Origin of the sequence: Empedobacter sp. GD03861 (assembly GCF_029840885.1) — a bacterium.
In the GTDB taxonomy this organism is placed as follows: domain Bacteria; phylum Bacteroidota; class Bacteroidia; order Flavobacteriales; family Weeksellaceae; genus Empedobacter; species Empedobacter falsenii_B.
The window spans coordinates 1-50,884 of the sequence record NZ_JAOCDJ010000015.1; the positions used below are offsets into that span (position 1 = coordinate 1).

Here is a 50,884-nt window from a genome sequence, read left to right on the forward strand (position 1 = left end):
TAAAGATTTACCTTTTACTGAACCTGATTTTAATGTCCAAGTAGTAATTCCAACACGTACATTTATAGAAAAGGTTTTATTACTTCATGAAGAATTTTCTAAACCAATTGATAAAATCAGAACAGATAGATTAACTCGTCATTTTTATGATTTAGATAAAATGATGCAAGCAGGTTTTGGTAAAAAAGCGATAGCTGATGACAATTTATTTCACACTGTACGTTTTCAAAACAAATGAGACACTTTAAACTAAAAATTAAGAGAGCGTTTTATTTATAAATTTAGAATTTTTTGTTGAAAATACAATTGCCTTCTTTTTGCAATTGTTTTTTGTTTAATAATTGCTCTTTGTTCCAAGATTTTATCACCTCTTCCAAAATACACATCAGCAGGTGTCAAATTATCTAAAGCCTCGTGATATCGGCGATTATTATAATTTTCGACAAAATTTTCGAGTGCGAAAATGAGTTCTTCAGGATGATAATAATGATCCAATTTTACCACATTTTTCATTGTTCTATGATAACGTTCAATTTTTCCTTGCGTTTGAGATGAAGCGGTTTTCCTCGAACATGTTTCATTTTTTGAGTATTTTTCAAATAATCTTTTAATTCATTCGAAACATAACAAGGCCCATTGTCTGACAATAATTTTGGTTTCTGTTTGGTTTTAATTTGAGCCTTTTCAATTGCCTTTTTGATGGTTCTTTTTACATCTTCAGCCTTCATCGAGCTGCACAACTCCCAATGAATAATATAGCGGCTGTAATCGTCCAAAATCGTGCTCAAATAGTACCAACCCCAACCAATAATCTTGAAATATGTAAAATCTGTTTGCCACATTTCATGTACAAAATTGGTTTTGTCCTTGAATTCATTTGCTGCTGAAATTAAGATATGATTGGGTGCAGAAATCAAATCTCGTTGTTTTAATATCCGATAAACGCTCGATTCTGAAATAAAAATTCCTAATTCATCTGTCATTTTAAAGGCTAATTCCCTTGCCGATAATTCTGGATAATCTAACGCTAATTCTACAATCAAATCTTTCTGAGATTCGGGAATACTGTTCCATTTTCGATGAATAGATGGACGTTTTGATTCTAAACCTTCAAATCCATTTTCAAGATAATTAGAATACCATTTGTAAAATGTACTTCTGGAAATACCAAACTCATCCAAAGTCCGTTTAACACCGATTTCTGAACGTGTAACAACTTCAATAATCTCGTATTTTTCACTTGCTGATAATCGCATATATTTCTTGAATTTATTGATTAATCCAATGAGTCCAAGGTTTTTTTTACGATATCATAGCGAACAACTAAATCGGCTACAATCTCCTTTAAACGCATGTTTTCTTTACGTAAATCAGAAACATCATCGCTCGTTGCTTCACGTGTTATATCACCTGAAAGTCGCTTTTTACCAGCTTCCAAAAACTCTTTATTCCATTTATAAAATTGAGATTGTGAAATAGAATATTTTCGACATAGTTCAGCAATAGAAGTCTCTGCTCGTAAAGCTTCCATTACGATTAATATCTTTTGTTCAGCTGTAAAAATTCTTCGTGTATTATTACGGATATCTTTTACAAATTTTTCTGGAGTTTTCTTTTTAAAATTTGCCATAATTAAAGTTAATGTTTTAATGAAAACACTAACTTAATTTTTAGGTCTTAACTGTCCACTTTTTGCTGAAGATTTACACCATAGACGACATATTGATAATACTTCCGTAGCCAGAAGATTTCATATGTGGAGCTACTAACTGACATAAACGCCACATACTAAAAAAATTCATCTGAAAAAATCGTTCAAACTCATTAACAGAAATTTCATATGGACTTTCTCTTCCATCTCCACCACCACCTACATTATTTACTAAAATATTAATTTGTCCATAAGCTTCTAGCGTCTTTTCAACCAAATTTACTAATGCCTCATCTTTTGTCACATTACATTCTAATGCAATTGCCTTTCCTCCTTTTAATGTAATTTCTTCCACAACTTTATTTGCAGGTTCTATCATACAATCCGACACCACTACATTAGCTCCATATGCCGCAAGCATTTCACAACAAGCTTTTCCTATACCATTACCATCTCCTGTTACAATAGCAGTTTTTCCTGCTAATCAAATAATTTTGATGTATCCATATGATTCCTTTTTTTGAATTAAATACTAATAAATAGTAGAAATTGACAATACTTAAAGTTAGTGTTTTTAGTGTTAAAAGATTCTTATTTTTTTATAAAATTCTAAGCACGTGAACAACGCAGAAGAATAAACCAAAAATTTATAACTAACTTTAAGGTCTCAATTATGAGACCTTTTTTATTTAAGAAAAAATCAATGCAAAATATAAAATTAATCGTGACAGATATGGACGGAACTTTGTTGCGTTCTGATCATTCATTAAGTCCAGAATTCAATAAAATTTACGAAGAATTAAAAGAAAACAACATCACATTTGTACCTGCAAGTGGTCGTCAATACTATAGTATCATTTCATATTTTGAAAATATAAAAGATGAATTGGCAATTATTGCTGAAAACGGAACTTATGTTACCTATAAAGGTGAGGAAGTTTTTGTTGACGAATTGGATTGGTCTGTTGTAAAAGAAATCGTAGAAGAAGTGCGTAAAATAGAAGGTGCAAATATTGTTTTGGCTGGTAAAAATGCCGCTTATGTGGAATCGAAAGATGAAACTTTTTTAGAATATTTTAAAAATTATTATGACAAAAATATTTGGGTTGATGATTTAACTAAAATCGAAAATGAACAATTCATTAAAATTGCAGTAAATCATGCTGATGGAACAGAATTTAATGTATTTCCAAAATTAGTTGATTTTGAAAAATATGGATTAAAAGTTGTGGTTTCTGGAGAAGTATGGTTAGATGTTATGAATAAAAAATCGAACAAAGGAGTTGCATTACAAGCTTTGATGAATAAATTGGATATTTCTTCTGAAGAAATCATTGTTTTTGGCGATTTTATGAATGATTTGGAGATGTTACACTTGGCAAAATATAGTTTTGCAATGGAAAATGCGCATCAAAATGTAAAAGAAGTGGCAAATTTTAAAGCGCCTTCTAATGATGAAGATGGTGTAATTCAAGTTATTAAGCAATATTTACAACAATTAAAAACCGTAAACACTTAATAATCTGATAAATAACATCAATCATTTAACATTTCAAATCAGATTAAATTATTAATTTCGCACAAAACCTAAACAATCAATGTTCACTATCAACAAACATCTAAAAAGCTTTCTTGCAATTGGAACTTTACTTTTTGTTTTTTCTTGTAAAAACGAAAATAATCCTATTCAAAATCAAACAACAACTTCTTCTGAGCCAAAAGAAATTTTGCAGAATGATGTTGATTCTATTTATACAGTAAAAATTGACTCATCTACTTTGCAATTAGATACTATTGCAAAAGAAGAAAAGCAAAATCCTATTGATTCGACAAAACAATATGTCTACCTAACTTTTGATGATGGTCCATATAAAGGAAGCAAAAATATCAATAAAATATTAACCGAAGAAAATGTAAAAGGAACGGTTTTCTTAGTTGGTTTTAATGCTTTTACAAAAGATTTGAAACAACATGTAGAAGATTATAAAGCTAATCCAAATGTAGAAATTGCTAACCATACTTTTTCGCATGCTCGCAACAAATACAAAGCTTTTTACAATGTACCAGAAAATGTTTACGAAGATATTCGCAAAAATGAGGTGGTATTAGATATACATTCTCGTTGGGTGCGTTTGCCTGCGCGTAACACATGGCGTTTGAACAAACGTAAAAAAGACGATCCAGTAAAAAATGCAATTCCAGCAGCTGATTTATTGGCTAAAAATCAATATTATATTTACGGTTGGGATTATGAATGGGAAAGAAGTGGAAAAAAATCTGCAAATCATCAACTTTCTTCGCCTGAAAAAATATACGAAGGAATTGTACATCGTTTGGATCAAAATAAAACATTCGAAAAAAATCATTTGGTAATTTTAATGCACGATGATATGTTTAATGAAGATTATAATGCAGAAAAATTAAGACAATTAATTGTTTTATTGAAACGTAATCCGAAAATTGTAATCGAAGGAATTTCGGGATATCCAACCAGGATTAGCTAAATAAAATATTAAGATAAAAAAAATCCACTTCATCTGAAGTGGATTTTTTTATTAAATAAACTCTATCGTTGTTTCTATTTCGTGACCTTTTTCTAACACTTTGTGCACAGGACAAGAATTTGCAACTTTCAGTAATCTTGTTTGTTGTTTCTCATCGAAATCGCCTTCTATGATAACATGACGTTGAAAAGTGATTGGCTCAGTTGTAATCATATCAAAATTGACATCTACCTCAACTTTTTTGTAAGTAAATTCTTTGTGATTCATATACATTTGCAAAGTAATCGAAGTACAAGAAGCCAATGCAGCTCCCAATAATTCGCTTGGTTTTGCAGCTGTATCCAAACCTCCTTTGTCTAAAGGTTCATCTACATTAAATTCGTGTTTTCCTGCTTTAATATTCGAAATATAATTTTTATCCGTCGAAGTTGACGTTACATTAATATCACTCATTATCAATTTGTTTTTCGTTTTCTTTTACTTTAGTTTTTTGTTGCGCTTGCGGAATCGGAACATAATCGTCATCACCTGGAACTTTAGGAAAACGATGATTAATCCAATCTTCCTTCGCCGTTTCAATCGTTTCTCTTGAAGAACTTACAAAATTCCAAAAGATAAAATGTTCTTCTGGTAATTCTTCCCCTCCAAAAATATAAACGGTAGAACCAGCCGCAATTTCAAACTCACACAAAGTAGCTTCTTTCGCTACTAATAATTGTTTTGTTCCATACGTTTCTCCTCCATCTTTGATAGAACCTTCTAAGACATACAAAGCAGATTCTCCATACAAATCTTTTCCCAATGAAACTTTGAAATCATTTTTAGCTTTAATTTCAATAAAATATAAAGGAGAATAAACAGGTACGCCAGAAGTATGTTCACCAAACTTACCTGCAATCAATTTATAATCTGCATTTTCGTCTGACCAATTTGGTAATTTATCTGCTTCAACGTGAACAAAACTTGGTTCCATATTTTCTAATTCTTTTGGCAAAGCCACCCAAATTTGTAATCCATGCAATGTTTTTTCAGTTGTACGTAAATATTCAGGAGTTCTCTCAGAATGCACAACACCTTTACCTGCAGTCATCCAATTCACAGCTCCAGGCTGAATTTCTAATTCAGTTCCCAAACTATCGCGATGCATAATCGCTCCTTCAAATAAATAAGTCAAAGTTGATAAGCCAATATGTGGGTGCGGTCCAACATCAAGATTTTGATAATCTTTCATTTTTGTTGGTCCCATATGATCGATAAATACAAATGGTCCGACATGTCTTTTTTGACGAAATGGTAATAACCTACCTACCAAAAAATTTCCTATATCAGCAGCTTTTTCTTCTAAAATTAATCCAACGTTAGACATAATAAGTTTAGTTTTTTAATTGATTTAGAATTAGTTTTAACTATTAATTTCAAACTTGATTTAAGTTAATAAATAAAAAAAGGCTAACCAAAAGGTTAGCCAATTATAACTTAATCTTAACAATTTCTAGTAATCGTAGCTATTTTGTGTTTCTCCTCCAAAGTTCCACGCAATACCAAAACGTAATGTATTTTCTAAGGCATTGTTCGTTTCTGACATTGGAATTAAGTAAGAAGCATTAAATGCAAAAGCATTGTATTTAAGCCCTAAACCTAATGTTAAATGCTGACGATCCCCTTTCATTGGGCTTTCATGGAAATAACCTGCACGAATAAATAAAGCATCATTGTAAGAATACTCTGCACCAACTGAATACGTAATTTCTTTTAATTCTTCGCTTCCTCCTCCTGGTGCATCACCAAAAGAACTAAAGATACCGTCCATCACACCTTTATTTGGGATGTAACTATTTGTTATATTCCCTTCTTCATCATATTCATATTGAGGTGTTGGTACTAATAATTTAGAAAACTCTGTTGTGATACCTACTTTATTGTAATCATCAAATTTGAAATCATATCCAACACCTAAACGTAATGTTGTTGGTAAATATGATGCATTATCTTCTGAGTTTGAATAATCTAATTTTGGACCAATATTAGAGATTTGGAAACCTCCACGTAATTTTCCTTCAAAATTGTTGGTATCCATTGTTTCTGATTGATAATAACCTGCTAAATCAACTGCAAATGTATTTGCTGGCTGAACTGTACCATCGCTTACTCCATTGAATAAATCTGAACGAATGAAACGACCAGTTACCGCCATCGAGTAGTTATCCGTTAAACGTAAACCATATGATAAATCGATAGAGAATTCATTTGGTTTTGCTTTTCCCATCGAAACAATATCAGTTCCTTGTAATTGGTTAAGTTCTATTTCTCCCATATTGAAATAATAGATACTTGCTCCTAATGTACTACGCTCATCTTGTCCTAAGAAAGTGTAATAAGTTGCATTTAATAAGAAAACATCATTCACCAAAGATCCCATATAAGGCGTATACGAAAAAGCTACACCAGAATAATCAGGTGCAAAAGCATATTTTGCCGCATTCCAAAATTGAGAATAATTATCCGCAGAAGTTGCAACTCCCTGATCTCCCAAACCACCAGCACGTGCATCTGGAGAAATTCTTAAAAATGGAGCTCCTGTCATTATCGGATTATTAACTTCATCTTTATTTTGAGCAAAAGTAAATCCTGATGCTAAAATCAATAAACTTGCTGTAATTTTTTTCATTCGTTATATTATTGATTATATTTTTTCTTTTTGTTTATTATTTTAATATGACAAGTTTTTCAACTGCGGTGGCTGATCCTTTACAAACCGTATCATCAACACCTTTCACATTGACCTTGTAAATATAAACACCTTTTCCTATTTTATCGCCAAAATCATCCAAACCATCCCATTCTATCGCATATTTACCTGTTCGATATCCTTCTCTAAAAGGTTCTGCTGAAACAGTTTTACGAATCGTTTTGACTAATTTTCCTGAAATTGTAAATATCTGAACCATTACATCTAACTCAGAATCACAATTATGTTCAAAATGGAAAAACGTATTCTTTGTAAATGGATTTGGCCAGTTTAACAATTTATCAATATGTAATTGTCCTGTTCCATTTTCCATTACTACAAAGTCTAACGTTACAGTATTCGAATTATTGTTGATATCCCAAAATTTTAAATTCACAGTATGTTGACCAAGTTCAAGATTTTTCAATTGATACATTACTTGTCCTTTCTGATAATCTTCAAAATTCTTATTGATACATGGGTTTGCATCACCTCCATCATAATATTCATTCAACACATAAGCATCTTGCACTTTTCCATCAAGTGTTGCTACAATATCGTGTCCAATACTTGATCCTGTTGCATTAATACCCGAATTATCAGTTAAACAACCAACCAAATAAGGCGAACGATCTGTAATTCCTCCATTCGCAAAATGAAGGTTATTCATATATAATTTTCCTTGCGGACGTTCATCATCATTTAATCCATCAGGATTTATACCCTTAAAATCCACCTCTGTCACAGTTGAAGCATCTTTCCCTTTTGTATCATCCCAAGCATAAAACTTAAGCTTACGTTTACCTTCTTCATAATTAATATCTTTTGGGATATAAAAATTAATCTCGAATATTCCACCTTCTTTAACAACACCAGTACCTTTATACATTGTTTTATTTTCTGTTTCGAAAGTTTTTCCTGAGTGATTAGATTCAGATAATATCGTTTTTGTTTCAGGTTTTTCGTATAGACTAACTGCTATTTTTCCTATAAATTCTGTATCACCAACAATATTTCCTTTTATCGTTACAAAATCCAATGCTTTCATTACGTTCCCTTCAGTTATTGGTCCATTTCTATTTATGATACTTTTTATATAAATATCTTGTTGCGGACGATGAATTGACAACATTGGATCTCCAAGAATACTCACACTTTTGTTATTTGTATGTCCTGCAGAATGTTTAATTTTCGCTTGATTAAGTGCTTTTCCAATTGTTTGATTTTCTTCTAATATATCTTTCTTAAAAAATTCTTCAATCAAAAAATTATTCATCGAATCTCCATAGCCTGTTCCAATCGGACGATTAGTCGTAATCATAGATAACGCTCCACCATTTGCATTTTTCAACATAGCTTCTCCAGCAGAATTATATTGCGGTAAATCCCAAATTGTAAAATCACACGTCACAGTTGTAACAATAGGTAAACGTGAATAGGCTGCATTAAAATTAGATAAATTTGTTAATTCTTCTGCTGTTATAATTCGTTCTTGCGCCCAACTACGAGGACCACCATGACCATAATACATCAAGAAGTTTGAACCTAATTCGATTCCATTCAGAATTGCTTGATTTACGGTTGGGTATCGAACTCCAGCAGAAGTACTTTCGGGTTGATGAGCTCCTGAATATATTTTATTAATCGTATAAATTTGATTCTCAGGCTTAGAAAATTCTGTATCAATTTTGGCATTTAAACCTGGAGTATTTACATTATTGTCATTATCCGTAACTGCAACAATTTTTGTTCGCCAATCGCCATACGAAGTTCCTTTTCCTTGAACTTTACCATAATACGAAATTATTTTATCAACCAAAATCTTTGCCTCAGCAGAGTTAGAAGCAGAAATTCGTCCTACAGCTATTTCAAACCAATTGGCATCGTAACTATAAATTCCGTCTACGCTATTCGATAACATTTTTACATTATCATTTAACATTGCAAAATAATCATCCGTTGCAATCGCACCATCAATATCAAGAGAAGGTTCGTCTGTAAAAGTTGGAAGATAATTTGTAAAATCCTTTACTCTATTTTTTGGATCATAGGTTGTTGCTCCAAACAAAACACCATATTCTAAATTTGGACTTGATCTATCTTTTAAGAATTTAAAGAAATCACGAATCGCAATAGGATCTTGACTTCCAGAAGAAAAATCGTTGTAAACTTGTTCCGTTGTTACAACTGCAACATTTATCTTATCATGTTCTTTTCTAAAATTCGCCAAGCGAGTAGCTTGATCCAAATATTTTGGATGCGTGACAATTATATAATTAATATCGGTTAAACTACGAATATCTTGATTTGCTACTTTCCCTACATATTTTGCATCTGTAAAAGCATTTTCATCCTTGAATGCGACAAACTGATTCAGATGATTTGTGCTAAACTTATACAAATTACTTTGCGGAACAATTGAAGAAATTAAATGAATATCAGAAACATTCCAAACAGAAACATTTGCAGCATTATTCAATGAAAAAGCATTCACACTTCCATCATTAATATCTTCTAAAAACTGAAAAGTAAATTGCTCATTATTATAGGTTAAACCATCTTTGAAACGTAATTGTAAATAATCTAAATATGCTAAACCAGAAGGATTGGTTCCGTTAGAAGAAACCGCAATATCGATAGAATTTGAACCTAATGAAACTGTTTTATCTTGAATATTTCTATCAAATAAAGAGTTTCCTAAAGAATGAGTAAAAGTTTGTCCATTTAAATTAACGCTATATGATGTATTGTTTGCATTTTTTCCAACCACCGCATAACGCAAATATGCTTCTCCACCATTTACAGCATTCGCTTTGAACGTTTTCTTGAAACCATCTTTCAAGCCAATATTTTCTCCAACCCAAATTTGCCCAAGACCATTTAAGTTAATCGAATCTTTTTCATGAAATTGTAAATTATCAAAAGTAGAAAAAGTTTTTATAGGACTTGCTGTAAGCGCCTGTTCTCCTACTCTTTTGCCATCTTCTCCATTAAAACTGATAAAATAATAAGCAAAATCATCATATAAATTATAGCGAACTTTTGCATCTTTCAACGTTGTCGTATTATTTCTGTACCACTGATGCGGACCTTTCGCATAAAACAACGCGTAATCATTGTTATCAAAACTTCCATCCTCGCCTCCTACAAATTTTATTGGAATTTCATTCAGCGCTCCTTTTCGTCCTTCCGTCAAATTTTCCATCAAACGCCCTTCTCCATTACCATAGATTTTTAACGATTTTGGATTAAAATTAGTTGGAATTCCATTTTTGGTAAAGAAACTTTTATCTAATTTAAAAACTCCATCTTTAGAAACTTTTATTTTGTACCAATCTCCCGTTTTCAAAACACTTGTAGTCGAATTATCAATTAATTTTCGAGAAGATGCTTTTCGAGATTGTATTGATTTCGGAACAATTGAGAAAGATTCTATTTTTAAAATCTTATTATTTTGTTTGACAAATGGTACAACTTTAACAATCAGTTTTTGCTGACCATTTTTATCAATAATATTATATGAAGAAAAATTAATTTTATCTGTAATCGAAGAGGTATTCAAATCAGCCAATTCATTCTGTACTTCTCTAAATTGAACATTTGACAATTCAACTTCTTGATTTGTAGAATTTAACTCAACGACAAATTCTGGAAGAAAATATCCTCCAACAAAATAATTATCTTTATTCGAAAAAAACGGCACATTTACCTTATTTCCATTCGTTAAAGAAATTGTTTGATTATTCTCCCAATTTATTTTGTAATTTTGACTAAACAATTGAGGAAATTGAAGCAAAGTTGCTACTAAAATAAAATATTTCTTCATGTCTGAATAACGCTATTTTGACAAATATATTTTCAATCGTAAAATAAAAAAATAATTCTTACGTTTGATACAAGAAATAAAGCATTTTTTCGTTGTAAGATTAATGTCAAATGCTTTTATTTGCATTAAATTTAATTTTCGAAAACCAGAAATATTCTATGAAAATGAATAAAGGACGTATTTTTTCTCTTGCCCTTGCAGCTGTAACTATGAGTGTATTCATGGGTTGTGCAAGCAGTTCAGGAAAGAAAAAAGGAGGTGGAACAAAAAATTTCACAAGTCGTACAGGATGGAAACCAAACGATAGTAAAGGTTGGTTTTTTTCAGGTAAAAAGAAAGAAAACATCAAAGCATGGCCTGGAATGGTTTTCATCGAAGGTGGATCTTTTACGATGGGAATTACGAAAGATGACGTATTACACGATTGGAATAATTCTCCTGTTCGTATGCAAGTAAAATCTTTCTTCATTGGTGAAACTGAGGTTACAAACTACGAATACAAAGAATACTTAACTTGGTTGAAAGTTGTTTTCCCACCAGAAGACACACAATACAAGGATATTTATAATGGAGCATTACCAGATGAAACGGTTTTTAACAATCAATTATCTCGTGATGATTTCTCTACAGAAAATTATTTATTTTCACCAGAATTCAGCTATTATCCAGTAGTTGGTATTTCTTGGTTACAAGCTGTTAACTATTGTGATTGGTTAACAGACCGCGCAAACGAAAAAGCCTTGATGAACAAAGGAATCTTATCAAAAGATTACTATGCTAATGAAGAATATAATTACGGAAATAAGACATTTAGTGCTGAGCAATATAAGTTAGGCGATACAAATGTAAACGAAGCGATTGACTCGACGAAAATTATGAGAGCGAATCAAATCAAAACACAAAATACCCGTATCTTAAAAGCGAATCGCGCTACTAGTTCTTTAGAAGTGCAACCTTTCCGTTTACCTACAGAAGCTGAGTGGGAATACGCAGCATTAGCTTTACCTGGAAATCGTGAATACAACGAATACAAAGGAAAAGATGTTGCTCAAAACAACTTAAGAGTTACAAAAGGTGCTCAAAGAGGACAATATTTAGACAACTTCAAACAAGGACGTGGAGATTACTCTGGAATTGGTGGATTTGGTAACGATGGTTCTGCAATTACAAGTGATGTTCGTAAATATCCTTCAAATGATTTTGGTCTTTACGGAATGTTAGGAAATGTTGCTGAATGGGTTTCTGATGTTTATCGTCCAATTATTGATGAAGAAGCAAACGATTTCAACTACTACCGTGGAAATATTTTAAAAACAAAAATTGACAACGGAGCAGGTGGTTTTGAAAAATATGACGAAACAAATGTTGAATATGATACATTAGACAACGGACGTTTAGTTTACAAAGGATTACCTGGTGCTTACAAAAAGCAAACAGTATATGATTTAACAAATTATCGTGATGGTGACCCTAATTCTTCTTTATCACCACGTACTGAGGAAGGTAAATCTGCTGATCAAGCGACAAAAGATATGTACAACGCTCCTCAACGTAAATTTAGAGTAGATGAAAAAGGTCGTGTAATTTTAGAAAAAGATTCTTCTAAACGTACTTCTGACATCTCTGATGAAACACGTGTTGTAAAAGGTGGTTCCTGGAAAGACCCTATTTACTGGATAGATCCAGGACAAAGACGCTACTTACACCAAGCAAGTGCAACAAACTGGATTGGTTTCCGTGTAGCACAAGAATACTCTGGTAGTTTCGAATCAAAACGTAAGCGTAGAGGATAATAATCCTTTTCAAAATATTTTAAATCTCGGTGATTAATTTCATCGAGATTTTTTATTTTTACATTATGAAAACAGCAGAAATATTCGATCAATTTCTTAAATCGAAAATAGTTACGACTGATACACGCAACATCTCACAAAATTGTATCTTTTTTGCTTTAAAAGGAGCTAATTTTAATGGAAATACTTTCGCTCAAGAAGCGATTAATCAAGGAGCTGCAATGGCAATTGTTGACGAAAAAGAATTTGAAAATACATCTCAAAATATTTTTTTGGTTAATGATGCTTTAGAAACTCTACAAGATTTAGCGAGAACTTATCGTAATTACCTTAAAATACCATTTATTGGATTGACTGGTTCTAATGGGAAAACAACGACAAAAGAATTGATTTCAGCTGTTTTAAAAGAGAAATTCAAAACGCATTATACTTTCGGAAATCTGAATAATCATATCGGAGTTCCTTTAACTATACTTTCTATTCCAGAAGATACAGAAATGGCTGTGATCGAAATGGGTGCGAATCATCAAAAAGAAATCGAGTTATTAGCTTCTATTTCTCAACCAGATTATGGGTATATCACCAATTTTGGTAAAGCTCATTTAGAAGGTTTCGGAGGAATTGAAGGTGTGATTAAAGGAAAATCTGAATTGTATGATTTTTTGAGAGCAAATAACAGAACTGCTTTTGTCAATTTTAATGATCCAATTCAAGTTGAAAAAACTGAGGATATTAATCGAATTACATTTTCTGATCAATATAATGCAGATGTTCAAATCGAATTGATAGAAAGTGAAACTGAATATTTGGCGGTTAAATATCAAGATTTAAAAATTCAATCACATTTAACAGGAAACTATAATTTTAGCAATATTTCGTGTGCAATTGCAATTGGACAACATTTCGGGATTGACGCAAAATCTATTCAAAACGGAATCGAAAATTATTTTCCATCAAATAATCGTTCACAAATTATCAATAAAGAAAATTACAAAATTGTGATGGATGCTTACAACGCAAACCCAAGTAGTATGGAAGCTTCGTTAAATAATTTTGCAAAATTTGAAGGTTCTAAAACAATTATTATTGGTGATATGTTCGAGCTTGGAGAAGAATCCAAAGCTGAGCATCAACGTATTTTAGATTTAGCTGAAAGTTTAGATTTTGATCAAATTTTTATTTTAGGACATAATTTTGGCGAAACAATTACGAATAATCCAAAAGTTCAAAAATTTGAAAACCGCGTTGCCTTTGAAGAATATTTGAAAGAAAATCCAATCAAAACTCAAAATATTTTGATAAAAGGTTCTCATGGCATGAGACTTGATTTATTAGAAAATATTTAAAATCAACACACTGATTATCTGATGAATAAATCAAGTTTATTTTTTTTATTTTAATTTCTTTTTTCACATATCATCCTCTTCAAGCACAATCTGTAATTGAATGGAAAAAAGATATGAAGCTTAATTACAAAAACTTCAAAAAGAAACCTATTCAAACAAAGGTTCCTCAAGGATTTTTAGATTCAAAATTAGGTTGGCAAATTGCAGAATCTACAGGAGAACTTCCTGAACTTTGGGTTACCAATAAATTTGATGAAAGTAATTCGTGGCTATCTATGCAACATACAGAAATTTTAAAAGAAATGCAGTTGCAATTTGACTTGTCTGAATTATATGCACGAAAAATTAGAAAAGATTTTAAAGATTTACAAGCCAAAAAAGTCATGAATAAAGATTCTTATCGAGCAAAATTTTTGTTAGGTTCTAAGAATTTTCAGAAAAAATTGAAATCGATAGCTGGAGTTTCTTTAAATCAACCTGACTTATACAAATTATTAAATAAACAAATTCAAGATTCATTGGTGATTTATCAAAATTACAGTAAATAATTTAACAATTAGTAAACTTTAAATTTCATAAATTTATACAAAGTACAAGCTGTGGAAATCACAGCTTTTTTTAGCTAAATTGTTTATGAAAAAAATTTTATGTTCTTTATCTATATTTACAGTAAGTGTTTTAGCGTCAGCGCAAGCACCAAGTAACTATTACGACACTGCAACTGGTAGCAGCTTTACCTTAAAAACACAGCTATATGAAATAATAAAAAACCATACAGATTTAACATATGGCGGATTATGGACACTTTATAATAGAACAGATTCTGATAATGGTTTTTTAGATAAATATGATGAAAAAGATAATTCTATTTATGATATTTATTCAGAGATACCGAAAAAAATTGATCCTTATAATTTTATAAAATCTTCAGATCAATGTGGCAGTTCTGGTTATAAAAATGAAGGAGACTGCTACAACAGAGAGCATATTATTCCTCAAAGTGTTTTTAATAAAAACTCTCCTATGGTTGCAGATGCATTCCATATCTGGCCAACTGATGGTTATGTTAATAATAAAAGAGATAATTTTCCTTATGGAGTTGTTGAAAGTGCAACATACACTTCTTTAAATGGCTCTAAATTAGGAAGTAATAAAAACTCTGGATACTCTGCGGGATTTTCTGGAACAGTTTTCGAACCAATTGATGAGTTTAAAGGTGATATAGCTCGTGCTTATTTTTATTTTGCTACTCGTTATCAAGAAAATGGTATTCAGAGTTGGTCTTATGCTATGTTTAATAAAACAAAAGATAAAGTTTTTACAGACACTTTCTTGAAAATATTAATGACTTGGCATTTAAATGATCCTGTTTCTGATCGTGAAAAAGATATTAATAATTTAGTCTACAGATACCAAAAAAACAGAAACCCATTTATTGATCATCCTGAATATGCAGAAAAAATTTGGGGTTCGAATTTAGGAACTGGAGATTTCGAATATCAAAAGCGTGATGATGTTTCAGTTTACAATGTAACAAATCGTTCGATTAAAGTTAAACTTGAAAATAATTCGAAATCAATTCAGAAAGTTTCTGTTTTTAATTTCAACGGACAATTAATTAATGAAGTTTCTAATTCATCAAATCAAAAAGAAGTTGAAGTTAATTTCAAAACTCCAGGTGTTTATATCATCAAAGTTGTTGGAAAACAAATGGAAATCAATAAAAGAGTTGTTATAAAATAATCATTTATCAACCATCATAAAAAAAATCCTTCGCTCATACAAGTGAAGGATTTTTATTCTAGTAAATGGAAAAAATTATTAGTCATTATTGATATTTTTCTTAAAAAATGTGCTTCCATATAGAAACATGATTAATAAAAAAGGGATACCAAGCGTGACTGATAATAAAATAAATGTTTTTAACATACTAATAAGAAATATTTTAGTTTCTAATACTTTTATCAATTTACAATTAATAATTTTATATTATTCACAATAAAACATCTTTTTTTATTTATTAACACTATTTTTATCAACTTGATAATTAAAAGCTTTTCATTAATATAAATTCATAAAAAAAGTCGCTTAAAATTAAGCGACTCATATATAGAAAATTCTATTCAATTTATTGATTTCCTTTAGCGTAATCAGCTAAGAATTGTGCTAATCCAGAATCTGTTAATGGGTGTTTTAACAATCCTAAGATTGATGATAAAGGTCCTGTCATAACATCAGCACCAATTTTTGCACAATTAACAATATGCATTGTATTACGAACTGAAGCTGCTAAAATTTGAGTTTCGTACAAATAGTTATCATAAACCAAACGAATTTCTTCGATTAAGTTTAAACCATCTGTCGAAATATCGTCTAAACGTCCGATGAATGGAGAAACGTAAGTTGCACCAGCTTTTGCAGCTAATAATGCTTGTCCTACAGAGAAAACTAAAGTAACGTTAGTTCTGATTCCTTTTGTAGAAAAGTATTTACAAGCTTTTACACCATCTTTCGTCATAGGAATTTTAACTACGATTTGAGGATTTAAAGCTGCTAAAGCTTCACCTTCTTTTACCATTTCTTCGAAATCAGTAGAAATTACCTCAGCAGAAACATCTCCGTCAACTAATTCGCAAATTGCTTTGTAGTGATTCAAAATATTTTCTTGACCTGTAATTCCTTCTTTTGCCATTAAAGATGGATTTGTTGTTACACCATCTAAAACTCCTAAATCTTGGGCTTCTTGAATGTCAGCTAAGTTAGCTGTATCGATAAAAAATTTCATTGTTTGTTTGTATTTCGTTCAGGCAAAATTAAGGATTAAATTATAGAAAACCATTTAATCTTAAAGATTCACTCAAAAATATTTTAAACCGCTGTATATCCACCATCAACAAGGTAATAACCTCCTGTCATAAAGGATGCTTTGTCCGAACTTAAGAATAAAACTAATTCTGCAACTTCTTCTGGCTGCCCCAAACGACCCATTGGATGTTTTGTAACAAGCAATTCTAAATGATCTGCACTCAAATTATTCGACAACAAAGGCGTCATAATATAACCTGGTCCAACTGCATTACAACGAATATTTTTTGGTCCGTATTCCGCTCCAATGTTTTTCGTCAAACCTACAACTCCATGCTTTGCAGAAGTATAAGCCGAACTCATTGGCGCAGCAACAGTCCCATGAATAGAAGCCATATTAACAATAGAACCTCCTCCATTTTTTTCCATTGCTTGCAATTGATATTTACATCCGTAAAAAACACCATTAAAATTAATATCTATTACTTTTTTCCAACCATCTAACGGATAATTTTCTGTCATCTCAGCAGGACCTCCAATTCCAGCATTGTTACAAGCAATATCAAGTTTTCCATAAACTTCAAGTGTTTTATTTACTAACGCTTCATTATCTTCTGGCAATGAAGTATCCGCTTTAAAAAATATCGCTTCTCCTCCATTCTTTTTGATGATTTCCACCACTTCATTTCCGCCTTCTTCATTAATATCCGAAACGACAACTTTTGCTCCTTCTTTGGCATATAATTCAGCAACAGCTTTTCCAATTCCAGAACTAGCACCAGTTACAATCGCAACTTTATCTTTTAAACTTGACATAATTTTATGATTTTAATTTAAATAAAGTTAATCATTTATAATCAGATCTATAAATCATTTCTTACAAATAATATTATTTGAAATGATTCAATTTTATTAACTATTTTGGAATGAAAAATTCAGCATAACAAATATATTTAGGTTAAAACAATTCTATTTTTTTATATTTGATACAAATAACTTTTTAAATGAAAAATTTAATAGCTGCTATACTTTTATGTAGTTTTTCTACTATAAATGCACAAGAAACAAGTGATTATAAGTACATCAATATTCCTGAAAAATTTTCTAGTTTTGATAAAGATGAATATCAATTAAGTAATCGATTAAGATATATATTAACGCAGAAAAAATATGAAGTTTTACCTTCTGATAAATCTTCTTGGCCACAAGAAGTTGTGCAAAATCCTTGTTTAGCTTTGAATGCGGATATTTTAAAAGTTAAAAGTTTTTTGAATAATAAATTAGAGGTAAGTTTTACAGATTGTTCTAATAAAAATATTGAAAAATTTGAAGGAACTTCTAAGATTAAAGAATATGACAAAGGTTACCAAGAAGCAATAAAATTAGCTTTAAATCCTTTGAAATCTCAAAATGCAAAGGCCTCCGTTCCAATGGTGAAATTAGAAAAACCCCAAACAGAAACAACAGCTGCATATATGCCAGAACCAAAAGGAAATCAGGTCACTGCTACGAATTTATTGACAGATGGAACAACTACTTATCAAAAAATTGAACTACAAAATGGTGGTTTTATGTTGATGTCCGAAAACGGAAATCAAGTTGTTGCAAAATTTGAACCGACCCTAAAAAATGGAATTTACAGAGTAATTGTTACAAAAGGAAATTCGAATTATTTTTCGGTAGGATACATCAGTGGAAATACGATTTCCTATGAGGTTTCTGAAAATAATAGTTGGAAAGAAGTTAAATTATCGGCTAAATAATCTTGCTATGAAAATTATATTATCAAGTTTATTTCTTATTGCTTTATCGTCATTACAAGCACAAAATGTAGCTGATTACAAATATGTTATCATTCCTCAACTATTTAAAGATTTCGTAAAAGAAGATTATCAATTGAATACAGGATTGAAAACTGCTTTGAGAAAAAAAGAATATGAAATAGTAAATGAAAATTCTATTCCGTTAGATGTGCAAATCAATCCTTGTTTAGCTACAAAAGCAAATATTGAAAATACTTCTGTTGCTTTTAAAAATAAATTAAAAGTAACGTTTACAGACTGTAATAATAATGTGATTTCAACTTATGAAGGTTCGTCAAAGGAAAAAGATTTTACAAAAGGTTATCAAGAAGCCTTAACATTTGCTATGAATCAGGTTGGAAAACAAAATGCAAAAGATTTACCTGTAACTAAAACAGAAAATACAACAACTATTAAAGAAACAACGAATAAAGTCGTTACGCAAGTGTCAAATAAAACTGTAGAAAACAAAAACGTTTACAAATCAAACGGAAAAAATTACACAACAGCAAGTACAAATAACAACGAATTTGTATTAATCGACCAAGAAAATTCACAAGTTATTGCACAATTTTATCCAGCTGCTCAACAAAATATTTTCCATGTGACAGTGATTTCTCAAAACGGAAATTACCAAACAATTGGCTATTTGAACGGAAATAATATCATCATCGAATATAAAACAGGTGATAAATCTTGGTCAACTACAACTTATTCAAAGTAAGTTTTTATAGTACATTTGCACCTTAAATTTTAGAAAATGCAAGCACCTATTGCGAAAAAAATAGAACAAAAATTAGAAAAACACGGAGATATCCGCATCGATAATTATTATTGGTTGAATGATCGTGAAAACTCTGAAGTTATCAATTATTTGAACCAAGAAAACGAATACACAAAAGCTATTCTACAACCAACAGAAGCTTTACAAACCAAACTTTTTGAGGAAATGAAAGCGCGAATCAAAGAAGATGATTCGTCTGTTCCGTACAAATTGAATGGTTATTGGTATTTGACGGAATATCAAAAAGGAAAAGAATATCCAATTCACAAACGTCGAAAAGATAGTTTAGAGAATCCAGATGAAATTCTTTTTGATGTCAACACAATGGCTGAAGGTCATTCGTACTATCAATTGGGTGGAATTTCGATGGCACCAAATAATCAATTGGTTTCCTTTGGGGTTGACAATGTTTCGCGAAGAATTTATACGATTCAAATCAAAGATTTAACAACTGGAGAAATTCTTTCTGATAAAATAGAGAATACAACTGGAGGTTCTGTTTGGGCCGCTGATAATAAAACCTTGTTTTATACAAGAAAAGATGAAACATTGCGTGCTTATCAAATTTGGAAACACAAATTAGGTACAAAACAAGAAGATGATATTTTAGTTTTTGAAGAAGTAGATGATACGTTCAATGCGTTTGTTTACAAATCAAAATCAAGAGATTACATCATTATTGGATCTTCAAGTACTGTTTCTGACGAGTTTAGATATATTCCTTCTAATCAACCAGATGCTGAGTTTAAAATCTTTCAAAAAAGAGAACGTGATTTAGAATATTCAATCGAACATTTTGGTGATTCATTTTATATTCAAACCAATAAAGATGATGCTTTTAACTTCAAATTAATGAAAACTTCTGTCGAAAAAACAGAACAAGAAAATTGGATTGATGTAATTCCTCATCGCGAAGAAACATTGATTGAAGGTTTCGAAATTTTCAAGAATTATTTGGTTATCGAAGAGCGCACAAATGGTTTATTGCAGATGAATATCAAAGCATGGGATAATTCAACTGATTATTATTTGCCATTTAACGAAGAAACCTATACAGCAAATGTTGGCACAAATCCAGATTTTGATACTGACATTTTGCGTTACGGATATACATCGTTGACAACTCCTTCTTCTGTGATTGATTTTAACATGAATGATAAAACATTCGAAATCAAAAAAGAGCAAGTTGTTATAGGTGATTTTGATAAAGAAAATTATATTTCTGAACGTATTTGGGCAGAAGCTCGCGATGGAGAAATGGTTCCAATCTCATTAGTTCGTCGAAAAGATACGCCTCTTTCTGCCGAAACTCCTCTTCTACTTTACGCTTATGGTTCGTATGGTTACACGATAGAGCCTTATTTTAGTTCGGTTCGATTAAGTCTTTTGGACAGAGGTTTTATCTATGCAATTGCACATATTCGTGGTGGTCAATATCTTGGTCGCGAATGGTATGAAGATGGAAAAATGTTAGAAAAGAAAAATACTTTCTTCGATTATATTGATGCAGCAAAATATTTGATTCAACAAAATTATACGTCATCAAAACACTTGTACGCAATGGGAGGTTCTGCTGGTGGATTGTTGATGGGTGCTGTGATTAATTACGAGCCAACATTATTCAATGGTGTAATTGCGCAAGTTCCTTTTGTGGATGTTGTCACAACAATGTTAGACGATTCTATTCCATTGACAACAGGGGAATATGATGAATGGGGAAATCCAAACGAAAAAGAATATTACGATTACATGAAATCGTATTCGCCTTACGATAATGTGGAAGCGAAAGCTTATCCAAACCTTTATGTTTCGACAGGTTTACACGATTCTCAAGTACAATATTGGGAACCTGCAAAATGGGTGGCGAAATTAAGAGATTTAAAAACAGATAATAACATTTTACTTTTAGATACAAATATGGATACAGGACACGGTGGTGCATCTGGTCGATTCGAGTCATTGAAAGAAGATGCAAAAGAAGATGCTTTCTTATTTATGTTAGAAGGGATTACAGAATAAATTTCAAACCAAAAAGTCAACAAATTTGTTGGCTTTTTGTATTTTTAACCAAACCTACTCTATGACCTTTATTTTCTTAATTTTTGGATTAGCAATTGCTGATTTCAAACACTTATTCTAAAAGAAATTTGGCAAGTAAACCTTCGTCCAAAATGGATTTTATTTCTTATAACTCCTCTATTAATAAATATTACAGATTATTTTTGCGACGTTCAAATCACAGCTTTTGTATTTTTTGGAGCAATAGCTTCAATATTATTTATTGCAGTTACTGGTATAATTTTTCAAAATTCTACCAATTTTGAAGAAGAATCAAGCAGTTTCAAACGCGAAAAAAGTTATAGTGAAATTGTCCAAGATTATAATCAGCCTTTTAACCTAAATCCTGCTTGGGGAATTGTTTATCAACTCTATGTCGTTGCGATGATTGGAATTTATATTTTTGTTTCAAATGAAGTTTATGAATCTGATTTAAATTATAAATTGATTGAACAAGATTTAGTTTTACAACTATTATCACTTTTTATATTTACAGGATTTTCCATTATTATTTTGTTGTACAATTATTTAGACGGAAACAAAAATTATATTCCTTCCATTTTGACTGGAAAAAGATTAGTTGCAACACCAAAAGAAAGCAGAATTAATAAGGCAATTACCATAAGCGTTACGATTATATCATTCATTATTTTCTGTAAATTTTGTTACGATAAAGGAATTTATTTCAGCTTGAAATATATCTTTCAATCATTTGATTCTTCATCATTTCTATCAATAAATACAGGAATTATTGCATTTATTACTTTCAATTCTATTATTCTGATAATTAATCCATCACAAGTTGCAAAACGAAATATGATTCGCATTGCAACACTTATTCAATCTGCTTTTTTCAGTATTTTTTTATCAGCCGCAATTGTAGCCCCTTTTATGATTTTGCAAGATCGATTAGCTTACTTCAATATGAGTTCAGAAATTCTTTTATTTTTAGGATTTAATATTGTTTTATTAGTGAATGAAATTTCACTTTTTGTAAAATACAAAAAGGGTATAATCGATTAATTCTTCTAATAAATCACAGATTTTACCTAAATTTACAACAAAGCTTTGTACTTTCTGGAATCTATTTTAAAATGAAATTTAAACTTACACCAATATTAATTGTGTTGAGTATTTTAGAACTCTTCCTTTTATTTATGTCTATAAACTATCTTTTTATTGATAATAATGGAGGAAATGCCTTGGGTGGAACAATCGCTTTTTTTGGATTAATTATTTTCTTTTTTATTTTATTAATTGAACAACTTATTATAATAAGTATAAAAATTCCGATAAAATTTATTTGGATCATTGAATCTATAGTCTTAATGATTTCAATTATTTATGTTTATTATAATGGGATATCTATCGGATAATATAAAAAATGATAAATTCATTGATTAAGTAATTAAACCAAAATCACCCCATTATTTTTCTTATAAAAGCATAAAATTATTTACAATTTTTAAAAAAAATAACTAATGAAGTTTTAAGTTTAAACATAAAATCGCAGATTTTACCTAAATTTACAACAAAGCTTTGTAATTTGACACCAAAAGAAATTCTTTTTAAGTATTGGAATTATCCTTCTTTCAAAACGCCGCAAGAGGAAATCATCTCAAGCATTTTGGAAGGTAAAGATACGTTGGCAATTTTGCCGACTGGTGGCGGAAAATCTATCTGTTATCAAGTTCCAGCGATTATTTTTGATGGATTAACATTGGTCATTTCGCCGCTTATTGCGTTAATGAAAGATCAAGTTCAGAATTTACAATCAAAAGGAATTTCTACGGCATATATCACCAATGAAATTGATCAAAATACAATTGGGAAAATTTTGGACGATTGTCAAAACAACAAAATCAAATTATTATATGTTTCACCAGAGCGTTTGCAAAGTAGAATTTTTGTTGAACGATTGAAACAAATCAATATTAGTTTGCTTGCAGTTGACGAAGCGCATTGTGTTTCCGAATGGGGACATGATTTTCGACCTGCATATCATCGAATTTCGAGGTTAAAAACTATTCTTCCTAAAGTTCCAATCCTAGCGTTGACTGCAACAGCGACAGAAAAAATTCAGCAAGAAATTGTAGAAAAATTAGAGTTAGATAATCCCGAAGTATTTAAATCTTCTTTAAAAAGGGAAAATCTTTCGTACAATGTTTTTCTTTCAGCTGATAAGAAAAATGATTTGATTTATTATTTAAAAAAATATCCTGGTTCGAGTATTATTTTTGTTCGAAATCGAAAATTAACCTACGAAATTGCAAGTTTTTTAAGTCAAAATGGATTTGATGCCGATTTTTTTCACGCCAAATTAACCAAAGACGAAAAAGAGCAAAAACAGCAAGATTGGATGTTAAGTAATTCGCGAATTATGGTTTCGACAAATGCGTTTGGAATGGGAATAGACAAACCAAATGTTCGTACCGTTTTTCATATCGATTTGCCACAAGGAATAGAAGCGTATTACCAAGAAGTTGGGCGCGCTGGACGTGATGAACAGGAATCGTATGGAATTTATTTGTACAATCCTGATGATCGAATTCAAGCAGAAAATATTTTCAAAGCGAATTTACCTTCGCAACAAGATTTTATCAAAATTGGGAATTGTTTGTTTAGTCAATTGCAATTAGCGGAAGGCGAATTAACGGAAATGAATTATCAATTGGATCTTCCAAAATTTGCCGAAAAATTTGGTTTAAATCTTAAAATGGTTCTTCAATTTTTAGAGTTTTTAAATACGAAAGAAATCATTCAGCAAAAAAATTATTCACAAAATAGTAGCATTCAAATTTTGGCGTCACCACATTCGATTAATTTGAATGAAAACCGAATTTTTGATTATTTACAACGTCATTACCCTGGAATTTACACTTATAATAGAGAAATTTCGGAAAGTAAAATGGCGTTTGAATTGCATATGAGTATTGGCGACATTAGGAATAGCTTACACGAATATGCAAAAAATGGTTCTATTGATTATTCGGATCGATTTTTAGCGCGATTTAGATTTCTTGTTCCGCGCGATTCTAATGCGTTTAAAAATAAATTGTGGAAAGATTTCGAAGCAATTCAAGTGAATAATTGGAAACGTTTGCAAGCTATGGCTTATTATGCCGAACAAAATACAATTTGTAGAGAACGTTTATTATTTGGATATTTTAATCAAAAATCTGATCAAAATTGTGGTAAATGCGATGTTTGTCAATCCAAAAAACAAAATGAAAACTTTAATTCAACCGATTTAATTGAATATTTGAAAGAAGGTACAAAAACGCAAGCCGAAATCCTTTCAAAATTCATAAATTCGCCAAAAGATAAAATCGTCGAAGAATTGCAATATTTGATAGACGAAATGCGAGTTCAACCAATTGGATTCGATTCTTATAAACTAATAGAATAAAAATGCGAGTAGTCTTTATGGGTACGCCCGAATTTGCGGCGACATCTTTGAATGAAATCAATACAAATAGTCATCACGAAATAGTTGGAGTTGTTACTGTTCCAGATAAACCGTCTGGTAGAGGACAAAAAATGAATATTTCTGATGTCAAAAAATATGCAGTTGAACATAATTTGCCTTTGGCTCAACCAGAAAAATTACGAGACGAAGCTTTTATCGAAACATTAAAAAGCTGGAATGCTGATGTTTTTGTTGTTGTAGCTTTTCGTATGTTGCCACAAGTTGTTTGGTCAATTCCGTCGAAAGGAACATTCAATTTACACGGTTCACTTCTTCCTCAGTATCGCGGAGCTGCACCAATTAATTGGGCTGTGATGAATGGTGATCAGGAAACTGGAGTAACAACTTTCTTAATTGATGAAAAAATTGATACCGGAAATATCTTAATTTCTGATAAAGTAGAAATTGGAGAAAATGATAATGTTGGTAAAATTCATGACGAATTGATGCATATCGGTGCAAAATTAGTTGTGAAAACGTTGGATGGTTTAGAAAATGATTCATTAAAACCTCATCCGCAAGATGAAACAACAGAATTAAAACATGCTCCAAAAATCTTTAAGGAAGATTGTAAAATAGATTGGAACGATTCAATTACTGCTATTCACAACAAAATTAGAGGACTTTCTCCTTATCCATGTGCATGGACAACTTTTGGAAATGGCGAAAATTATAAATCGTTAAAAATATATGCAGGTCTAAAAACGGATATTGTTGTTGAAGGAGAAGATTATCAATTAATTTTACAAAAAAATAACCTTTATATCAATCTACCTCAAGGAGTTTACGAAATTTTAGAACTTCAACCGGAAGGAAAGCGTCGTATGACAGCCAAAGATTTCATCAATGGACATCAAAACGAGGATACCTTATTCGTAAAATAAGTACTTATTTACTGATTTTTGACACCGATTTCATAAAATTTTGCATTTTTATTGAAATTTATTGCGTTGAAACTTGCACAAATAAAGGGAAAGAGTATATTTGTGTATAAATTAATTTAAAAAGTTACAACTATGAACAAATCAGAACTTATCGATGCAATTGCAGCTGACGCTGGAATTTCTAAAGAAGCTGCTAAAAAAGCCTTAAACTCATTTACAGAAAATGTAACTAAAGCTTTAGCAAAAGGAGACAAAGTTGCTTTAGTAGGATTCGGTACTTTCTCAACTTCTGAGAGAGCTGCAAGAACAGGTATCAACCCACAAACTAAAAAAGAAATTAAAATTGCTGCTAAAACAGTAGCTAAATTTAAAGCTGGATCTGAATTATCAGGAGCAGTTGATACAAAAAAGAAAAAATAATATTTCTGATACAATAAAAAATCCACTCGTTTGAGTGGATTTTTTTTACGCCTTGAAATTTAATTAATTCTTCAAAAAAAATCCTTCAAGAATACTTGAAGGATTTTTACATTTTATCTAATATTGATTTAATTATCTTCTGTTAAATCTGTTTTGTACGTTTCTGGAATTGTAAAATAATTCACTAAAATCGCAATAAAGATTAATATCAATGGATAAGCTAATCCAATATAAGGCGACATAGCAGCCGAAACGATAATCGTACTTTTGATTAATTCCGTTACAAAAGTTGTTGCTCCACCAATAAATCCATTTCCCATATTTTGTGCAAATCCCATACTAGTGTATCGAATCTTTGTTGGGAAAATTTCTAACATAAAAGCTCCAAGCGGACCATATGTTGCTGCTCCTGCAATTGAAGTAATTAAACTTACAACTACAATTCCTAAAACTGCTAAATTCGAAATATCATGAACTTCTTTCAATCCTTCAGGATTTCCTAATTTCATGTACAAAAAAAATGATAATGGAATTAAGATAAAACTACAAATCATTCCACCTAACATAACAGGTTTACGACCAATTTTATCACTTAATGCACCAAACCATTGATAGAAAAATGAACTAAATAATGTAGAACATAAAACAACAATTAAAACTGTTTCGTAAGGTAAGTTAACTGCGCGTTGTAAGAAGAAAAGCGTAACGAATAACGTTGTTTGCATAATTGTACTTTGCGCCGCATTTCCTCCAAAAATAGCCTTTAACATTAACTTTACGTTTCCTGGAGTTGTAAAAGCATCTTTAATTGGAGTTTTAGATGTTTTTCCTTCTTTTTTTAATTGTTCAAAAATTGGACTTTCATGTAAGCGTTGACGAATAAAGTAACTCAAAATCACTAATATTCCACTAAATAAGAATGGAATCCTCCATCCGAAACTTGCAAAAGCCTCTTCTGATAAAAATGATTGTGTTAAGAAAACAACTGTTAAACATAATAATAATCCAATTGGAACAGTTGCTTGAATAAACCCTGTGTAAAATCCTCGCTTCTCTGCTGGCGCATGTTCTGCTACATAAATTACAGCACCTGCATATTCTCCACTAATTGCAAGTCCTTGCATAATGCGGCAAAACAATAATAAAACAGGAGCAAACCAACCTACACTATCAAAAGTTGGAATACAACCAATCAAGAATGTAGCTGCTCCCATCATAATTAAAGAAACTAAGAATGAATATTTTCTACCAATACGATCTCCAATACTTCCAAAAATTAATGATCCAATCGGACGGAACATAAATGATGAAACCACTACTGCAAGTGTTTCTAAGAAATGCGACGAACCATCGTTAGGAAATAATTGTGTTGATAATACACTAGCTAAGATGATTGCCAAGAACATATCGTACCATTCGATTAAGGTTCCGACAGATGATGCTAAAATAATTTGGAAAATATTATCCTTCTTCGCTACTGTTTGCGAAGTATCTAAAGTATTTGTACTCATGTTTTTTGTGTAATATTAGAAGTTAAATAATGTTGTCAGTTGAAATCTATTGTTATTTGCTAAATATTTATTTTCGGTTCCCGTACCTTTTATCGTCGCATCTGCCCATTGCGCTGTGCTTCGATCATATTCTAATCTAAATTTTAAGGCTTTGCTTAAGGTAAGATCTAAACGAGGAACTACTTTGTACAAATAATTTACAGTGCGTGTACCTGGAGTTGCCGAAATTGCGCCCCAATTTGTCGTTACACCATAAGATATTGATGCAATTGCTCCTTCTACTGGATTTTTCACACCATTATTTCTAACATAACCTGCAAATAGTCCGAACGAAAATTTACCTGTTGAGTTTTGTTGCAAATCAATCCACATACTATGCGTATTCATTGGTTTATATGTTTCAACAGCCGTCGGACTTGTTTGATATCCTACAATTCCACCAAGTTGTACAAAAGACGACGCATCTTGCATCAAATATCCAGCGAAAGTTACTTGTAAAGGTTTTGTATTTAACTTAGAATAAGCCATAAACGAAACATTTTCAACTCGTTCATTAGACTTAACAGGAGGATTTCCTGAAGATAATTTTGGCTTCAAATTTTCATATTGCGCACCAATTCCGGCAGTAAAAACTTGTGATTTATATTGAAATTGAAGATGAGCCGCTGGCATTCCACTATTTCGAAAGGGCTCTGTATTTGGAGTAAAATCTCGTTGAGAATGTAAAGCAGCAATAACTTTAAATTTGTCTGTGAATTTATGCGTTAAACGAACTTGAGGATTACGATTTAAAGCATAAACAGGCGCACCAGTTCCATAATTTGCAACATTTGGCAAAGCTTCTAACACAACGAAAGGATGCCAATATTGTCCAATCCCTAATTGCGTTTTCTCCCAATCCAACATCACATATGCGTGACGCAAACGAAACTCGTTGATTCCTCCTTCTGTTGCTCCAAAAAATTCTCCCTCTAAAATACCAGAAGTTTTAGCTCCAAGTAATTCTGGACCTTTCAAATTAACACCAGCTCTCGAAACAATCGATAACATGTGAAATTTAGAAGCTGCATTGATATCAGCACCGTTTACATCCGATAAACGATCTTTTGGATAAAGCGGAACCAAAGCCTCTCCTGCTCCAATCATTTGACGCGTATCCATAAAAATATCATTCCTGATAAATCCATAAAACTGCACATCAACTTTGTCTTTGTTTTCTCTTGGTTGTATTAATTCTACTTTTTCTACAACCACACTATCTGTCGTTTTCTGTTGAGCAGAGACATAGCTATAGCTGCAAAATATAGCTAGACAAGCCAATTTTGTTAAATTTTTACTCATTTTTTTTGTGATAATTTGAACGACTAAAATAATCAAAAGAAAAAAACTAACAAATGTTCGTTAATCATTTTTTAATAATTTTTCAAAGCTTTATTAAATTCATCATATGTTTAAATATTTTTTGAGAAATAGATATTTTGAAATAAGTTTTGGAAAGAAATTTTGAGAATTTGGTATTTTAATTAGTGTAACAAATACACTTTACTTGAATTCTTCGAGGAGTATTTTTCAAAAAAAATCGAGAGAAGAATAATTGTTTCAACAAATGAGGAGAAAGTTAGACTTCTCTCGTAGTTTTAGTTTTAAAAATGTATGCAAATTTATTGATTACAGAATTTTCTTCAGCATAATCAATAATAAGCTTATGTTAAATCATAAAAAAAAGAAGTTTTCTTAATTCTATATATTATCCTCTACACTATTTTTAAAATTTATGTATAATTATTCAGTCAATATTATTAAATAAATTATATTTTTATCAAATTCGGATTACATAGTTCAAATAAAATTCAATCTTTACTAATTTTTTAAGATTTTTTTTAGAAAAAACTTAAATGTTGGGGCTATTTTTGCTTTGCAAATTACAGCTATGCAAACAAACATTGAAATACACTCATTAAATCATGTTGATTTGGAAGAATTATCAGCCTTATATAATCTTTCTTATCAAAATTATTACGTTTCTATCAATCTTTCAACTGAACAATTTCAGGGAAAATTAAAAATGGAAGATATCAATCTAGATTATTCTGTAGGTGCTAGTATTGATGGAAAATTAGTTGGCTTTTTACTTTATGGAATTAGAAATTATAACGAAGTAAAAACAGCTTATATTGGTGGAACGGGCGTTTGTCCTGAACATCGTGGAAAAAAAATCACACAACAAATGTTAGATTTTAGTTTTCCAAAATTGAAAGAACAACAAGTAAAAAACATATTTTTAGAAGTAAATATTAAAAATGATTTTGCTATTAACGCTTATGAAGCTTGTGGTTTCGAAAAAACAAGAACTTTAAACAGTTATAAAGGAATTCCTATTTTGGTCGTAAATCCATTACATGAAATTATAGAATTTAGTGATTTAGATTTGATTACAAGTGAAAACTTTTGGGACATAAAACCTACTTGGAAAAATGATATTCAAAGTGTAAAAAATATCATCGAAGATTGTCAAATAAATGGAATTTATGAAGATGGAATTTTAGTTGCTTATAAAATTATCAACAAAAATAATACACGTATTTATCAATTTGGTGTTCATCACGATTATAGAAATCGTTATTTAGCTTCCATCCTTTTCAGCGATTTGAAAAATAAAGAGATTAAAATGATTAATGTTGACGAAAGAGAAATCTCTACAAATGATTTTATTCAATCGATGGGATTAGAATTGTACGACAAACAATATGAAATGAAAAAAGAATTATAATGAAAAGCCTCTAAAAATAGAGGCTTTTTTTGTATATTATATTCAAATATTTCTACTCAATTCTCAACTTATTCAAATTACTTCGATAACTTTCTAATAATAAACTTTCGGTTACATAACCTTCAAATTTACCTTTTTTAGTGAGTAAAATATAATCTATTTTTTTTGCTTCCATCATTTTCATCACGTTTGCAGCATTCGTAAAAATAGATGTCGAAGTTGCTTCTGTAATACATTCTAAGTAGCTTTTATCAATATTATCATTAAAAATAAATGATCGAATATTATCTAAAACTATAATTCCATGAATCGATTTATCTTCGTTTAGAACTGGAATAAAGTCTTGTGTTGTAGTAGAAAAAATTTCTTTTATATCTTCAATTGAATTGTAAACCGTCAATGTTTTGATATTCTTGATATAAATCGAAAACAAATCAATTTTATTGAACAAATTTCGGTCTTTATCAGATGTAAAAACAATTCCTTTTTCTGCTATTGCGTATATATCCATCGAATATTTGTCGTATCGTTTTGAAATTGCAAAACTTATTGAAGAAACAATCATTAATGGAATAATTAATCCATAACCTCCAGTAATTTCAGCAATTAGGAAAATCGCTGTTAATGGGGCGTGAAACAATCCACTTAAAACAGCTGCCATTCCAACAACTGTAAAATTACCAACTGGAACTTCTTTGAAACCGATTAAATTAAAAAATTTTGCAACGACAAAACCAAGATAAGACCCAACAAATAATGATGGCGCGAAGTTTCCTCCGTTTCCTCCACTTCCTAAAGTTAGACCTGTTGCTATAGATTTGATTAAAATTGTGACAAAAACAAATCCTAAAACTATCCATTGATTCGTTCTAAAACTCTCTAACAAAGAGTTATTTAAAATAAAACCCGCTTCATCATTTGCTAAATATTTTATACTCTCATAACCTTCACCAAATAAAGTTGGGAAAAAGAAAATCAATATTGCTAAACTTCCCGCTCCAACAATCGCTCGCCAATATACATTATCCGAATAATTTCCTATCAAATGTTCTACTTTACGAAATAATCGAGCATGGTAAACTGAAACAAACCCTGCTAAAACACCCAAAATAACATAGAAAATAACATTATGATAATCAAACCCTAACGCATAACGAAAGGATAATAACATATTGCTTTTTAAAGTTAAATTAGCAATTAAAGCCCCCGTTGCAGAAGATAACAATAAAGGAATAAAAGCAGTAACACTCATATCCGCTAATACAATTTCTATCGCGAACAAAACACCTGCAATTGGCGCATTGAATGCTGTCGCAATACCAGCTGCAACACCACAAGCCAACAAAAGTGTTCTTTCTTTGTATTTGAATCTGTAATATTGTGCATAATTAGAACCAAAAGCTGCACCAGTAATTGTAATTGGGGATTCTAAACCAGCCGAACCACCCATACCAACTGTTAAGGAACTCGTTAAAATCTGAGCATACATCTGTTTTTTAGGCATTATTCCAGACTTTTTAGCTACAGCAATCATAATTTGAGAAGTTCCCTTTTCTATCGAACCATCCAAAAATTTCTGTACTACAAAAACCGTCAACAAAATACCTATAATTGGCAATATACTATTGATATAAGGTAGTTTGACTAAATTATTAATATAAATAGTAAATTGAAAAACATTGTGCGCAAAAGTTTTTAGCACAATCACTGCAAAAGCAGATGAAATAGCTACTAAAATACACGATAAATACAAAAATTGTCGCTCTGTTAAAACCAATTTTAACAGGTTCAACAAGTTTTGAAAAAAATTAAATGATTTTTTAATGTATTGAAAAAACTTTTGTTTTGTAGAAAGTCGCATACTTCAAAAATAGTGTACCTTTTGTTTATTGCCTAATTTAACTGCCACGAATTACACAAAAAGTAAACCAATAATACATAAAAGAATAAAATTTTTGAGAAAAAATCATTTCTATCATTTTAACTATTTCAAATTGATTATTTTTACTATTAAGCACACTAATATGAAACTATTTACTTTTCTTCTTTTATTTATTTTTTTGTTGAATTCTTGCGAATCAACTAAAACTTCTGCTGATAAACCAAGTTTTGATTTTTTGGTTGGAGAATGGATTAGAACAAATGAAAAATCGGATCGAAAAACGTATGAAAACTGGAAAAAAGTTGATAAAAACACTTTTTTAGGTTGCGGGTTTACAATCAAAAATAATGATACAATTTCGCAGGAACATCTTACTATCACAAAGATTGATGATAAATGGATATTGAAAGTTAATTTGGACAAAACTAAAAAAGAGACAACTGATTTTGAGTTAATCAATTCTGATAAAAATTCGTTTACATTAGAAAATCAAGAGAATGATTTTCCTAAACTTATCAAATATTGGAAAGTTGGAAATCAGTTAAAAGCTGAGATTAGTAATGATGAATCAAGTAAAATTGCTTTTACTTTTGAAAAAGTAAAGAAATAATTAAGCAACATTTGTGATCATCGCGTAAGCAAACGTTAGAACGGATAAAATTGTTCCGATCATAAAAATTGTGTACGTGATGCTTAACAAACGATATTTTCTTTCCAAAACTTTTCCTAAATAATACAAATCTCTTGTCATAGAATTATATAAATAATCGCGGTCTTTCATCAGTTCTTGCATCGCTTCTTCGTAGGCATCAAGCGACATTTGATAAAAATTCCCAAAGAAAAGCAAATTCACTTTTTTGTTTTTTACATCTTCTTCGTTAAAACTTTCGTACGTTACATTTGGTTTAGTTGCTAAAATTGCAAAAATAATTGAAACAACGCTTGATAAAAGCATTACAATTGAAGGTAAAAGTAAATATTCATTCTTTGGACTTCCTAATTTTGGAACCAAAGTAGAAAGTGCAATCGAAATCACGATAGCATTTACAGACAATAAGATATTGGCTTTACTATCCGCAATATCGCTTAAACGAGTATGATTGTTCAACGTTACACGAAAAAGTGTATCAACACCACGATCTGGTTGTTGAATCTTATCGTTTTTCTTTTTCTTGATTTCATACTTATTGGGAATATCACCAATCAACTCTATCTCTTTGATTTTATTTTGGGTAAAGATCAAATTTTCTTCTTTTCCTTTCTGCCAAAGCTTTTTTGCAGCATCCGTATAAAAATGATGTACGTTTAGAAAGAAATTTCTATTCTCTACATGCCATTCATAGTCCGAAAATTCTTTGTGACAAATTTTGGCAATTTCATCACGTAACAACTCAGAAATCTTAGGATATTCGGTTTGTCCTAAATGATAGTTATCTGCATCTTTTACAATTGCTTCACCTATATTTTTCGGAACACTATTTAATGTTGTGATTAAAATATAATCTTGGACTTCGTTGATGTAATTTTCGTCGAAATTATGCTCGCTCAAATACTGTTTTGCAATATTTGCACTTTCTTTTTCATGACCTTGCACGGTTTTTGTATATCCCGTATCATGAAACCAACCAGCAATTAATAATTTTTCTTGTAAATCTGTAGAGATTTGTTCCTCCGCGCTCAAAGTTTTTATAGCTTCTACAACTTTTACAGTATGCATAAAATTATGATACGTAAAATCTAAAGAAAGATTATCTTTGAACAGATTGAAAACATAGTTTTCTATATTTAATAACAATTGGTTCATCACAAGTTTTTAACGCTTAAATGTATGAAATTATTACCAACACTGAACAACAAAAAATTGAATTATCCTTTTTTGGCTTTAGTAGGTTCTTGCCTTTATATGACATCTTGCGCTACGCAACATCCTCAATACGGGAAAAATATTAAGACTGAAAAAGTTCAAGAAGTTGAAGGAAAAAAGATTCAATCTATTTATTTAATCGGAGATGCCGGAAATTTAGATCAACCAAAAAATAAACAAAATTTAGAAACGCTAAAACTTGAATTAGCGAAAGCTGACTCTTCTTCTTATCTTTTCTTTTTAGGTGATAATGTTTACGAAAATGGAATTGTAACAGATTCTACAAAAGCTGAATATACAACAAGTAGAGAAAAACTTCAATTTCAGATTGATTTAGCGAAAGAATTTAAAGGAAAAACTCTTTTTATTCCAGGAAATCATGATTGGCGGAATGGTGTAAAAGGATTAAAAGAACAAGAAAAATTAGTCAAAAAACAATTGGGTAATAAAAAATCATTTTTACCAAAAGATGCATGTCCAATTGATAAAATAAATGTAAATGATAGCATCGGAATTATTGCGATAGATTCTGAATGGTATTTGCAAGATTGGGATAAACATCCTGGCCTGAATGAAAAATGTGATATCAAATCACGCGAAGCTTTCTTCGAAGAACTAGAATCGCAATTGAACAAATATCAAAATAGAACAACTGTTATCACGATGCATCATCCGTTATATTCGAACGGAACACATGGTGGACAATTTGATTTCAAAAAACAGTTTTATCCATTAGGAGATAATTTCAAAGTTCCATTACCTGTAATTGGATCTTTTATCAATTTACTAAGAAGTACAACAGGTCTTAGCCCTCAAGACGTTAATAATTTCAAATACAGAGAGATGGCTTCTCGTATTGCAACGCTTATCGAAAATAGAAATAATGTAATTGTTGTTTCTGGACACGATCACAACTTGCAATACATTCAGCAAAACAATGTCAAACAAATTATCAGCGGTTCTGGTTCTAAAAAAGAATCGGCAAAAGCGGTTGGTAAAAACGATTTTTCTTACGGAGATAATGGTTTTGTTGTCTTAGATTTGTATGATAATGGGGCTTCTAAAGCGAATTTCTATGGTTTTAAAGATCATGGAGTTGAGTTATTATTATCAAAACAAATTACAGAAAAGAAAAAGAAATATTTGGCTCAAGTTTATGATGATAAAAAAATGCCGAAAACGAAAGAAACAAGTGTATATCCGTTAGAAGATACACGTAAATCTGATCCGTATAAATTCTTTTTTGGTCGCCATTATCGTCGAACATATGGACAAACAATTACTGCTAATACCGTTAATTTAAGTCAGCTAAATGGAGGTTTAATCCCTGTTAGAATGGGTGGTGGACATCAAACGCAAAGTTTGCGATTGGCAAATGCAAAAGGTGAAGAATACAATATGCGATCGGTGAAGAAAAGTGCCACGCAATTTATTCAGCAAGTAGCATTTAAAAATAAATATGTTGCAGATGAATTTGAAGATTCATTCACAGAGAAATTTTTGATGGATTTCTATACAACCAATCATCCATATTATCCATTAACAGTTGCTAATTTGATGAAACCGATCAATATCATGCATTCTACGCCAAAATTATATTATGTTCCGAAACAAGAAGCCTTGAAAGAATATAATGAGAATTTTGGTGATGAATTATACATGATAGAAGAGCGACCAATGTCTGGATATCAAGATGGTGTTTTCGGAAAACCAAAAGATATTGTTAGTACAGATGATATGTTGGCTGCAATTCACAAAAACAAAGATGTTGTTGTAGATAAACAAGCCTACATTCGTGCACGACTTTTTGATATGTTAGTTGGTGATTGGGATCGACATTCTGATCAATGGCGTTGGGGCGTTTACAAAGAAAATAATCAAACTGTTTACAAACCAATTCCACGTGATAGAGACCAAGCATTTCCACGTTATGACGGACTTTTCTTTCATTTGATTATGAAAATTCCTCCGCTTAGACATATGCAAGATTACAAAGATGATATCAAAAATGTAAAATGGTTCAACAGAGAACCTTATCCGTTGGATTTAGCCATTTTAGAATCATCCGATCTTGATTTATGGAAAAAAGAAGCAAAATATATTCAAGATAATTTGAGTGATGATTATATCAAACAATCATTTGAATTAATTCCTGAAGAAACAAAACAAGAATATGATCAAGAAGTCATTAATAATCTTATTGCCCGAAAATCTAAATTAGAAAAATTTGCTGAAGAATATAATAAAGTTCTTCGCAAATTAGTCATTCTGAAAGGAACAGACGAAGATGAAGATTTTGTGATAACTCGTTTACCAAAAGGAAAAACAAATGTAAAAATCTATTCAGGACAAAATCGAACTTTAATTCTTGATGAAGATTTTGATAAAAAAGAAACGAAAGAAATTCGTTTATATGGATTAAACGGAAAAGATAAATTCAAGGTTGAAGGAAAGCCAAATAACGCTATTTTAGTTCGTATTATTGGTGGAATAGATGACGATATATACGAAGTAAAGCGTTCTGCAAAAGTAAAAGTATATGATTACGCTAACGGAAGCGATGCATCTGAATCTACTTTTTTGACGTCGAAAAATTTTGTCAACGATTACGAGGTTAATACATACGATTACAAACAACCGATGTATAATTTCTTTACGATGTTACCTAATATCGGCTACAATCCTGATGATGGAATAAAAATTGGTTTATCGCCAACCTACACTGTCAACGGTTTTGATCGTAAACCATATTCGCAACGTCACAATTTGCAATTAAGTTATTATTTTGCGACAGGCGGTTGGGATGCAAAATACAAAGGAACCTTTACAAAAGCTTTGGGTAAATGGAATTTAGATCTTAATGCAGCTTACACGAGTCCAACTTATAGTACAAATTTCTTTGGCTTAGGAAACGAAACCGTGAATAATCAAGAAGAAATTGGAATGGATTATAACCGTGTTCGATTAGAAAGTTATAGTATTGGACCATCTATTTTCAAGATTATGAATAACAATGGTCGTTTAGATTTTTCTGCGATTTATAGTTACAAAAAGATTGAAGAGAATAAAGATCGTATCGTCGAAGATTTACCATCAATTAATAGAGACGTTTTCAAAGGACAACATTTCGGAGAAATTGGAGCCAAATATTTGTTCAAAAATTACGATAACGAATCATTGCCAAAATTAGGTATGACATTTTTAGCTAATGCAAAGTGGATTTCTAACTTGACAGATTTTGAACGTAATCATTTTTACACAGAACTTAATTTAGGTTTTACGCACAAAATTTCTGCAAATGGAAGATTAACAGTTGCTTCTATGCTAAAAGGTAAAGCAGTTTGGGGTAATTTTATGGAATTCTACCAAATGGCTAATTTAGGTGGAGATCAAGATTTACGTGGTTATCGATTAGGTCGTTTTGCTGGAGACAAAGTTTTCTTACAAACATCTGATTTACGATTTGATGCTTTACGTTTCAAAGCCGTTGTTCCATTGCGATTAGGCGTTTTTGTTGGAGCTGATTATGGACGAGTTTGGTTAAACGGAGAAGACTCAAATAAATGGCATTCATCTATGGGTGGCGGACTTTGGATAAACGGAGCACAATCTATTACCGCAACAGTTTCATACTTTAAAGGTGAAGATCCGGGACGAATCGTTTTTGGATTGAATTTCGGATTTTAACATATAAAAAAATAACCTTCAAAAATTTGAAGGTTATTTTTTTTGTACATATTTCTTGATTGCTTGCATCATATTTATCCACGCATTTTCTGAATGCGAGCGCTCAAAATCATCCGCAAAATCTTTTCCTTCAATTGATAGATAAGTAAAATTACCCGAAACTTTCAAGTTAAAAATCACTTCAATCTCATGGTCTGTATTTTGTTTTTTATAATTATATCGCAAACGTTCATTCTCCATAATTGATGTAATCAAGGCTTCATCTATCAACGTTTCATTATTTTTTTGTGATACAAACTTTATCTTCTCTCCTACTTTCCAATCGTTACAAGTCATTTTTATGTTTTCAAAACATTCATTAAACGCTTGTTCATCAGTCAAAACTTTCCAAATATTTTCGACAGTACTATCTATCGAAATATTAAGCAATACATCATCTTTTTCCATTCTTTATTCTTCTATTTTTGTATATTTTTCGAGTTTATTTTTATAATTAATCGAAACTCTAATTGCTTGCAAACCACTTATACCTTGCAAATCATCAATTTCCAAATATTCAACATCTTTTTTCAAAAATTTCTTATCAATTAATAAATTGATATAATTTGAGTATTCTTCTTTTAGGATATCTACGGTATAAATAATACAAATTTTGTGTGGCAAATTGATTCGTTCATTTGTTCCTTTCACAAAAGCTTTACTCAATCTTTTCTTGATTATTTCATATTTTGCATTGTTATATCCATTAACATCAAAACGTTTCTCATCTAATTTGAACAAAATATCTAAAGTGGTATTCGTTGCAAAAATCAACGAAGCAACCTCAACTTTTAATGGTGTTTTTTTCTGAATTTCTTTGTAAGATTGTTCCAAGGCTATCATCGCTTGTAGTTGCCAATATCTAATTTCTCGAATATTTTGATAGGAGAATTTTTTGAACGGCGCAATACTTCGCCCAACATACAAATTGTAATCAATTCCATCTGTCTTGAAACGTTCGTAATAATGCGGAAATACATCTTGAGCATCTTTCTGAAAAGTGTCTAATTTGTTCGACAAAAGTGAATTTGTCATTACAATTGTTTGGTCAAATTTTTTGCGTTCTACGTAAAATAATCCCGTTGTAGAATCTAACTTTTTTAGATATTCTTCGATAATTGATTTCTCATTGTCCTTTACATATTTGGGAATTTCAGGATGAATATGCAACGTAATGTAATCAAATAATTCGCTTTCGAAATAGATTTTATCTACATTATCTATTCGTTGCAAAAAATCAGTCAAATCGTCAATATAATCCAAAAATTTATTCTTTTTTGTACGATTATATAACTCGTTACAAATCAAAATCAAGTAATTAATCTGATTAGTATAATCCATTTTTAAACATTGATTTCGAATCACTGACGAATTTCTCACATCCAATTCACCATAAATTGGATATACATTTTGAAAAGAAATCTGCAATTTTTGTTTTGTATTTCCCGGATGCAATATATGTTCGCGAGCTTTTTCTCTAAATTTCCAATCTACACTTGGATGCAACGAGGTATATTCGGTTTGTATATAAGCATTGATTTGATTCTCAAACTCTACCGTATAGCGATAAATAGATTCTTCTAAAAGAGGCGTGATTTCGCGCAAAAGGTTTGCATTAATTCGATTGAAAACTCCAGATTCTTTCGAACCTATTTCTAAAATACCTAAATGAGATTTTCCGTTTTTCAATGGATAAAGAATCAAACTTTTCAGACCAGATTCATTTGCCATTCTCAACATTTTATCTTGTGGAAACTTCTCCAAAGCTGCGTCAATATTAGAAACAACATAATAATCTGATTTCGATATTTTGTTCTCTAAATCAGCACAAAAAACTTCATTCAGTTTTATTTTTTTATGATTATCAATCAGTAAACTATCATTCAATTGTAATAAATGACTAATTTCTAATTGATTTTTATCCGAATTATAAGCTGAAAAACCGACTTCTAAATTATTGATCCTAAAAATAGATTTTAATGCAGAAATAATATCATTTCGAACAATATTAAAAGGTTCTCCATAAGATAATAATTTAGATTTTAAGTTAGAAAGTGCAATTTCAGTCGTATTATCAAAAAATGAAACAAGATTAAACCCTTTTGCAATCCACGATCCAATTGGAATTTTTCTCATCCACAAAGCTGTATCTTCATAATTATTCAACAACTCTTCAATTTCATCTTCAGTCAATTTAAATTTATCTTCGGATGGATAAATACGAAAATAATCATGGTTTATATCAGTCCCAAGATAAGTTCTGTAGCCATTTTGATTGTCTATCACCAACTGATTTGATAAATTAAAATCTAAATTTTTATGATAATATTTTGATAAGATGAAGCAACAACAAAACTTATATAATGTATCATAATCTAAATCTTCAAAATTGAATTTTAGTCGTGATTCATTATTATCAATCAACTCTCTAAGTCGATCCGTTGCAAAAATAAATTTATCTGAAAAGGGAAAAGTTATCGCTTTTAAATTATATTTTACAAATGGATTAGGAATAATTTTCTCAATAATAGGCTCAACATCTTTGATAATTTTCTGAAAATCTTCAAATGTTTCAACACCATTAATCAACTCTGGTCGAGTAGCTTTCAGGTATTCTAGAAAAGCTTTAAACTCTCCAAAATTGTATTCAGATCGTTCTAATTCTTCAATCAGAGATTGGAACGAGTAAATAATTTTGATGGGTAATTTATCGATAAAATTTTCTTTCATATATGATTTAAAAATAACAAAAGACTACTAATAAAGTAGTCTTCAAGTTATTATTTTTTTAGTCATTATCTTGTAAATACCAAAATTTCTTCGGCAGAAAGGTTCTCATCAAAACGATAACCATCCACGTCAAATGCTTTCACTTGATCCAAAGTTTCAACTTTATTTTCTGCACAATAACGCGCCATTGCACCACGAGCATGTTTAAAATACATCATGATTTTTTTCAATTCACCATTCTTGTAATCTTGAAACTCTACATCAATCATCGGAACTTTTAATGATTTTCTATCCAAAACTTTTGCATATTCATTGCTTGCTAAATTTAAGATAAACTCGCCTTTCTTCAATTTTGAATTTAGAAAAGATGTCAAAATTTCTTTCCAAAAACCATACAAATTTTTCGAACCATGAACATCTAATTTCGAACCCATTTCCAATCGATACAACATTACTTTATCAGAAGGACGCAACATCCCATAAAGTCCAGATAACAAAAATGCATGTTTATTAAAGTAATCAAATGCATCATCATCTAAAGTTTCAGCATTCAACCCTCTATAAACTTCACCTTTGAAAGCTAAAGCTGCTGGAATAGCTTGTTTTGCAGTAGGTTTAACATTCCAAACCTGATTACGCTCCACATTCATTTCCGCAATATCTTTCGAAATTTTCATTAATTTTTCAAGATCTGTTGTACTCATCTCTTTCATAACATCCATAATTTCTTGCGAATGTTCCAAAAATTGAGGTGTTGTTGCTCTCCATTTAGCATTCGTTTCCAAATTCATCATCTTCGCTGGAGAAAGTAATATTTTCATGTATCAAAAAATCTTAATTAATAAAAAAAGTATTCTGTTAGAATAAAATCTAATTCAACTCTTCTTTAACAAAGATAAGAATTGTTTGCTTTAGAAAAAGTGTAATTATATTGATTAAAAATATTCACAGATTATAAATAACTATTAATTAATATCAAAAAGGATTTAATTAAATTTTCGGTTTTCTTCTTCAACCATTTTTTCAAAATCGGACTGAGTTATTTGTTTACCCTTGGTTGGTTTATTTATTTTGAATTTATCACTCACTTCAACTTTTGTTACAACGTAAATTTGCTTATTCAACTGATTTCCTTCTTTGTTATTTAAAATAATTTTTAGAATTACACCAGGTAATCCGCCATAATTTGTTGGTCCATTTTTATAATTGAGTTTTGGAGCATACCAAGCTTCAACAATAGTGTTTTCGGATTCTTGTAAAATTGCTTTTTTGACATCAAATCCTAAAATTTTAGAATTCTCCTTTTTAAGTATCCATTTATATTGTGGAATTGAATCATAAATAAGGAGATTTTTACCATTAAAATTAATTTCAGAAAGTGAATTATTGTCTTTTAAATTTTTATAAAAAAATCCTCCAGGACCACTAACAAAACTTATTGACATTCCACTTTTATTTTGTGAATTATCTACTCGATCAATTTTATTAAAAGTAGATTCGTCTTTAGATGTAATCAATTCAAAATACAACCGATTATCATTACTATTTTTGTACATATCTCTACTCTTAGCATCTGAGGCATTTTGATAATCAAATTCATTTCTGAATTCATACTCTATTTTTAAATTTTCTTGCGCATTCATAACATAAAATGTTAAGCAAAAAAACAGCGTAAAAATATTTTTCATTCAATATTAATTATTTGAAGTTGTAAATCCTTTATCAATTAAATCATAATTTATTCTTTCACCTTCATTTGGACGTTTTATCTGAATCGTATTATTTTCTTTAAACTCCAATAAATTATATTCGGTTACCATTTTAGCTTTATTGTTTAGTGTTTCTTTATAGGAAATGATATATCCTGGAATATCAAAATAATTAATATCCTGATCAATTGGGGAAAATCGGATTTCAGATGGACAATACCATATTTCTATCGTATGTGTTAATTTGCCAACTTCAAATTGAAAGTCTGCACGTTTCGCATTACAATTATTAATAACTTTTGTCTCATCTTTAAAAACCCAATCAATTTTCTTAAAATTACTGAAGATTATAGCTCTTTTATCTTTATAATTTCGCTGTGTTTCTGCTATCTTATCTCTGTAATTTACATAATTGTATATTTGTCCATCATAAAATCTATCATTTTTTCTGATTTCAAAATTTGCTTCATCTCCTTTTTTATTAAGTTCATAAACTATTGAAACACCATTTAAGTTTGAGTTAAGAAATGAAGTTTTGTATTGGTAATAAGCAGTTAAATTTTCTTGCGCATTCATAACATAAAATGTTAAGCAAAAAAACAGCGTAAAATATTTTTTCATTCAATATTAATTATTTGAAGTTGTAAATCCTTTATCAATTAAATCATAATTTATTCTTTCACCTTCATTTGGACGTTTTATCTGAATCGTATTATTTTCTTTAAACTCCAATAAATTATATTCAGTTATCATTGAAACCTTTTTCACTTTATTGTTTAGTGTTTCTTTGTAAGAAATTACATATCCTGGAATATCAAAAAAATTAACCTCTTCAACAATTGGAGAAAAACGAACTTCAGATGGACAATACCAAACTTCTATCGTATGTGTTAAATTACCTTCTTCAAATTGATAGTCTGCACGTTTCGCATTACAATTATTAACAACTTTTGTTTCATCTTTAAAAGCCCAATCAATCTTATTGTAATTTTTATAAATTACAGCTCTTTTACCTTTATAATTTCGTTGAGTTTCTGAAATCTTATCTTTATAATTTATATATTGATAGAGCTTACCATCATAAAATCTATCATTTTTCTTGATTTCAAAATTCGCTTCGCTACCTTTCTGATTTAGTTCATAAACTATTTTTACTCCACCATCCATATCCTTAAAAGATGTTGAATATTGGTAATAAGCAGTTAAGTTTTCTTGCGCAAAACCAATATTAGAAAAAAGTAAACATCCATAAAGTAAAATTCGTTTCATTTTGTTGTAGTTTGATAATTAATACTCTAAAATAATTTTAATTTTATAATTCTTTAATAATTGAACTAACATTTAACACAATATTGTGAAAAGAAAAAAAATCCAACTTAGGCTGGATTTTTTTTCTAAAAATTAAAATAAGTTTCTAAATTACCTCAAAATGTTTCAGTGCATTCCATATTCCGTGATTATCTGCAGAAGTTGTATAATAATCAGCCGCTTCACGAACATTCTCTTTCGCATCGCCCATTGCTACGCCTATTTTACAACCTTTCAACATACTAATATCGTTACCACCATCACCAAAAGCCATTGTTTTAGTTAAATCTAAATTATCGCGTTCAGCCATTCGCTCTATTCCACGCATTTTACTAATATCTTTCGGATTTATATCAGTAAAATATTCTATCCAACGTGTTCCTACACTGTTTGTCAACACATTTTTCATCAAATAATCTTCTTGTTCTTCGTTCACAAAAAAATTCATTTGCATAATATTATCTTTCGGCAAAGTTCGAGGATCAACCACTTCTGGAAGTTCCATTCCAAAATAAGCAAACGATTTTTCTACATTCTCATTCACACGATTGATACTAAACGCTTCTTTCGTCATATACGAAAATGAGAAAGGATTTTCATCATCATATTGTAACAAAGCCTCTATATCATTAGGGTTGATGTAATCTACAAAAAATGATTGACGGTTTTCGTCGGAGCACATTCCTCCATTATTATTGATGTAACCATCAAAACCATAATCAAAAATATGCTCAGGCATATCCACCATATTTCGTCCTGTTGCGATGTATATTTTTTTGTTTTTTTGTTTCAATAATTTCAACGCTTCAATTGTCGAATCACTGATTTCATGGTTTTCAAAACCTTGTAATGTTCCGTCAAAATCGAAGAAAAAAGAATCTATCATACTTTAGTTTTATCTTTTACAAAATTAAAAAGCAACCTTTCTTTGGTTGCTTTTACAGTTTATTTTAACGCTAATTTAATAATTTCTATTGCTTTATTGGTATCTTCTTCAGAAATATTGAGATGAGGGCGCATTCGCACCGAGTTTTCACCGCAAGGAAGAATAATCATGTGATTCTCGAAACATGTTTTGATGAACTCTGAACGATCCAAATCTGATGAAAAATCAAACGCAATGAACAATCCCAAACCACGAACCGAATGAATTTTCTTCGTTTCTTTTGCGATTTCATTCAATTTTGATAAAATATATTTTCCTTTTTCTGCCGCATTTTCTACTAATTTTTCTTGTTCAATTACTTCTAAAATTAATTTGAAACGCAACATATCAATATAATTTCCACCAAAAGTCGAATTAATACGGCTTGATTCCTTGAAAACATTATTCGGAATTTGATCTAACTTTTCTTTATTCGCTAAAATTCCACAAACTTGTGTTTTCTTTCCAAACGAAATCACATCAGGAATCACATCATAATGCTGAAAAGCCCACATTTTACCAGTCATTCCCATTCCTGTTTGTACCTCATCAAAAATCAATAAAATCTCTTCTCTATCACAAATTTCTCTCAATTTCTGAAAGAATTCTTTTCGAAAATAATTATCTCCTCCTTCACCTTGAATCGGCTCAATAATAATACAAGCAACTTTATTTTTGCGTGTTTCTAAAGCATTTTCTATTTGTTCAATCGCTCGTTTTTCAGCCTCAACAACCTTGCATAAATTATCTTCTGTAACAGGATAAATTCGTTTTGGATTTTCAATTCTTGGCCAATCAAACTTTGGAAAATATTCGTATTTACGAGGATCTTTCGTATTTGTCAACGATAATGTATAACCAGAACGCCCATGAAAAGCTTGTTTAAAATGAATGACATCACTTGCTTCTTTCTCAATTCCTTTCGAAAAATTTAATTTTGTTTTCCAATCAAAAGCCGTTTTCAAAGCATTTTCTACTGCCAACGTTCCTCCAGAAATAAAGAATAAATATTGCAATTCTTTCGGCATCGCCACACGCTCAAATGTATCAATTAAATCAGCGTAATCTTTTGTATAAATGTCTGACATCGCAGGTTTATTGACTGCATTTCGACCTAAAAAATCTATTTTCGCCATCAAATGTGGATGATTATAACCAATCGCAGTCGAAGCAAACATTGAAAATAAATCCAAATATTCAATGCCATTTTCGTCTACAACATAGGATCCATGCGACTTATCCATATCCATTACAATCGGATATCCATCTGCCAATATATGTTTTGCTAATCTTTCGTGTACTGTACTCATCTCTGTAAATTTTTAAAAATCAAACTTAATTCCTTGCGCCAATGGCACTTCTGTCGAATAATTAATTGTATTCGTTTGTCGTCGCATATACGCTTTCCAAGCATCCGAACCAGACTCACGCCCACCTCCAGTTTCCTTTTCTCCACCGAAAGCGCCGCCAATTTCAGCTCCAGAAGTTCCGATATTTACATTTGCAATTCCACAATCAGAGCCTTGCTGACTCAAGAATAATTCAGCTTCACGAAGATTATTTGTCATAATAGAAGACGATAAACCTTGTGCCACATTATTCTGAATTTCAATTGCATTTAACACATCTCCAAAATATTTGATTAAATATAAAATTGGAGCAAAAGTTTCATGTTGAACAATATCAAAATGATTCTCAACCTCAGCAATAACAGGCTTTACATAGCAACCGCTTTCAAAACCATTTCCTTCTAAAATTCCTCCTTCAACGATAATCTTTCCTCCTTCTTCATTAATTTTTTCTAATGCTTTTGAATACATTTCAACCGCATGTTTATCAATCAACGGTCCAACATGATTTGCTATATCCAACGGATTACCTATTTTTATCTGTTTGTAAGCATTTACTAACGATTCTTTTACTTTATCATAAATCGATTCATGAACAATCAAACGCCTTGTTGTTGTACAACGCTGTCCAGCCGTACCAACTGCACCAAAAACAGCCGAAGTCAACATAATTTTTAGATCAGCATCTGGTGTAACAATAATCGCATTATTTCCACCTAATTCTAAAATTGTTTTACCCAAACGAGCTGCAACAACTTTATTCACTTCAATTCCCATTCGCGTAGAACCTGTTGCAGAAACCAAAGCCACACGGGAATCTTGTGCAATCAATTCTCCAATTGTTTTATCGCCCATCACCAAAGAAGAAACTCCTTCTGAAATATTATTTGCTTTTAAAACTTCTGCTAAAATATGCTGACATGCAACTGCACATAAAGGCGTTTTTTCACTTGGTTTCCAAACAACAACATCACCGCAAACCATCGCTAAACACGTATTCCAAGACCAAACAGCAACTGGAAAGTTGAAGGCAGAAATAACGCCGACAACTCCAAGCGGATGATATTGATCGTACATGCGATGCAAAGGTCTTTCCGAATGAATTGTCGAACCATATAATTGACGCGATAATCCAACTGCAAAATCACAGATGTCAATCATTTCTTGCACTTCACCCAAACCTTCTTGATAGGATTTTCCCATTTCGTACGAAACCAATTTTCCCAAGGAAACTTTTTTCTCACGAAGTTTATCTCCAAATTGACGCACAATTTCTCCACGTTTCGGAGCAGGAACCATTCGCCATTCTTTGAAAGCAACTTGTGCCTCTTTTATCACTTCTTCATAATCATCTTTTGTTGATGATTTTACTTTTCCAATCAATTTTCCATCTACTGGCGAGTAAGAAGAAAGCTCTTCACCTTTTCCAAACCAAGTATTTCCTGTTGATGTTCCAAGATTTTCGGAAGAAATACCTAATTCTTTTAATTCGTTTTCTATCATTTTTTTGTGTTATTTTGTGTTTTTAACTTTTACCTAAATTAGTCAAAAGTTTCATAAATTAAAATTTTTAATAAATATTATTCAGAATAATTTTTAATTTAATGAATAATCGTTAGATTTAATAAAATAAAACCGCATAAAATGAATTCAACTACAGATTATTTTAAGATTGATGATTTATTAACCGAAGAACATAAATTAATTCGTCAATCTGTTCGAGATTTTGTGGACAACGAAATAAAACCTGTGATAGATGATGCTGCGCAACATCATAATGATATTCCAGATTTAATGAAAAAATTAGGCGCAATTGGTGCTTTAGGACCGTATATTCCAGAAGAATATGGAGGCGCTGGCTTGGACCAAATGTCGTATGGATTAATCATGCAAGAATTAGAACGTGGCGATTCGGCTGTTCGTTCTGCTGCATCTGTACAATCTTCGTTGGTGATGTATCCAATTTTTTCTTTTGGATCAGAAGAACAAAAACGCAAATATTTACCAAAATTAGCTTCAGGAGAATTCGTTGGAAGTTTTGGATTAACTGAACCAAATCACGGTTCAAATCCTGGCGGAATGGAAACTCGTTTGACTAAAAATGGTGATCATTATATCTTAAATGGAGCAAAAATGTGGATTACAAATTCACCAATTTGTAATATTGCAGTTGTTTGGGCAAGAGATGAAGAAGGAAAAATTCGTGGTGTAATTGTAGAACGCGGTATGCAAGGTTTTACAACACCAGAAACTTTGAATAAATGGTCATTAAGAGCTTCAAAAACAGGTGAATTAGTTTTCGAAAATGTGAAGATTGAAGAATCTCAAATTTTACCAGAAGTGAGTAGTTTACGCGGACCATTATCTTGTTTAAATTCTGCTAGATACGGAATTTCTTGGGGTGTAATTGGTGCTGCAATTGATTGTTACGAATCAGCTTTAAAATATTCATTAGAACGAACACAATTTGGAAAACCGATTGCTTCTTATCAATTACAGCAGAAAAAATTAGCTGAATTTATTACAGAAATAACGAAAGCTCAGTTGTTATGTTGGCGATTAGGAACACTGAAAAACGAAAATAAAGCAACGCCTGAACAAATATCAATGGCAAAACGAAATAATGTAAAAATGGCTATCGATATTGCGAGAGAGTCACGACAAATCATTGGTGCAATGGGAATTGTAGGCGATTTCCCTATGATGCGACATGCTGCAAATCTTGAGTCTGTAATCACTTACGAAGGAACACATGATGTCCATTTACTAATAACTGGCGCAGATGTGACAGGAATTAATGCTTTTGTGTAAGATATTTTTCCATACAATCAGATAATTTTATAGGTTTACAATTCGTTTGTAAACCTTTTTTATTTTATCACACATGAAATTGAAATCAATTCTACTTATTATTTTTTGTATTCAGGCTATTATTCTTGATGCGCAGGAAACCTACAAAATTACGTATGAACGCTTTTCGAATGGAAAAAAAGTCGAAGAAAATAACCCCATACAAGTTATTGCTAATACAAAAGAAACAGTTATTGGAAAGCAACAAAGTTTTAGTTATTCATCAAATTATCCTGATGAAATGTTTTATTATACCAAAACAAATCCATCAATTATTTCCTTGATTACACAATTTGATCCGACTAATTCTATCATTACAAATGATTCGGTTGCGTTTAATAAATCTGTTTTCACAATTTCTAAAGAAACGAAACGAATTTTAGGTTTACGTTGTAAAAAGGCGACGACAAATATCAATTCGAATACAATAGACGTTTGGTTTGTTGACAATATGGATTTGAATGCCTCACCAACAATGGTTGGAATGAATTTGGGGTTTGTTTTAGAACTTACTCGAAATAATAATTCAACCATTCGAGCTTCAAAAATAGAACGTGAAAAAGATTTGATTCCAAGTCAATTTATTCAAAAAGAATTGCATCAAAATCGAGTTGATTTATTGACATATAAAGATATTATTTGGAAAAGTAAATTTGTCGATATTCCGCTTTTATCACATCAACAAGTTAATTTTAGTAAAGATTTTTCGTCAAATGATTCAATTTATCGCTTTGCAAATGGAACTGTTGTAATTCGAAAAATTAAAATTCCTCAAATTAAAGTAGGAAGCCAAGTTTTCTTAAATGTTTCGCAACAATCAAATGGTGATGCTTACGATAGAACAGGTTCTGTATTTTTGATTCCACGTGATTCTAAAATTACATTTATGGATGGTTTACAAAAAGGAATCAATCAATTACCAATTTATACATCAGCAAATAATAAAAAATATCAAGGTTATTTTTTAACTGAAAATTATTCACCAACGATAGAATTAATGCGATTTTTCACACCTTTTGGAATCAAAAAATTCAATCATATTCAATTAAAAAATCAAACTTGGGAAACCGAAGCGAAATATCGTCAAGAAATCACAGAATTTCAAGGTTTATTATCTAATCAAGAAGTTTTGATTGGTTTCTTCATTGGAAATTATGATCAAGGCGGACATACAATTACTGCTAATATTTCTATTCATCCGTCAAGTTCAACGACAACGTTGCCTATCAAAAAAGTTTTACCAATTTTCAATACTGCAAATGTGATGGAAATGGCTGGACAGGAATATCCTACTTTGTTCGAAAATTCGAATGGTTTTACAGTAGAATTCACGTTGAAAGAAGATTACAACAATGCTAAATTGCGTTTTACAACAACTGGACATGGCGGTTGGGAAAATGGAGATGAATTTGTTCCAAAAGAAAATAGTATTTTTCTTGATGGACAAAAAGTATTTAATATAGTTCCTTGGAGACAAGATTGTGGTTCGTATCGCGCTTATAATCCTGCTTCTGGTAATTTTGATAATGGTTTATCATCATCAGATTATAGCCGTTCTAATTGGTGTCCTGGAACAATCACAAATCCATACTTCATAGATTTAGGCAATTTAAAAGCCGGAAAACATAGTATACAAGTAAAAATACCGCAAGGAAAACCTGAAGGAAATAGTTTCAGTTATTGGAATGTTTCTGGTGTTCTTTTAGGAGAATAGTTTTTTTTAGAGCAAAAAGATTTATTAAACGTCTTTTTGCTCTATTTTTTTATGATTTATCAAAACCGTTAACCAATCTACAATATCTTGATAAACTTGCTCTTTAATAGATTCATTCAATATTTCATGTCTCAAGTTTGGATATAATTTTATTGAAACTTTTTCAAAACCATTTTGCTCTAAATCTTTATACGATTGCAAAACTCCTTTACCAAAATCACCAATTGGATCATCTGCTCCACTCACAAAATAAATAGGTAAAGATTGCGGTATAGCTTTTGTCCAATTCTTTTTTGTTGCTTGTATATTTAAATTAATCAAAGTATAAAAACCATTAACAGTAAAAGGTATTCCACAAAGAGGATCTTTCAGAAAATTTAAACGATTTAACTCATCTAAACTAAGCCAATTAGTTTCATAAAAATTTTCTTCATTTTTAAAATATTTATTATTTGATTTTAAAAAAATAATATTAA

The 50,884-nt window shown here is 30.7% G+C and carries 41 protein-coding genes and 1 pseudogene; 20 read left to right on the forward strand and 22 right to left on the reverse strand.

Features of this window, described 5'->3' with window-relative positions; genetic code table 11:
- A partial coding sequence (locus tag N5D03_RS08860; protein ID WP_280051410.1) for a nucleotidyl transferase AbiEii/AbiGii toxin family protein occupies positions 1 to 238 on the forward strand: 238 nt, incomplete at its 5' end.
- Positions 239 to 273: 35 nt separating this feature from the next.
- Here the strand turns inward: N5D03_RS08860 and N5D03_RS08865 are convergent.
- A pseudogene (locus N5D03_RS08865) lies at positions 274 to 1,630 on the reverse strand (IS3 family transposase).
- Positions 1,631 to 1,703: 73 nt separating this feature from the next.
- Positions 1,704 to 2,072, reverse strand: coding sequence for an SDR family NAD(P)-dependent oxidoreductase (locus N5D03_RS08870; protein WP_260391996.1), 369 nt, complete (start codon positions 2,070 to 2,072; stop codon positions 1,704 to 1,706).
- Between the two features lie 282 nt (positions 2,073 to 2,354).
- Here N5D03_RS08870 and N5D03_RS08875 point away from each other — a divergent pair, with 282 nt between their 5' ends.
- Positions 2,355 to 3,170 (forward strand): HAD family hydrolase, encoded by an 816-nt coding sequence (locus N5D03_RS08875; RefSeq protein ID WP_280051412.1) that lies wholly within the window; start codon positions 2,355 to 2,357, stop codon positions 3,168 to 3,170.
- 79 nt (positions 3,171 to 3,249) lie between these two features.
- Complete coding sequence (locus N5D03_RS08880; protein ID WP_280049636.1) at positions 3,250 to 4,155, forward strand: polysaccharide deacetylase family protein; 906 nt, start codon at positions 3,250 to 3,252, stop codon at positions 4,153 to 4,155.
- Positions 4,156 to 4,206: 51 nt separating this feature from the next.
- On the opposite strand, the gene N5D03_RS08885 is transcribed toward N5D03_RS08880, so the two are convergent.
- From N5D03_RS08885 to porU, 4 genes are all read right to left on the reverse strand, one after another.
- The gene (locus tag N5D03_RS08885; RefSeq protein ID WP_115000762.1) at positions 4,207 to 4,608 is read right to left on the reverse strand and encodes an OsmC family protein; all 402 of its coding nucleotides are present in this window, start codon (positions 4,606 to 4,608) and stop codon (positions 4,207 to 4,209) included.
- The gene (locus N5D03_RS08890) at positions 4,601 to 5,521 is read right to left on the reverse strand and encodes a pirin family protein (protein ID WP_115000764.1); all 921 of its coding nucleotides are present in this window, start codon (positions 5,519 to 5,521) and stop codon (positions 4,601 to 4,603) included. The genes N5D03_RS08885 and N5D03_RS08890 overlap by 8 nt, the downstream gene beginning before the upstream one ends.
- A 126-nt stretch (positions 5,522 to 5,647) precedes the next feature.
- Positions 5,648 to 6,823 carry a type IX secretion system outer membrane channel protein PorV gene (gene porV, locus N5D03_RS08895; RefSeq protein WP_280051413.1) on the reverse strand — a complete coding sequence of 392 codons (1,176 nt, stop codon included), beginning with the start codon at positions 6,821 to 6,823 and terminating at the stop codon, positions 5,648 to 5,650.
- A 37-nt stretch (positions 6,824 to 6,860) separates the two neighbouring features.
- Complete coding sequence (gene porU, locus N5D03_RS08900; protein WP_280051414.1) at positions 6,861 to 10,709, reverse strand: type IX secretion system sortase PorU; 3,849 nt, start codon at positions 10,707 to 10,709, stop codon at positions 6,861 to 6,863.
- Positions 10,710 to 10,873: 164 nt separating this feature from the next.
- Here porU and gldJ point away from each other — a divergent pair, with 164 nt between their 5' ends.
- From gldJ to N5D03_RS08920, 4 genes are all read left to right on the forward strand, one after another.
- The gene (gldJ, locus tag N5D03_RS08905) at positions 10,874 to 12,502 is read left to right on the forward strand and encodes a gliding motility lipoprotein GldJ (protein WP_280051438.1); all 1,629 of its coding nucleotides are present in this window, start codon (positions 10,874 to 10,876) and stop codon (positions 12,500 to 12,502) included.
- Between the two features lie 65 nt (positions 12,503 to 12,567).
- Positions 12,568 to 13,848 carry a UDP-N-acetylmuramoyl-tripeptide--D-alanyl-D-alanine ligase gene (murF, locus tag N5D03_RS08910; RefSeq protein ID WP_280051415.1) on the forward strand — a complete coding sequence of 427 codons (1,281 nt, stop codon included), beginning with the start codon at positions 12,568 to 12,570 and terminating at the stop codon, positions 13,846 to 13,848.
- A 113-nt stretch (positions 13,849 to 13,961) separates the two neighbouring features.
- Positions 13,962 to 14,396 (forward strand): hypothetical protein, encoded by a 435-nt coding sequence (locus tag N5D03_RS08915; protein WP_147280004.1) that lies wholly within the window; start codon positions 13,962 to 13,964, stop codon positions 14,394 to 14,396.
- Between the two features lie 85 nt (positions 14,397 to 14,481).
- A complete protein-coding gene (locus N5D03_RS08920; RefSeq protein WP_125349845.1) occupies positions 14,482 to 15,591 on the forward strand; it encodes an endonuclease in 1,110 nt (369 codons plus the stop codon).
- Positions 15,592 to 15,976: 385 nt separating this feature from the next.
- On the opposite strand, the gene fsa is transcribed toward N5D03_RS08920, so the two are convergent.
- Both fsa and N5D03_RS08930 read right to left on the reverse strand, forming a co-directional pair.
- Positions 15,977 to 16,633, reverse strand: coding sequence for a fructose-6-phosphate aldolase (fsa, locus tag N5D03_RS08925; protein WP_280051416.1), 657 nt, complete (start codon positions 16,631 to 16,633; stop codon positions 15,977 to 15,979).
- Between the two features lie 83 nt (positions 16,634 to 16,716).
- Positions 16,717 to 17,469, reverse strand: coding sequence for a glucose 1-dehydrogenase (locus tag N5D03_RS08930; protein WP_280051417.1), 753 nt, complete (start codon positions 17,467 to 17,469; stop codon positions 16,717 to 16,719).
- A 188-nt stretch (positions 17,470 to 17,657) separates the two neighbouring features.
- Between N5D03_RS08930 and N5D03_RS08935 the strand changes: the two genes are divergently transcribed.
- From N5D03_RS08935 to N5D03_RS08970, 8 genes are all read left to right on the forward strand, one after another.
- A complete protein-coding gene (locus tag N5D03_RS08935) occupies positions 17,658 to 18,416 on the forward strand; it encodes a hypothetical protein (RefSeq protein ID WP_280051418.1) in 759 nt (252 codons plus the stop codon).
- Between the two features lie 7 nt (positions 18,417 to 18,423).
- On the forward strand, positions 18,424 to 19,179 hold the full coding sequence (locus N5D03_RS08940) for a hypothetical protein (protein WP_280051419.1): 756 nt from the start codon (positions 18,424 to 18,426) through the stop codon (positions 19,177 to 19,179).
- Positions 19,180 to 19,215: 36 nt separating this feature from the next.
- Positions 19,216 to 21,258: a S9 family peptidase gene (locus N5D03_RS08945; protein ID WP_219034992.1), complete on the forward strand. Its 2,043-nt coding sequence runs from the start codon at positions 19,216 to 19,218 to the stop codon at positions 21,256 to 21,258.
- Positions 21,259 to 21,681: 423 nt separating this feature from the next.
- Positions 21,682 to 22,320 (forward strand): hypothetical protein, encoded by a 639-nt coding sequence (locus N5D03_RS08950; RefSeq protein WP_115000778.1) that lies wholly within the window; start codon positions 21,682 to 21,684, stop codon positions 22,318 to 22,320.
- A gap of 71 nt (positions 22,321 to 22,391) precedes the next feature.
- Positions 22,392 to 22,673 carry a hypothetical protein gene (locus N5D03_RS08955; RefSeq protein WP_219034993.1) on the forward strand — a complete coding sequence of 94 codons (282 nt, stop codon included), beginning with the start codon at positions 22,392 to 22,394 and terminating at the stop codon, positions 22,671 to 22,673.
- A gap of 170 nt (positions 22,674 to 22,843) precedes the next feature.
- Entirely contained in the window at positions 22,844 to 24,706 is a 1,863-nt protein-coding gene (locus N5D03_RS08960; protein WP_125349839.1) for an ATP-dependent DNA helicase RecQ, read from the forward strand.
- A gap of 2 nt (positions 24,707 to 24,708) precedes the next feature.
- Entirely contained in the window at positions 24,709 to 25,650 is a 942-nt protein-coding gene (gene fmt, locus N5D03_RS08965; RefSeq protein WP_280051421.1) for a methionyl-tRNA formyltransferase, read from the forward strand.
- Positions 25,651 to 25,782: 132 nt separating this feature from the next.
- Positions 25,783 to 26,070, forward strand: coding sequence for an HU family DNA-binding protein (locus tag N5D03_RS08970; RefSeq protein ID WP_019975917.1), 288 nt, complete (start codon positions 25,783 to 25,785; stop codon positions 26,068 to 26,070).
- A 128-nt stretch (positions 26,071 to 26,198) separates the two neighbouring features.
- Here the strand turns inward: N5D03_RS08970 and N5D03_RS08975 are convergent, their stop codons facing one another.
- Positions 26,199 to 27,581 carry an MFS transporter gene (locus N5D03_RS08975; RefSeq protein WP_125349838.1) on the reverse strand — a complete coding sequence of 461 codons (1,383 nt, stop codon included), beginning with the start codon at positions 27,579 to 27,581 and terminating at the stop codon, positions 26,199 to 26,201.
- A gap of 15 nt (positions 27,582 to 27,596) precedes the next feature.
- Positions 27,597 to 28,922: a DcaP family trimeric outer membrane transporter gene (locus N5D03_RS08980; protein WP_125349837.1), complete on the reverse strand. Its 1,326-nt coding sequence runs from the start codon at positions 28,920 to 28,922 to the stop codon at positions 27,597 to 27,599.
- Positions 28,923 to 29,511: 589 nt separating this feature from the next.
- Here N5D03_RS08980 and N5D03_RS08985 point away from each other — a divergent pair.
- On the forward strand, positions 29,512 to 30,351 hold the full coding sequence (locus N5D03_RS08985) for a GNAT family N-acetyltransferase (RefSeq protein WP_221855927.1): 840 nt from the start codon (positions 29,512 to 29,514) through the stop codon (positions 30,349 to 30,351).
- Between the two features lie 52 nt (positions 30,352 to 30,403).
- Here N5D03_RS08985 and N5D03_RS08990 read toward each other — a convergent pair whose 3' ends face one another.
- A complete protein-coding gene (locus tag N5D03_RS08990) occupies positions 30,404 to 32,212 on the reverse strand; it encodes a chloride channel protein (RefSeq protein ID WP_280051423.1) in 1,809 nt (602 codons plus the stop codon).
- Between the two features lie 163 nt (positions 32,213 to 32,375).
- On the opposite strand from N5D03_RS08990, the gene N5D03_RS08995 reads away from it, so the two are divergent.
- Complete coding sequence (locus tag N5D03_RS08995; RefSeq protein WP_280051424.1) at positions 32,376 to 32,843, forward strand: DUF6265 family protein; 468 nt, start codon at positions 32,376 to 32,378, stop codon at positions 32,841 to 32,843.
- On the opposite strand, the gene N5D03_RS09000 is transcribed toward N5D03_RS08995, so the two are convergent.
- The gene (locus N5D03_RS09000; protein WP_280051425.1) at positions 32,844 to 34,037 is read right to left on the reverse strand and encodes a Pycsar system effector family protein; all 1,194 of its coding nucleotides are present in this window, start codon (positions 34,035 to 34,037) and stop codon (positions 32,844 to 32,846) included.
- 24 nt (positions 34,038 to 34,061) lie between these two features.
- Between N5D03_RS09000 and N5D03_RS09005 the strand changes: the two genes are divergently transcribed.
- Entirely contained in the window at positions 34,062 to 37,784 is a 3,723-nt protein-coding gene (locus tag N5D03_RS09005; protein WP_280051426.1) for a metallophosphoesterase, read from the forward strand.
- 33 nt (positions 37,785 to 37,817) lie between these two features.
- On the opposite strand, the gene N5D03_RS09010 is transcribed toward N5D03_RS09005, so the two are convergent.
- From N5D03_RS09010 to N5D03_RS09050, 9 genes are all read right to left on the reverse strand, one after another.
- The gene (locus N5D03_RS09010) at positions 37,818 to 38,231 is read right to left on the reverse strand and encodes an SRPBCC domain-containing protein (protein ID WP_280051427.1); all 414 of its coding nucleotides are present in this window, start codon (positions 38,229 to 38,231) and stop codon (positions 37,818 to 37,820) included.
- A gap of 3 nt (positions 38,232 to 38,234) precedes the next feature.
- Positions 38,235 to 40,553 (reverse strand): hypothetical protein, encoded by a 2,319-nt coding sequence (locus N5D03_RS09015; protein WP_280051428.1) that lies wholly within the window; start codon positions 40,551 to 40,553, stop codon positions 38,235 to 38,237.
- Between the two features lie 65 nt (positions 40,554 to 40,618).
- The gene (gene yaaA / locus N5D03_RS09020; protein WP_280046276.1) at positions 40,619 to 41,374 is read right to left on the reverse strand and encodes a peroxide stress protein YaaA; all 756 of its coding nucleotides are present in this window, start codon (positions 41,372 to 41,374) and stop codon (positions 40,619 to 40,621) included.
- Positions 41,375 to 41,539: 165 nt separating this feature from the next.
- Positions 41,540 to 42,241 carry a GLPGLI family protein gene (locus N5D03_RS09025; RefSeq protein ID WP_280051429.1) on the reverse strand — a complete coding sequence of 234 codons (702 nt, stop codon included), beginning with the start codon at positions 42,239 to 42,241 and terminating at the stop codon, positions 41,540 to 41,542.
- A gap of 6 nt (positions 42,242 to 42,247) precedes the next feature.
- The gene (locus N5D03_RS09030; RefSeq protein ID WP_280051430.1) at positions 42,248 to 42,883 is read right to left on the reverse strand and encodes a hypothetical protein; all 636 of its coding nucleotides are present in this window, start codon (positions 42,881 to 42,883) and stop codon (positions 42,248 to 42,250) included.
- A 6-nt stretch (positions 42,884 to 42,889) separates the two neighbouring features.
- A complete protein-coding gene (locus N5D03_RS09035; RefSeq protein ID WP_280051431.1) occupies positions 42,890 to 43,531 on the reverse strand; it encodes a hypothetical protein in 642 nt (213 codons plus the stop codon).
- A 145-nt stretch (positions 43,532 to 43,676) separates the two neighbouring features.
- A complete protein-coding gene (locus N5D03_RS09040; RefSeq protein WP_280051432.1) occupies positions 43,677 to 44,456 on the reverse strand; it encodes an HAD family hydrolase in 780 nt (259 codons plus the stop codon).
- 59 nt (positions 44,457 to 44,515) lie between these two features.
- Positions 44,516 to 45,805 carry an L-lysine 6-transaminase gene (gene lat / locus N5D03_RS09045; protein WP_280051433.1) on the reverse strand — a complete coding sequence of 430 codons (1,290 nt, stop codon included), beginning with the start codon at positions 45,803 to 45,805 and terminating at the stop codon, positions 44,516 to 44,518.
- A gap of 12 nt (positions 45,806 to 45,817) precedes the next feature.
- Positions 45,818 to 47,347: an aldehyde dehydrogenase family protein gene (locus N5D03_RS09050; RefSeq protein ID WP_280051434.1), complete on the reverse strand. Its 1,530-nt coding sequence runs from the start codon at positions 47,345 to 47,347 to the stop codon at positions 45,818 to 45,820.
- A 141-nt stretch (positions 47,348 to 47,488) separates the two neighbouring features.
- Between N5D03_RS09050 and N5D03_RS09055 the strand changes: the two genes are divergently transcribed.
- A complete protein-coding gene (locus N5D03_RS09055) occupies positions 47,489 to 48,655 on the forward strand; it encodes an acyl-CoA dehydrogenase family protein (protein WP_280051435.1) in 1,167 nt (388 codons plus the stop codon).
- Positions 48,656 to 48,728: 73 nt separating this feature from the next.
- Complete coding sequence (locus N5D03_RS09060) at positions 48,729 to 50,408, forward strand: PNGase F N-terminal domain-containing protein (RefSeq protein ID WP_280051436.1); 1,680 nt, start codon at positions 48,729 to 48,731, stop codon at positions 50,406 to 50,408.
- A gap of 24 nt (positions 50,409 to 50,432) precedes the next feature.
- On the opposite strand, the gene N5D03_RS09065 is transcribed toward N5D03_RS09060, so the two are convergent.
- Positions 50,433 to 50,884: alpha/beta hydrolase (locus tag N5D03_RS09065; RefSeq protein WP_280051437.1), on the reverse strand; the 452-nt coding region annotated here is incomplete at its 5' end.

What these genes read in the sequence shown, in the direction of transcription:
- N5D03_RS08870 (WP_260391996.1), bottom strand. Translation starts at nt 2,072, where the DNA reads ATGCTTGCGGCATATGGAGCTAATGTAGTGGTGTCGGATTGTATGATA.
- N5D03_RS08875 (WP_280051412.1), top strand. Translation starts at nt 2,355, where the DNA reads ATGCAAAATATAAAATTAATCGTGACAGATATGGACGGAACTTTGTTG.
- N5D03_RS08880 (WP_280049636.1), top strand. Translation starts at nt 3,250, where the DNA reads ATGTTCACTATCAACAAACATCTAAAAAGCTTTCTTGCAATTGGAACT.
- N5D03_RS08885 (WP_115000762.1), bottom strand. Translation starts at nt 4,608, where the DNA reads ATGAGTGATATTAATGTAACGTCAACTTCGACGGATAAAAATTATATT.
- N5D03_RS08890 (WP_115000764.1), bottom strand. Translation starts at nt 5,521, where the DNA reads ATGTCTAACGTTGGATTAATTTTAGAAGAAAAAGCTGCTGATATAGGA.
- porV (WP_280051413.1), bottom strand. Translation starts at nt 6,823, where the DNA reads ATGAAAAAAATTACAGCAAGTTTATTGATTTTAGCATCAGGATTTACT.
- porU (WP_280051414.1), bottom strand. Translation starts at nt 10,709, where the DNA reads ATGAAGAAATATTTTATTTTAGTAGCAACTTTGCTTCAATTTCCTCAA.
- gldJ (WP_280051438.1), top strand. Translation starts at nt 10,874, where the DNA reads ATGAATAAAGGACGTATTTTTTCTCTTGCCCTTGCAGCTGTAACTATG.
- murF (WP_280051415.1), top strand. Translation starts at nt 12,568, where the DNA reads ATGAAAACAGCAGAAATATTCGATCAATTTCTTAAATCGAAAATAGTT.
- N5D03_RS08915 (WP_147280004.1), top strand. Translation starts at nt 13,962, where the DNA reads ATGAAGCTTAATTACAAAAACTTCAAAAAGAAACCTATTCAAACAAAG.
- N5D03_RS08920 (WP_125349845.1), top strand. Translation starts at nt 14,482, where the DNA reads ATGAAAAAAATTTTATGTTCTTTATCTATATTTACAGTAAGTGTTTTA.
- fsa (WP_280051416.1), bottom strand. Translation starts at nt 16,633, where the DNA reads ATGAAATTTTTTATCGATACAGCTAACTTAGCTGACATTCAAGAAGCC.
- N5D03_RS08930 (WP_280051417.1), bottom strand. Translation starts at nt 17,469, where the DNA reads ATGTCAAGTTTAAAAGATAAAGTTGCGATTGTAACTGGTGCTAGTTCT.
- N5D03_RS08935 (WP_280051418.1), top strand. Translation starts at nt 17,658, where the DNA reads ATGAAAAATTTAATAGCTGCTATACTTTTATGTAGTTTTTCTACTATA.
- N5D03_RS08940 (WP_280051419.1), top strand. Translation starts at nt 18,424, where the DNA reads ATGAAAATTATATTATCAAGTTTATTTCTTATTGCTTTATCGTCATTA.
- N5D03_RS08945 (WP_219034992.1), top strand. Translation starts at nt 19,216, where the DNA reads ATGCAAGCACCTATTGCGAAAAAAATAGAACAAAAATTAGAAAAACAC.
- N5D03_RS08950 (WP_115000778.1), top strand. Translation starts at nt 21,682, where the DNA reads ATGATTGGAATTTATATTTTTGTTTCAAATGAAGTTTATGAATCTGAT.
- N5D03_RS08955 (WP_219034993.1), top strand. Translation starts at nt 22,392, where the DNA reads ATGAAATTTAAACTTACACCAATATTAATTGTGTTGAGTATTTTAGAA.
- fmt (WP_280051421.1), top strand. Translation starts at nt 24,709, where the DNA reads ATGCGAGTAGTCTTTATGGGTACGCCCGAATTTGCGGCGACATCTTTG.
- N5D03_RS08970 (WP_019975917.1), top strand. Translation starts at nt 25,783, where the DNA reads ATGAACAAATCAGAACTTATCGATGCAATTGCAGCTGACGCTGGAATT.
- N5D03_RS08975 (WP_125349838.1), bottom strand. Translation starts at nt 27,581, where the DNA reads ATGAGTACAAATACTTTAGATACTTCGCAAACAGTAGCGAAGAAGGAT.
- N5D03_RS08980 (WP_125349837.1), bottom strand. Translation starts at nt 28,922, where the DNA reads ATGAGTAAAAATTTAACAAAATTGGCTTGTCTAGCTATATTTTGCAGC.
- N5D03_RS08985 (WP_221855927.1), top strand. Translation starts at nt 29,512, where the DNA reads ATGCAAACAAACATTGAAATACACTCATTAAATCATGTTGATTTGGAA.
- N5D03_RS08990 (WP_280051423.1), bottom strand. Translation starts at nt 32,212, where the DNA reads ATGCGACTTTCTACAAAACAAAAGTTTTTTCAATACATTAAAAAATCA.
- N5D03_RS08995 (WP_280051424.1), top strand. Translation starts at nt 32,376, where the DNA reads ATGAAACTATTTACTTTTCTTCTTTTATTTATTTTTTTGTTGAATTCT.
- N5D03_RS09000 (WP_280051425.1), bottom strand. Translation starts at nt 34,037, where the DNA reads ATGAACCAATTGTTATTAAATATAGAAAACTATGTTTTCAATCTGTTC.
- N5D03_RS09005 (WP_280051426.1), top strand. Translation starts at nt 34,062, where the DNA reads ATGAAATTATTACCAACACTGAACAACAAAAAATTGAATTATCCTTTT.
- N5D03_RS09010 (WP_280051427.1), bottom strand. Translation starts at nt 38,231, where the DNA reads ATGGAAAAAGATGATGTATTGCTTAATATTTCGATAGATAGTACTGTC.
- N5D03_RS09015 (WP_280051428.1), bottom strand. Translation starts at nt 40,553, where the DNA reads ATGAAAGAAAATTTTATCGATAAATTACCCATCAAAATTATTTACTCG.
- yaaA (WP_280046276.1), bottom strand. Translation starts at nt 41,374, where the DNA reads ATGAAAATATTACTTTCTCCAGCGAAGATGATGAATTTGGAAACGAAT.
- N5D03_RS09025 (WP_280051429.1), bottom strand. Translation starts at nt 42,241, where the DNA reads ATGAAAAATATTTTTACGCTGTTTTTTTGCTTAACATTTTATGTTATG.
- N5D03_RS09030 (WP_280051430.1), bottom strand. Translation starts at nt 42,883, where the DNA reads ATGAAAAAATATTTTACGCTGTTTTTTTGCTTAACATTTTATGTTATG.
- N5D03_RS09035 (WP_280051431.1), bottom strand. Translation starts at nt 43,531, where the DNA reads ATGAAACGAATTTTACTTTATGGATGTTTACTTTTTTCTAATATTGGT.
- N5D03_RS09040 (WP_280051432.1), bottom strand. Translation starts at nt 44,456, where the DNA reads ATGATAGATTCTTTTTTCTTCGATTTTGACGGAACATTACAAGGTTTT.
- lat (WP_280051433.1), bottom strand. Translation starts at nt 45,805, where the DNA reads ATGAGTACAGTACACGAAAGATTAGCAAAACATATATTGGCAGATGGA.
- N5D03_RS09050 (WP_280051434.1), bottom strand. Translation starts at nt 47,347, where the DNA reads ATGATAGAAAACGAATTAAAAGAATTAGGTATTTCTTCCGAAAATCTT.
- N5D03_RS09055 (WP_280051435.1), top strand. Translation starts at nt 47,489, where the DNA reads ATGAATTCAACTACAGATTATTTTAAGATTGATGATTTATTAACCGAA.
- N5D03_RS09060 (WP_280051436.1), top strand. Translation starts at nt 48,729, where the DNA reads ATGAAATTGAAATCAATTCTACTTATTATTTTTTGTATTCAGGCTATT.